Genomic DNA, 57,671 nt, shown 5'->3' on the forward strand with positions numbered 1-57,671 from the left:
CATTTTAGGTTTAGAGCTGGCTTTGAATATAGTTTTCGATACCAACACTTTCGATGAGATCTAGCTGAGTCGTAGTCCAGTCCAGATATTCCTCTTCTTTTTCCAGAATTTCTCGCACTAAGTCTCGAGTCACATAATCCATCTGTGTTTCTGCCAAAGCTACAGCCTGCTGAATGACTTCAATATTTTCTTTTACTTTGCGTACATCACAGTGCAGTACTTCTTGAGTATGCTGGCCAATATATAATTTGCCCAGATGTTGCAGGTTTGGTAAGCCTTCCAGAAATAAAATACGTTCAATGATTTTATCGGCGTGCTTCATCTGGCGGATGGATTCTTTATATTCTGCCGAACCCAGTTTTTCAATGCCCCAGTCATTAAACATGCGTGAATGCAGGAAATACTGGTTAATCGCTGTAAGGTGGTGATACAACACCTGGTTCAGCTGATTAATTACATCACGATTGCCTTTCATCGTATCACTCCATATAGCCTGTTGACCCATTTATCGCTATGGGTTTTTGATTAACTTATCTTAAATCATTCGAGCGAGCAATGGCGAGTAATTTATTGAACTGCAAATGAAAATCGCAATCAAAAAGCTTCAGGTGAAATATAAAGCAATAAAAACCCGCCAGAGTCAGAGGCGGGGGAGGAGTAATGATACGAGACCATTGATTTTATAATTATCGTTATCCGCTTTAGGCAGCAACAGCCAGCCGGGCAGCAATCTGGGAAATTTCATCACTGATGATCATACGGGCTTCTGGAGCACAACGACCACAACAAGTACCTAAGTCAAGCATTTCACGTACATCACGATAACTTTCGGCGCCATTTGCAATAGCATCTTTAATGTCTTGATCTGTAATGCCACGGCATAGACAAACGTACATAGGATACAACCACAGTGAATAAATAAGATAAGAGATATTATTGATAATTGTTATCGTTTGTCAATAAAAATCATTTGAAAATGCTTTTTATAATGATTGATGATTTAGATAAAAAAATACCACCTGATAGGTGGTATCTCTTAATTCAATGTAACTTATTGATTGATAACAACGATGCCATCCATCTCAACTAAAGCACCTTTCGGTAAGCTTGCTACTCCTAAAGCAGCACGTGCCGGATAAGGTTGAGCAAAGTATTCCCCCATAATCTGGTTGACGAGCTGAAAATGAGAAAGGTCAGTTAAGAAGATATTTAATTTCGCAATATCAGCCAATGAGCCACCTGCTGCTTCACAAACCGCTTTCAGGTTATCAAAAACACGACGAATCTGAGCTTCGATGCCTTCAACCAGTTCCATACTATATGGATCCAGACCAATCTGGCCGGATAAATAAAGCGTATCCCCGACTAGAATTGCTTGTGAATAGGTGCCTATGGCAGCTGGGGCATTTTCAGTATGGATCACTTGGCGGGACATCAATTTCTCCTTTTATCATCAACATACATCATATTAGATCAATTCAACTGACAAAAGCATTATCGTTTTAAATGATTAACTGGCTTTAGAGGTTTCAGCAATATTGAGCGGCTGTTCTAAGCGGGTAATACGTGGAAAACCAAAATGCATGCGTAAATCACGAATAATCTTGGCAATCTGTTTACGGTTATGCACCACAATATTTACATAAGTTTTGCCATCATAATTACGTACCATCTCTACACCTGTATGGCCTTTACGACATTGATAAATCAGATCAGAAATCTGTTCATCGTCCATGGCCTGATCAATACAGAGATAGGCAGTAAAGCTGACATCATCCAGATCTTCAGTCGTCCATTGTAGAGGCATAATATTTTCAGGATGCATATGTTGTTCCTGCAATAAATTATGACATCGGGCACGATGTACAATCAGGCCACGACGAGTCAGATGGCCTTGAATTGGATCACCAAGTACCGGGTTGCAGCAATGCGCGTATTTAACATCTACACCTTCTGTACCCTGAATAAGACGACCTGAACTATTCGCATTTTGATGCTGGTCATGTGCGAATAAATGGTTGGCAACCAGTTGAGGTAATAAGTCACCTACAGCAATCTGCTCAAATAGTTGCTCTTTAGTCGGGACATGACGCCATTCCAGTACATTTTTCCAGTCAGCTTCGGTCAGATCACGAATAGAACACTGAAAAAGTTTTAAGGCACGGTTAAGGGCCTGTTGACCCACAAGGCGCTGTTCATCAATGTCCTGATCACGCAGGATATTCTGAATGGCACGACGGGCTTTTTGGGTATTAATAAAGCTGAGCCAGTCCGGGTTTGGGGTTGCAAGAACATCGGTGATGACTTCAACCACCTGACCACTCAATAATGGCGTAGAAAGCGGCTTGGTTTCACCATTAATTTTGGCGCCAATAGCATGGTTACCGAGGAACAGGCTGGCAGCATAGGCAAAATCAACTGCAGTCGCACCTTGCGGTAATTCATGCAGATGACCGTGAGGGGTATAAACCCAAATTTTTTCTTGATGCAGATAATCCAGTAATTCACTGAACGTGGTTTTGGCACATTCACCATCAACTAGTACGTTCAGATTTTGCATGGATGCCTGAATGGCAGAGCGACAGGCTTGAGGGGCATTTTCACCAAGTACGACGCCAAAGCGTGCAGCTTTACGCATCAGTTCAGTTTGAATAGTCAGCGACAGGGTGGTCTTTTCGCCTTTTAATCGCATGGTTAACGACTGGTTGCCGCCTGGAAGGGGACGGCGAATATTGTCCTGATAATTTTGAACCGTAAAACTTTCAGTCAGGATATCGGCAAGGCGGTCACAGTCAGCAATACTCTGTAAGATAATTTCAAATGCGTGGCTATGGGTAAGCTCTTGTAGATCAATATCATTTTTTACAAAGTGACGTAATAGCTCGATATTATTGTTTTTCTTTTTAACCCGGCCTTCAATGGCATATTGCTGTAGTAATTCGTTAAGTTTCTGTTCCCACTTGGCCTGATATTCACAGCGTTTAGGCTTGGTCTCCAGAAGGGCAGCCTGGACATCGTTATACATATCCAGATCCAGATTCTGATAACAGAGATGTTCCAGATTATCTGCCATTTCATTCATGCCGACCAAACGTGCCATTGGAACGAAAATTTCAAAGGTTTCGCGGGCAATACGGGCGCGTTTATCCGGGCGTAATGCTTCCAGCGTAGTCATATTGTGATAGCGATCTGCTAGTTTCACAATAATGACACGTGGATCCTGTAGAGTCGCTTGCAGAATTTTACGGAAAGAGGCCGCTTTATTATATTCCTTATCACTAGAATGGCTGAGCTTGGTGACACCATCAACCAGCTCTGCAACCGTGCTGCCAAATTTTTCAGTAATGTCATCTTTATTGAAGTCGGTATCTTCAATGACATCATGCAGCAGCGCTGCCATTAAGGTTTCAGTATCTAGACGCATATGGGCCAGAATACAGCTCACTGCAATAGGGTGCAGAATATAGGGTTCACCACTTTTACGGGTAATGCCATCATGGGCAATATCGGCATAATCACAGGCCGCAAGCACACGTTCGACATCGCTTTCACTTAAGTACGCGTCGATGATGATTTTTAACTGTTGCTTAGCTTCACTGACCTGTGGGCCTGGCATAAAACACCTTTAAAACTGGATTTTTTAACAAATAAAACAGAGAAAGCTCGTATGAAATGTATAACATAAAGTGGGTCAGTTTTTTCATATCAACGAGTGAAAAATTTATACTGACTTTAGAGCTAACTCTTATGTTATAACCGTTCTGCGCAAAATATAAAAGTCACAGAACAAAAAAAGCCTAGTTTAAAACTAGGCTTTTTGGAATGGTTTATTCTTATTGGAAAGAAAAACCATCTAAATTTAGATTATTTGCAGAAAGAGCAAGGTCTAAACTTGAAGTTTGATAATCTTGATCACGTTGTTTCAAAATATCTTTTGATACATGACCTGCAGCGATTTCACGTAAAGCAACTACAGTCGGTTTGTCATTGTCCCATTCTACAGTTGGTTCAATGCCTTGACGTGCTAATTGACGCGCGCGTTTGCTTGCCACTAGTACAAGCTCAAAGCGGTTGTCTACATGGTCTAAACAATCTTCAACGGTTACGCGTGCCATAAGAATTCTCGTTTTGAATAGTAAATTTCAACAGACTGCACAGTATAAAATGCTTTGTCTGGAGACTCAAGTTTTAATCACTGTTCGCTTGGAGTAATTAGAGCCTGGATCAATTTTTCATGGCGGGTCGCTTGTTGGGAAAGTACCAGACGATTGGCGATAATCACAGATTCAAGATCATGTAATGCCTTATTAAAGTCATCATTGATAATGACATAATCAAAGTTGACATATTGCTGCATATCTTCGACTGCACAGCTAAGACGGTGTTCAATCACTTCAACAGAGTCTGTACCACGGTTGGAAAGACGCTGACGCAAATCAAACTGGCTTGGCGGAAGAATGAAAATCTGTTTAGATTCAGGAAAAAGTCGACGAACTTGTTGTGCACCTTGCCAGTCAATTTCAAGTAGTACATCATGACCTTTAGCAAGTTGTTCTTTTACAGTCGCTTGTGCTGTGCCGTAATAATTACCAAAGACTTCAGCATATTCTATAAAACCACCTTCTTCGACCAGGTTTAAAAAGTCTTCTTTAGTCGAGAAATGATAATGTACGCCATCTAGTTCGCCAGGTCGTTGACCGCGTGTCGTATGAGAAACAGAAACATGAAGATTGTTGACGCGTTCAAGTAATGCTTTAACGAGGGATGTTTTGCCCGTTCCAGACGCTGCAGAAACGACAAACAAGAGACCCGACATGATATTTTTCCTGATATGATAAAATATCTTCTCTATTTTAGAGTAGACCGGCTTTAAACTAAATAGTTGTACGTCGATTGTTTTACATTTATTTCAATTGTAGCGCCATAAATTGAGTGAGTATTGAGGATTTCTATGGAAATTGTTTTAGCTAACCCGCGTGGTTTCTGTGCCGGTGTGGATCGTGCCATTGCGATCGTGAACCGTGCCCTAGAATGCTTTAATCCACCCATTTATGTGCGTCATGAAGTGGTTCATAATAAATTTGTGGTCGATGACTTACGCCAGCGTGGCGCAATCTTTGTAGATGAACTCGATGAAGTGCCAGATGACAATATCGTAATTTTTAGCGCGCATGGTGTATCTAAAGCAGTCCAGCAAGAAGCGGAACATCGTGGTCTAAAAGTGTTTGATGCCACTTGTCCTTTGGTGACAAAAGTGCATATTGAAGTGACCAAATATGCCCGTGAAGGCATTGAAGCGATCCTGATTGGTCATGAAGGTCACCCGGAAGTTGAAGGCACCATGGGGCAATATGATAAACGTAATGGCGGTGACATTTATCTGGTCGAAGATGAAGAAGATGTTACTGCTTTAGTGGTACATAATCCTGAAAAAGTCGCTTTTGTTACTCAAACAACTTTGTCAATTGACGATACAGCGAAAGTCATTGATGCACTTCGCAAAAAATTTCCGAATATTCAAGGTCCACGCAAAGATGATATTTGCTATGCGACACAAAACCGTCAGGATGCTGTACGTGATTTAGCTGCACGTTGCGATGTTGTGTTGGTTGTAGGATCACCGAATTCATCGAATTCAAACCGTTTGCGCGAACTCGCGGAACGTATGGGTAAAGCAGCTTATCTGGTCGATAATGCAGATGAGCTCAAGCAGGAATGGTTTACCAATATTTCTAAAATTGGGGTAACTGCAGGTGCTTCCGCCCCGGAAATTTTAATTAAGCAGGTGATTCAGCGTTTACAGGATTGGGGTGCACAGGCACCCAAAGAACTGGATGGGCGAGAAGAGAATATTACATTTAGTCTACCAAAAGAGTTACGTATTCCTGTAACACAGGCTTAAATTGTTAACTATTTAACAATTTATTTTTTATTAAAAAATAAACAGATAGCTATAATATGACAGTTATCTGTTTTTTTATGCCTTTTATCTACTCTGTGTAGGTTTTGTAAAATTTATAGATATTATTTTTAATAGGGTGAAGTTTTGGAGTTGGGGAAGAGTGTGCAAAAGAATAAAGGTTTTACGTTAATTGAGCTCATGGTGACAATTGGGGTGCTTGCTATTATTGCAACGCTGGCAGCTCCTTCCTTTGGCAATCTGATGAATCAACAAAAATTAAAAACAAATGTCATGGATTTAAAATCTCAATTGCAATTAGCGAGAAGCCAAGCATTATTAACGCGTGCTGCAACAGTGGTATGTATAAATAAAAGCAATACAGATGGGGATATTACCTCTACTACTTGTGCTCAGAAACTTCCAGGGTTCGGTTCATTGTCAACTGCTTTAAAGTCCTCAAATGTATTTATTGTGGAGCGAGATAATAAGGTTGTCTTTGATGCATCTATTAAAGATGATTTTTTTATATTTAATAATCTTGGTAAAACCTCATCAAAAAAAGTAAAGCTATGTAGTGGTAGCAAGTCTTATACATTGACATTGTCGGCAGCAGGGACAGTAGAAACTGAGTCAGGGGACGCATGCTAATGAAGGAAGTTATTCGATCTCAAAAAGGCGTTGGTCTGATGGAAGTCTTGGTTTCTCTCTTTATATTGTCTATTGCAATTTTAGGCTTCGTGGCCTTACAAGTAAGAGCAACAGTAGCTACTGAAGAATCGATTAAACGTTCTGATGCTTTAATTATCTTAAATGGGTTAGCGGAAAAAATGAGGTTAAATCCAAGCGCGGTCTCAACTTATAAAGAAAGTGCTCCTTCCTCACAGCCTTCCTGTGTAGCTAATAAAAATTGTAATGCTGCAAATCAAGCTAGAGCAGATTTGTATATGTATACAGAAAATGCAAAAGCTAAAAATATATATTTACAAGTTGTCGATTGTCCTAATACCTCTAATTTACAAAATCGGGCCTGTATTATTGCGGCGTGGAATGATACTGAGCCTGAACAAGCTACGGATACAAGTACAACTAAATCATGTCTAACATCAACTGGTAAATATGCTGATAAAGCAGATTGCTTAATATTAGAGGCGTATTGATATGAATAAAATTCAAGGTTTTACGCTAATTGAATTAATGATCTCTCTGGCTTTGGGGTTAATTCTTGTTGCTATTGCTATGCAACTTATATTAAGTGGTCAGTCAAACTATAGAATTCAACAAGCCGCAGCTACTATTCAAGATAGTGGGGTATTTAGTCTTAATGCGGTAACAAAAAACATACGTCTTGCTAATCATGGAAATGCTGGGGCCATCAATGATGAAACTCTATATGGTGGAATAGTTTTATCAGCACAAAGTGCAAAAAATATTACTCCTGTAAGAGATGGCAATCTAAATAATCTGAAAGTAGGTGGAACTCTGCTTAACTCTGCTTCAGCAATCTCTGCAAGTGAAAATGATGCTAGTGGTTTTGGTTCTTTAGATAGTGATCAGTTAGTCATTATTTATCAAGCACCAATGCAAATGTTTACTTGTACTGGGCGTACTGCACAAGGACCTCAACGTACAGTAGATACTACAGAAGGATCAATTAAACTGTACAAAGGCTGGTTTGTTGTAGAACGTTACTATATTAAAAAAAATACAGCAACGAACTCTGCTGATTTGTATTGTGCCGATGCAATGTTTTTAGCTAAAGGTGAGGAAATACTTGCTGGCAGTGGTTGGACTGCAACAGAGGTATTAGACCGAGACTATAGCCAATTATCAGGCGAGTTAGTTGCTCCTAATGTTGACTATATGCACGTGCAGTTAAATGTGAGAAATTCTGATGGCACTTACGGAACTATGTCAATTGCAGATTATCAAAGTTTACCGGTAACCACCACAACTCAGCGTCCATCGATTACTGGTATAAATATAGGTTGGTTAGTCCGGTCAAGTCAAAAATTACCTTCTTTAGATGTTAGGCCATATCAGGTTTTAGATACAACTTTAACTCCACCAGATGATAAATATATGCGGCATGTTTATACAACAAGTGTTGCACTTCGTAATGGTGGTGTAGGAGTGATGCCATGATCAATAAAAAGCAACGTGGTGCAACACTCATTGTGGTAATGATTTTATTACTTATTATTAGCGTGATTGGATTATATGCGATTCGTCATAGTTTATTTAGTTTAAAACTGGCGACGAATGCTCAAGTACAAGCTTTATTAATGCAAACCTCTGATGTGGCTTTAAGTCATTTGGAGCGAAATTTTAACCAAAATGAGGCGACCAATATCGCTAGAACGCCTGTAGGGCAAGTGTTATTGAATGGTAATCAAGGAAAAGAACTACAGTTTTGTTATAAACCTACAGAAATTAACTCAACTAATAAATCTCTAAAAAATAGCATGTTTTTTAATCTAGGAGATTTTAGGGTTATTGAGCGCAAGGCAGCCAATTCAGTGTTAGCCGCAGAAACAGTTAGTTCAGGTGATATAGATGCATTTTGTGATCCTGAAACGATGTTTTCAATTAGCCGTAAAGCGTTAGTTACTCAAGTAGCTGTAATCAATCCAGATGATCCTGCAGTTGAATTAAACCGATTTGATCTAACAGCACAAGGCACAGATTTAAAAGATGTGAATGTAGAAACTAAGCGTGTCAGAGTAATTGTTACAACACTTGCTCCAGCATTATCTACAGCATCTGTTAGCGAAATTAAAGCATGTTTAAAAACACGTCTTTTAGATGATGTTTCACTACGTAATCAAGCGGATTTAACCACAGGTCAAGTGAAAGTGGAAACAGCACATGAGTGCTTAAGTAAACTTGGTGTTCCAGTAAATACCCAAGTTGCGGAATATGTAGTTAATTTGTCTGAAAGTAGAACTTAAGCCAGGAAGAATTGGGGAAATAATATGAAATTAAAACCATTAGTTAGAATGATGGCAACGCTTCCAATTATGGCTTTGCCAGTTATACCAGCATCACATGCCAGTGATTTAAGTATTTATAAGCCGAACTCAGGCGGAAAAACCTCAATTTTACTCATGCTAGATACATCAGGCAGTATGGGGATTAGTTCTTTGGTACTCCCTGATAATAACAGTTATGGTAGCCCAGGTGATGTAGGTAGACCTTTATGTCAGCCTGAACCTGTAAAGGAAAGGGATGGTGATAACTCTAATCCTAGCATATATTTTACACAATGGCTTTATAATGCTGTTGACAACAGACCAGGTAGTGATACCAATGGGAAGACAGCATTTAAAAAGACTGTGACTATAGGTGGCGAAGTCATTCCTTACTACTTAAGAGGTTGTGGTACTGCATCTATAGATGCTAATGGTGTGTTGGTTGAAGCAGATAATGGAAAATTTGACCGTTTATCTCGTTTAAAAGATGCAGTGATTCAACTCTTGGCTAATTCAGAGTTAAAGGATGAAGTTAGAATTGGCTTAGGTCATTTTTCAGCTAAAACAAGTATTAAAATAGGTGATGCTCCTTCAACAGGTAATGCAGATACAAGAAGAGAGTTGATTGATGGACACTCAGGCAAAATATTAGTACCAGTAGCTGAATTAACCCTTGATCAAAGAAAACGATTGATTAAAGAGCTTGCAGCAATTGAATCAGTTGATACTCAAACCATGGGGAATGGAGATTCAGCACCAAAAATAATAGTCAAGGTTAGAAATAATAGGGGGCAGCTTGTTGATCGAGAGGTTCAACAGGATTTAACGTTAACGAGTAAGGCGTATCCTAATACGTTCAAAGCATCCAGTGGTACACCAACTGCGCATGCCTATGCTGAGGCAGGTGCTTATATGATGGGTACGAGCACAGGTACTTTAACTCCTCCTGATAAGCTTGGTGTATTGTATGATGGGTCATCTATAATTAGAAACACGAATACTGGTGAGCAACTATATTATGTTTGTGTAGCACTGGATGGGAAAAAAGGTACTGCTCTAGGTGCAACATCGATGTTTTGTGATAACCAGTGGAATAGGGGGATGGATTCTGCTTACCCAGGAGTTTTTTATGACTCAACCACTAAAGGCCCAGGCGCACGGCGGGTTAACAATAAGGATGAGTCAGTTAAAATTTATAAACCAGATGGAAATGGGGGGTGGCGTTTAGTAGCGCCTGCAGATTATAAAAATGAACCAGAGGTTCAGGCACACCTTCTGAAAAAATACAATGCTAATACTGATAGTATCAATAGTGTTTGGACATTACATAAATCATTACCTGTAGGATGGCGTTGGGGCGGGTGGATGAAAGTAGAAAATGAGCCAATGGATATTGAACCAATTGGTGCGAAAGTTTGGGGTCATCATGATAATTATGTAAAAAATATGGTGTCTTACCGAACTAGTCCATTCTCAATCGCTGCAGATAATAGTGATAACTTGGTAGGTGGGTTTTATTATTCTCATGCTGACACTAAAAATGGCAACCTATATAAAGCAGCAGGTGTGGCATCACAATGTAATGGTAATGGTATTTACTTCTTAACTGATGGTGCTCCAAACTCGACTAAGAATGATATGGCGAAAGCCATCATGAATAGAACGCTAGGAGACTCATATAAATTTAATAATACACTACCTTCAGATACGCTAACATCACCACGATTACAAGCCAGTGTATTTACAGATGAAACAGGAGGGTGGGAGTACATTGGTGCTTACGCTAAAAAGTTGAAAAATTCGACTCAAAACCAAGCGAACATGTCAATTAAAACTGCTGTGGTTGGGTTTGGTGCATCTTTCAAAGGAATACCAAAAAATGCTGATGGTACTTACAACTGTGAAGCGGTAAAAGATACCAATAAAGATGCATATAACGCCTGTAAATGGGGCAGTGATGATTATGGTGATGGCGGTTTCTATTATGCAGAGAATGTGGAAGATATTCAGCAGAGTATCTTAGACTTTGTTAGCAAAGTTGAAGTGCCATTTACGGCAACAAGCCTTGGTACTGTTTCAGTTCCCCGTGATCCTTTAGACCAAACACAGATTGCGACAGAAGGATTTTTCCCAATGATCAGCCCGTTCGATGATTCTGAAGCGGCTGTCAACCAAAAACATATGGTTTGGGCAGGCAATTTAAAAAAATATAAAATTGTCGATGGAACGTTGAAAGATAAAAATAACAATTCAATCTATACAACAGTTAATAATCAGCAAAAAATTAATAGTACTGCTCAGGATTTGTGGTCGATAGCAGTATCGACAGAGGATCACTCGGATGTTATGAGTGGAGGAAGCTTAGATAAAATTCCTGTGCCATCTCAACTGAATGAGCCAAATCAACCTAGTAAAGCAAATAGTGTGCGTAATGTTTATACTATAGATGGCACGGCACTGAAAAAAGTGACGAAGGAGAATATTGCCACCGATGTTACGGGTGCTAACGCTCTTTCTAATACTATTTCTGCAAGTCAGCGTTATGCTTTATTGAATTACTTGGGCTATGCAGCACCTATCCCAACAACTACTCCAGCGACTTTGACAACGGCACAGGTTAATGGTTTTGCAACTGTGCCAGCATCACCATATCGCTATATGGGAGGTGTGGTTCACTCTACACCTGTTCTGGCGACTAAAGAGGCAAAAATTGGTTCAGGCGCTAATGCTGTTGAGTCACGTGAAGAGTATGTTGTATATGGATCTATGGAGGGTGGACTACATATCGTAGATGCATCCACAGGTGAAGAAAAATCAGTGTTTGTGCCGAAGGAAATTCTAACCAATCAAGCAAATGCATTAGCAAGTAAAGAACCAAAAGGGGCTGGACTAGTGTATGGTGTGGATGCCCCTTGGGCGATTGATGCACAATATAAAGTAAAAAATACTACTTCAGATGAAACCATAACTACAGCGTATGAGGCGAGTGTCTTACGTGCTTATGGTGGTCTGCGTATGGGGGGTATTGGGTTTTATGGACTTAATATTAAGTCTGTAACTGCACCTGAATTATTATTTCATATTGATCGTTCGACTACGGGTTTTGATCGTATAGCACAAATCTGGAATAAGCCAACTATTACTGAAATACGTCATGAAGGAAAACGCAAGCGCGTATTAATTTTGGGTGGTGGCTATGATGCAGAAAAATATGAAAATGAAACGGTAGAAACACCGTCATCACTGCCAACCATGGGAAATGCATTGTATGTGATTGATGCTGAAACTGGTGAGTTAATATGGTCAACAAGTTCTAGTATTAGTGCAACAAATACTACTGATAAAACAAAACATGTAGATGTAAAATATAGTGTAGTGGCTCAACCAGCTGTGCGGGATTATGATTCTGATGGGTTAGCAGACATGATCTATTTCGCTGATTTAGGTGGGCAGATTTTCCGTGTCGATTTAAACAATTTGGCACATATGAATGACACGAAGAAAAATATCGCAGTACGTGTGCAAAAGATCGCTAATCTGGCAGAAACTAACTTTGTGCCACGTTTTTATGATCGTGTTACTACAGCTGTATTTGGTAATGGTTCTGAACGACATGTATTCATTTCTGTTGGATCAGGAAACAGGAGTTTCCCATTAAAAGGTTCACCTGTTAAAAATAAAGTTTATGGGATTTTAGATTATGATGCAGCAAAAAATGGCATAGAAAAGACATCTTATACTGGGTCGTTCCAAGCCGTTGCCACTATGGGTGATACAGGCAATATGCTGAACAGAGGAAGTGTTGGTAAAAATAGTTCTGGAACAGATACTTTAACTGTTAATGGGTTAACGGTATCTACAAGTAATGGTGAAACCACCTTAAATGACTCGAATAGAGTATTATTAGAAAGCAGCGGAACAAAACGTGGTTGGTATTTTGAACTTATTTCTCAAGGTGATGGAACACCTGCGAATAATTACTATGCTAAAGCATTTGAAGAGCCACAGCTTGTCATGGGGGACTTGTATGTCAGTATCTATGATCCTAATGCATCACTTGGCACTGTTTCGGATAATTCATGTGGTGGGGGCGTTCAGGGATTATCGACAATCCATCGCATATGTGCACCATACGGAGACTGTGCAGCACATGTCACCACGGCTTATCAAGGTATCATTGGGTCGACATTAGGTGGATTAACAAGTCCAGCGCGAACTACGCAGTTAATTGGTCCTATTGCGCCTGCTGGGGAGAAATGTGTAGGGCGTTGTGATACTAATGCACAAACAGCAGTAGACCAATCACTGAGAAAATATTCACAACAACGTGTGATCCGTCCGACACGCTGGTTTGAGTGGTAAGGAGGACGAATGCCTAAAAATTTGAATCATGGTTATACTTTGATTGAGTTAATGATTGTGGTTGTGATCGTTGCAATATTTGCAGCGATCGCCATGCCTAGCTACCAATATTTCGTAGCTAAAACGTATGAAAAAGAAGCACAGGCAGAAATGCAAAAACTAAGTGAAAGATTGGAGAACTATAAAGGAAAACAACTTACATACGCTGAATTTATACCTGAGAATCAGGAGGGGACAAATAAAGGAGTTATACATTTGCCCTATGGGAGTGGTAGTGATTTTAATTACAAAATTATGATTGTGGATATTAATGACTCTAGTAAAAGTTTAGAAGATACAGAGTTAGGTCAAGGGTGGAAAATCATAGCTATTCCTAGTCAGACGAAATCTAATGCCCTGCGTCGAGCAAAATCATTTCTGCTCAATTCGAGAGGTTTTAGTTGTGAAAGTGATACTGTGTTGACGGTTTCAAGTAATACATGCTGATTAGGGTAATTAAATGAAAAAAAATAATGCTTTTACATTAATTGAACTTATGATTGTAATTGCTGTGATCGCTATTATTGCTGCAATTGCATATCCTAGTTATCAGTCTTATGTTAAACGAGTCAAGCGTGCCGAAGTGCAAGCCTATTTGATGGAACTTTCGCATAAAGCACAAAGTTATAAATTGGCTAACCAAACTCTTAATGGATTAACAATAGCTAAAATTGGTAGTACTGTATTTCCGCAATCTGGTAATGCTAATTATAATATTAGTATTCAATTATTAAATAATACTAAAAATTTACCGGTACATTATATCTTGGTAGCGACACCACTCTCTACGAGTCCGCAAAAAGGTACAGGGATAATAACTTTAACATCTGCCGGTGAGCAATGTTGGTATAAGAATAATGATACCGCGAATGTAGTAGCAAGTGTGGATGCTGATAATAATCCAATACCAGCAACTGTGTGTACTGCTAAGTGGGAGGATAAATAAATTCAAAATTGTGGATAACCAACTTTTGATCTTTCATTCAGGGCAAACTTCGCGTAAAATATTGCCCTCTATGAAAGGGGTTTGAAGTGTTCCGGTGGTCGGTACATGAATAATCCGTAAAAACTATAAGGTTCTATCATGGTTGTTATTCGTCTTGCACGCGGTGGTGCTAAAAAACGTCCGTTCTATCAAATCATTGTGACTGATAGCCGTAATGCACGTGACGGTCGTTTCATCGAACGTATCGGTTTCTTCAACCCTACAGCTCAAGGTAAAGCAGAAAAACTTCGTTTAGATGCTGACCGTTTTGCTCACTGGGTTTCTCAAGGTGCTCAACCTTCTGAACGTGTTGCTTCTCTAGCTGCTCAAGCTAAGAAAGCTGCAGCTGCTGCTTAATTTTAAGGTAGCAGGTAGCCCATGACACCAACACAGAATGTTCCCGAAGATCGTATTCAGATTGGACAGTTACGTTCAGCATATGGATTAAATGGGTGGCTCTGGGTCTATTCCAATACAGAACCTATGAGCAACATATTTGACTACCTTCCTTGGTACATTGAGACCAAAGCAGGATGGCAAATTGTCGATGTAAAACGTTGGAAACCGCATGGCAAGGGCCTGGTTGTTTCGCTGAAGGGTGTGAGTGATCGCACCGCAGCAGACGGTCTGGTGGGTGCTAATGTCTGGATCTCTAAATCGCAACTGCCTCAACCAGGCGTGGACGAGTATTACTGGTCTGATTTGAAAGGTCTAACAGTGTTAGGTCTGGATGAAGAAGAACAGGAAGTGAATCTCGGTCAAATCCATGAAATGTTTGAAACAGGTGCCAATGACGTGATGGTAGTTCGCGCTACTGCTGACAGCGTCGATGGCGAAGAGCGAATGATTCCATGGCATAAAGATGTGGTACAGCGTGTTGATCTCGAAGCTGGTCGTATCTACGTAAATTGGGGCGTAGATTATTAATCCTTAACGGGATTAACGCAGCAGGAAAATGAGGAGTCTGCGGTGTTCTTTGCAGTCATTACGCTTTTTCCTGAAATGTTTGAAGCGATTACAGCCTACGGTATTAGCGGGCGCGCAGCAAAACGTGATTTGATGCAAATTCATTGTATTAATCCACGCGAATTTGCTGAAGGGAATTACAAACGGGTGGATGAACGTCCATTTGGGGGTGGTCCCGGTATGGTGATGATGGCTGAGCCATTAGCAAAAGCAATTCATCGTGCCAAAGAGCTTGCAGTGCAAGCGGGTGCAGTTAACGTTCCTGTGGTGTATATGTCACCGCAAGGAAAAACCTTAAATGAACCTGCAGTACAGGACTTCGTTAAATATGATGGCTTGATTGTACTGTGTGGACGTTATGAAGGTGTCGATGAACGTTTGATCCAGAAATATGTTGATCAGGAATGGTCGATTGGAGATTACGTATTATCGGGTGGCGAGCTCCCTGCGATGGTGTTATTGGACAGTATTATCCGGAGACTTCCGGGTGCAATGTCAGATGAACAATCTCACGTGCAAGACTCATTTGTGGATGGTCTTCTAGATTGCCCACAATATACCAAGCCAGACCATTTTGAAGGTATGGATGTGCCGGACATCTTGAAATCGGGACATCATGCCAATATTGAGAAATGGCGGTTTTTGCAGCGATATCAGCGCACTTTGGAACGCCGGCCTGAGTTGGTAGAAAAAGTTGAACTGACCAAGCAGCAAAAGAAATGGCTAAAAGATGAGCGAGGGTGAGTAAAGCATTGCTTTACCCGAGCGCAAGGCGAGAAGCTATGCTTCGAGCAAACTAAACTGCTTAATGTAAATTAAGTACATAAATAGGCTCTTTATGCATTGAAGCGGTCAAGCATAAAGGGAAAGTCAATCGGGTCTATGCGATTCAGCCTCTATACCCAGCGATAATCAGACCTCTTCTGACTCGCACATATTGGAGATACCCCATGAGCGGTAAGCATCCTTTAGTACAAGCTGTTGAAAATGCTCAGCTTAAACAAGACATCCCAGCTTTTGCACCAGGTGACACAGTAGTTGTCCAAGTAAAAGTAAAAGAAGGCGACCGTGAACGTCTACAAGCGTTCGAAGGCGTTGTAATCGCTAAGAAAAACCGTGGTCTGAACTCTGCGTTCACAGTACGTAAAATTTCTAGCGGTGTTGGCGTTGAGCGTGTATTCCAAACTCACTCTCCAATCGTTGCTAAAATCGAAGTGAAACGTCGTGGTGACGTTCGTCGTGCTAAACTTTACTACCTACGCGAATTGTCTGGTAAAGCTGCACGTATTCGTGAAAAATTGCCAGCTCGTAAACAAGGTTAATTTTAGCCTTGCTTATCTGCAAAAAAATGCGCCTTTAGGCGCATTTTTTATGTTTAAATTTTATAAACCTTGTAGTTTTAAACGATTAGCATGTTGACGATAAACATCTACAGGGTCTGGTGCGAATATACTCTTCAATCCGAGTACCTGGTTCACTTCATCCAGATGGTTCCAGTTATAGTTATCCCGAATCGTCTTACCAAACTTGGCACTACAACGGGCTACTAAACCGTCATTTTCTTTACCGCCATCAATTAAGAGGCTCGTGACTTTGAGTGCAGAGTCAAGATCCAAGAGATTGGTCACTGTTCCTACGCCAGTAAATGAATAGTTATAAATCTCTTTATTACCATATTTCCATTTATATTCACCTTCACCACAGGCCGTGGTGGGCATACCAATTGGATATCTCTGGTTAAATTTCGCAGAACCTGATGCCGTTAAACTACTTCCACCCGCAAGTGAATCATGCGGATAAGAGTTTGGATCCAGACCTTGGGCCCAGGTAATGGCTTTAGAAACCAGATTTATTGTGCCGACCAGTGGCGCTTCAATAGCAGTCCCTTCAGCTTTTAGAATCAGGTCTGCAACCGGCGAACCTTTGTGCGGTGCACCTACTGTGGTTAATGAAGCCACCAGTTTAGGTTCTGAACCAGCCACATAACGAATTGTTGGTCCACCATGTGAATGTCCGATCAGGTTGACTTTATCTGCTCCGGTAATTGCGGCAATTTCCTTAACCTGCTCCAAAAGCTGTTCACCACGAATTTCAGAGGAGTTAAAAGGGGAGACCCGTGTTGCCCAGACATTCGCACCATTACGGGCCAGATCAGGTAAAATCTGATACCAGTAATCCAGTCCAAACTGGTCAGTGCCAACCCGGATGAAACCCGCCATACCATGTGAAAATACAATCGGATATTTGGTTTTGGCATATTGTGAACTGGCTTTCGACGTCACCTGACTGGCCTGAGTGGAAGCATGAGCCGTGAAACAGGTCGCTGCCATGAGCAGACCTGCCGTTAATACTCCATATTTCATCATTATTTCCTCATTCTTGTTGTTGTGTTAAGGCGATCCTCGCCATAATGTGGGGAATAGCCAGCTGAAAAGCCGACCCATTAAGCGTTTTGAGTTTTTTATCTCCTTAGTTTTTTAAAGTGAAAATAACGAAAAGCCCTTATATCCGTAGATATAAGGGCGATGAAAATTATAGATTCTGAAGTTTTAAACGATTGGCATGTTGACGGTACATCGCCACCGGATCTGGAGCAAACAGGCCTTTAAGACCAAACATCATATTGGCCAGATCGGTATGGTTCAGTTTGTACTGGTCATTAATCACCTTACCAATAAATGCACTACAACGGGCAACCATGCCATCATTGTCTTTATTGCCATAAGATAAAGGGCCAAGCTGCATCAGGATGGTATCAATATCCAGTGCATTGGTCGCTTGAGCCACACCGGTCCAAGAATAATAATAGATACCGTTGCGATCTTTTGGTTTCAGGTTCTTATTACAATTTTCTGTTGAGGCTAAGACACCATCCTGCACCATCTGTTTAGCCACGCTGGCATTAAAAGAGCTAGAGCCAGTTTGGGTCAGGGATTTCATGGATGCATCGAAATCAATTTCCAGTTCGGGTTTGAACTGTCCCAGTGCAATGAGTGGCCCAATAATATAATCACCGAGAACATTAAAAGCAGTGCGGGTAAGAGTATTGTTCTGAATATCATCGGCCACTTTAGAGCCATGATAGGTGCCTGCAACCCCTGTAATGGATGCAATCTGCTGCGGTCGAGTTGCTGCCACATAGAGTACTGTCGGACCACCATGTGAGTGACCGATGAGATTGACTTTTTCCTTCCCCGTAATTGCCAGCACTTCATCGACCTGATGAATGAGCTGTTCACCACGGTGAGTCGTGGTATTGGCAGGCGACAATTGGGCGGCAAACACGGTCGAGCCATTACGAGCCATATCCGGCAGAATCTGATACCAGTAATCTAAACCAATGGTATCGGTACCTATGCGTTGCCAGCCTAACCAGCCATGCACCATTAGAATGGGATACTTGGTTTTGGCATAGTCTGATTTGGCTTTTTCAGTGACCTGAACTGCACTTGCTGCTGCCTGGGTTTGTGTTGAAAAGCCAAAACCGAGACCTGCTGCCAAGGAAAGTGCCAGCATCTGTGTTGTTTTAATAAAAGTACGCATAACCGTTCCTTTGTTCATTTTATTGTTATAAAAAGCAATCATTGCTCGGGAGTATTGATGCGCGATAAATATTGAAGTTGGATGTCTCGATCATGCAGACCTAATCTTCAATCACGTGCAAAAATTATTATTTTGAAGCAGAAGCATTTTTTCATGCTGATGAGCCAATTCCATGTCATTTTGGGCCATGCCCGGTGAGCATTTATAAGTTCATAAATTTGCAATTTATATACGTATGTATTTTATTGTTAACTCTTTGAAATCTAAGATTAATAAATTTTTGGACTGAAATAGTTGGAAACAAATAACAATGTTAAAAAAAGTAATCAACCCAATAAATTCAAGGCTTTCAGAGGGAAATGACTCGGTCAAACTCTCAAAATAGACGGTCAGTGTTACTGTTTTTTATAGAAAAGATGAGGTAAAAAGAAAGAGCGTAGCAGAAGATATTCGACGCCGTGGCAGTACTGTTTAGCTACGGCGTCAATGAGCAATTTTAGCTGAAAATTAATTGGCAAAGGGTAAGGTTCCACCCTGATCATGTACCTGTTCAAATGTACCTACACGTAGCCGTTCTTCAGGGCGCTGGAAATGTTTCTGACGCAACTGATCAACTGCCTGCTGTTTGGCATTTTCACTCAGGCCACTTTTTAGGATGTTATCGCGCTCGTCTAAGTAACGCGTCACACTGGATTTCCAGGTCGCACGTTCATCATCGAGTTTTTCCAGACGTTGGGTCGCTTCAGGCCCGACCAGATTCAGGCGCATCTGACGGATTTCTTCAGCAGAACCACCACGCGCTTTAATATCAGCGGTAAGTTTACGCAGATCTTCCAGTTTATTCAGCTGCTCCAGATTTTCTTGCCAATTCTTCGGTAACTGCGCAAACAGTTCTTTTAGCTTCTGAGCTTTTTCTGCTTCGCTCAGCTTTTTATCCGCCATGACTGCCATCCGGTCTAAGGTATATTCATGATAGGTATCTTCAGTGCCAAACAGGCCTTCAATTTCATAATCAGAGAAAAAGCGCTTACGTAGATTCTGGGTGCCGGCATAGATACTGCGGTAGTAAGCTGGATCTTCTTGATCTAGACCTGCAGGTGGAGTCAGTTCTCCTAAACCTTGACGATACTGGATATAACGGTCCCAGAGATCCAGAACCTGTGATAACGCAGGTTCCTGATAATTTTGTTGAATATAGGCCTTAAAATCTCGCTGGATTTGTTCGAGGGTTTTTTCCCCATATTGGGTAATAAAATATTCAAAACAGTTACGGGTCTGTTCATTGACAATCAGGCGATTGCTGGCATCCATCTGCATCTGGCAATTAATTTCCGTATCCTGCTGGCTTGGACTCGGGAATATGTTATTTACGGGGCCATTGGCCAGTGCTGCTGCCTGCTGAGCGCTGCTTTCATTGGTGGATTGCGGGCCTGAGACACGTGCCTGTGCTTCATCCCTAGGAGCAAGCCATAGAATCAGGGTAATCAAGCACAATACGATGAGCGCAATCACGATCCATAGTTTATATTTCTGCATATCCTATGCACCTTTATTTTAATTATCGGATTATTTTAAATTTTGCATTCGGCAGGATAGGAGATATTGCACCTTATATGCTGTAGAAAAGTTGTAAATAATTGGCAGGGGTTTTACCATTGCGCCAATTTATAAAATGTCTGACTTTTTGCCATGAAATCCTCATCTCCTAAAATTCAGCGTCGTCATATCAGCGGTGTATTTCTATTAAATAAGCCTCTAGGCATCAGCTCGAATGCTGCATTGCAAAAAGTACGCTGGTTATATCGTGCGCAAAAAGCTGGACATACTGGTGCACTAGATCCCTTGGCCTCTGGTCTTTTACCGATCTGTCTGGGTGAGGCAACCAAGTTTTCGCATTATCTGCTTGATTCAACCAAGCGTTACCAGACCACAGTTTTTCTAGGACATAGCACCACCACAGGTGATGTCGAAGGGGAAATTTTGCTGGAAAAACCAGTGCCTGAACTGAATGAAGATTTGATTCAGGAGACAATTGCCAAGTTTGTCGGTGAGATCCAGCAAGTGCCACCAATGTATTCGGCTCTGAAAAAAGAAGGTCGTCCGCTGTACGAGCTGGCGCGTAAAGGGATTGAGATTGAGCGTGAAGCTCGTCCAATTACCATTTATGCGATCGAGCTTTTATCTTTTACTGAAAATAGCATTACGCTGGATGTGACCTGTTCCAAAGGTACTTATATTCGGGTACTCGGTGAAGATATTGCCAAAGCTCTCGGTACCTATGGTCATCTGACTTATCTGCACCGGATTCAAACCGGCCATTTTGATCTTATTCCAAGCTATACCATTGAATATCTGGAAAGCTTGACTGAGGCAGAACGTGAAGCACTATTATTGCCAGCTTATGCACCGGTACAGCATTTCCCGCAGATTCAGGCACCGGAAGGCCGTGCAGAATATTTTAGCCGGGGTATGGAAAGTAATATCGACCATCCGGCAGAGCCGCAGGTGCTGGTCTTTGATGGCGAAAAATGCTTAGGCCTGGCTGAAATCACAGATAAAAAACGTCTGGTACCCAAACGTGTTCTTAATCTCTAGTCGCGTTGAATAACAATGGACATCGAGATTATCCTCAGTCTGGTGCTTTTTGCCTTTATGGCCGGAGCAATTGACGCTGCCGTCGGTGGTGGTGGTCTGATCCAGATCCCGGCAATTATGAGTAGCCTGCCGCAGTTGCAACCCGCCACGGTATTTGGCACTAACAAACTGGCCTCTATTTTTGGTACAGGATCGGCAGCCTTTTCCTATCTTAGACAGGTCAAACTGCCCTGGGTTTTACTTGGTGTAATTGCGCTGTGCAGCTTTATTAGCTCATTTATTGGAGCAGCCAGTGTCACCTTGATTCCGGTGGATATTCTCAAGCCTTTTGTGCTGATCATGCTGATCGTGATTGCAATCTATACATTCATGAAAAAGCAATTCGGACGGGTACATGTCGAACAAAAGCTGAATAAAAAGATGCTGATACTGGCAGCACTAGGCAGCCTGGCCATCGGTTTTTATGACGGAATTTTTGGCCCGGGGACAGGCAGTTTCTTTATCTTTTTCTTTATTCGTTATCTGAGCATGGATTTCTTGCATGCCTCAGCTTTATCGAAAATTGCCAATTTCACTACCAATCTTGCGGCACTGAGTTTCTTTATTCCTACAGGTCATGTGCTATTTCTGGTGGGTGCCATGATGGCAGCTGCGAATATTTGCGGTTCGCTGTTGGGTGTTAAGCTGGCCTTTAAATATGGCAGTGGTTTTATCCGGATTCTGTTTCTGATTCTGGTCAGTTTGCTGATTTGCCGTATGGCTTATCAGATGTTTTTAGCCTAAAAATAGATGTAAACTATTCTCAATATTAAAGTTTTTTATACAAATTCGCCTTATAAATATTCCTGACCATTTGCCGGTTTCACTCTATGCTGAAGCAAAGGCATGACAAAAACAGGAGAACAATTACATGACCACCATTTTTGAAGCATTAAGGGAAAGTCATGAAATCCAGCGTGATCTGGCAGAAAAATTACTGCAAACTTCGGGGGATTCGCCAGAACGTCGTGAGTTGTTCAAGCAGCTGAAGAATGAACTGTTTGCGCATGAAACGGCAGAAGACCGTTATTTTTATATTCCCTTGATGATGACAGATCCCGGCCTGAGTATTACCCGTCATGCCTTGGCAGAACATCATGAAATGGATGAAATGATTGAGGAACTGACTGAAACTGAATTTAGTAGCCCAAGCTGGATCGCGATTGCGAAAAGACTGTCAGATAAGGTTCATCATCATTTGAAAGAAGAGGAGCATGCTTTCTTCCAGCAGGCCGGAAAAATTCTGGGCGATGAACAAAAACAGGCTTTAGCGGATCAGTACAAAACTGAATATCAGCGTTATAAAAAAATGAAAAAAGACATGCTGGTTAAAAGCTAATATTTAAATTTATTTAAATTCAAATTTTCATAACAAAAAAAGATGGCCAGAGTGCCATCTTTTTTATTTATTCAGCTTTCTATTTTCCGGGTTTTATACTGCTGCCGTGCTTCCCGCATGGTCACGCCAACTGAAGCCAGCATAATACAAACCAGTGCGACCGTTTGAAGTAGCGTAATTTTTTCACCCAGCAAGATAAAACCTACCAGTGCTGCCAGAGCTGGAGACAGACTGGAAAGCGTGCCATAACTGGTTTTATTCAAGTGCTGGAGCGCTTTTAAATCCAGCGCATAAGGAATGGCGGTTGCCAGAACTGCAATGGTAATGGCCTTGCCCCAATATTGGGTATCAATGAGCGCAGGAGCATTGTTATATAGTCCGATTGGTAGCAAACACAGGGCTGAAATACTGATGGCAATGGTAAGTGCATGCATCCCGATATTTTGCTGTACCACGCGTTGCCCAAAATAGATATATAGTGCCCAGCAGAGGCCAGCCCCTAGGGCACACGCTGCACCAAACAGATCAAAGTTACTGCTATTGGCTTCCCCCCATGGCACCATCAGCACAATACCTAAAATTGCCAGTAATACCCAGACATAATCCTTGCGGTTCTGAATCGAAATTAAGGCCAGTCCTAGTGGGCCAATAAACTCCAGTCCGACAGCAATGCCTTGCGGGAGTTTGCCGAGCGACATATAGAACAGGATATTCATGACGCCCAGAGAAGCACTATAGCAGAGCAGATCCCGCCATTTCAGGAATTGTAAACGTCGAATAACTTTCCAGGAACGGAACATGACACAGACAATAATGGCGGCAAAGCAGAGTCTTAAAATAGTGACGGTGATCGGGTCAAGCACCAGGAAAAGTTGCTTGGCGAAGGATGCACTGATCTGGTATGAAGTCATGGAGAGAACCATGTACAACACAGCAAGAAGTTGGACGTTTGGCATGGGAGAAACTACTTATACCAGAAGAGTATAATCGAGATACAGAAGAAAGCGGAAGTATATCAAACTGGTTAATTTTTGATGAGTAGGGCAGACGAATATTTTGTGAATACGAAGCAGATTTTGGATCAGTGAATTTAAATTTTTGATTTCGTCCCTCACCGAAAAAATTAAATTCAAAATGAATTATTGATGAGATTGTGGTTACAAATTAATCAATTTTTTAATTTGATCTTAATTTTATATTTATTAAAATGGCTTAGACCTCATGATTTGGGTCAACTTTAAAATAACAATGAAAAATAAAACGATGAAAAAATAATAAGGTAGATAATAATGAAATTAAGATTACTCTCTTGTGCTGTCTTGAGCCTTATGCTGACTGCATGTGGTGGCTCTGATTCTGATAATAACGAGCCAGTCGCAGGTCAACCAACCCCAACCAATCCTGGTAATCCGAGCAATCCTGGAACTCCGGATAATGGTGATGGAACATCAGATACGATTTCTGAATTCTATACCTATCAGTTCAATCTGCCGAATATTGATGCTTCAGATATGGAGTCGGAAAAGCTTCTATTGGCCAGCCATAAAAATAAAATTACTGACGGCATCTTGTATGCAGATGATAACCGGGCTGTTGATACTGAATATGATCTTGATGAAGACATGACTTTCCCAATTTATGTTACAGAGAAAGGCGTATTCCCTGCAGATCGTGCCCGTACAGCATTAGGTTATAAACTGGAAAAAGTACTGGAAAATACCTCTGAACAATTTACTAGTCGTCCTGTTACTATTCTGGAAAATAACATCAGCAATCATCGACACCTGGAGTGGTATGACCTGTCAGGTAAAGCCTTAACTGAACGTACCAATATTGCTGTCGTGAAGATGTATGACGATACCGAGACCAGAGTTTTCTTTGATACTGATACCACGGATGCTGAACGTAAATATTACAATCAGTTTGCCACCAATTTTGTCGGTTTGCAGAAGGCACGTACTTTCCCGAACGGATCTAAATGTTTCCGTATTCTGGCTGAGCATCCTGAAGAAGAATTTATTGAATTTGATCCGGATATCAAAACTGGCTATCGTACACTGGCTGAATGGCAGACAGGCGAGTCTGTTCAAGAGATGGCGAAAACCATTTTAGATGGCACGATGGCTAACCTGAAATTTAAAAAAGCCGAATATAAAGACGATGCCCAGCAATATTACAAATACTTTGGGGCGATCGAATATCAGGGTGAAATTTATTCCAGTACTTTCTCGGAACATGGAGAGCATATTGATCATGCCGATTATATTGCTCAAGCAAGAAAAGCTGCCTTGGACAATTTAAGGGAAGAGGGTGCAACTCCTCTAATGCTCAAATGGACAGATTACCTGTATGACCATCTTGCTTCGGCATGTGATGGCTATAATGTGACAGCAGCTACAGCATTAAATACAGCTATTAAGGATGCAACGCCACGCTAAAATTAAATAGGTCATTAAAAAAGGCGCTTGAGCGCCTTTTTTATTTAGTGTTTTCTTCTTTGTATCGTCACCGTACAGCCAATCGATGCACTGATAATAGTGGCCAGCGCCAGCCATTGTGTCCACAATAAAGTCTCGCCTAAGAATACAAAACCGGAGAGTGCTGCAACCGCAGGTTCTAGGCTCATCAAGGTGCCAAAACTCAAAGCAGTTAAATTACGCAGTGCAATCATTTCCAGGGTAAAGGGTAAGGCACTTGCAAGAGTAGCCAAAATAACAAAATACATGAGGCTAATCGGTTCAAATATATGAGCAGGCATTCCCGCAAACAGGGCAATCGGCATTAGCACCAGCATGCCCACGAACATGCCTAGACACACGGTATGATTCCCTGATACACCCGAAGGCTTTTGTCCGGCCACGATATATAGTGCCCAGCAGGAACCTGCACCTAAGGCAAACAGGATGCCCATCGGGTCAAGCGGTTGTGCAGCCTGATCAAAGGGAAACAACAGAACCAGCCCTAGAATGGCCAATCCCACCCAAATAAAATCAAATTTCTGCCGGGCATAAAACAGGGCAACACTTAAGGGGCCAATAAATTCAAAAGAGACTGCGATTCCAATCGGCAATCGGTCAATTGCCAGATAAAACAGCATATTCATGCCAGCTAATGCCAAGCCATAACTGATAATGGCTGGCCATTTGACCTGGCGGAAATTGATCTGCCAGATTTTAAAAATGAGCGCCAAAATTAATGCACCAAGAAGTAGGCGCATTGCGGAAACGGTCAAGATCGGGAACTGGCCAAACAGATATTTGGCAAAGGAGCCGCTGCTCTGCATGCTGATCATCGCGATCAGCAGAATCAGCGGCGCTTGCACCATAGGTGCAATTTTAAGATTTGGCATGACTAAATTTGTTTCGATTTCTCGAAGAGCGGAAGAGCAGCATCAGCTGAGTAAGGCTTAAAAATAAAAACCTTTAAGCAATAAAAAAACCACAGCCCGAAGACTGTGGCTTTTTAAAAACCTGAATTAGAACAATACGCGAACGCGGATTGTACCTTCAAGGTTGTGTAGAGTATCGAGTGCTTCCTGAGATGCAGTTGCGTCTACATCCATCACCAGGTAACCCACATCGCCTTTGGTCATTAAAGTCTGACCAGAGATGTTAATGCCGTGTTCAGCAAACAGGTTGTTGATCTTAGACAACACACCCGGAATGTTTTTGTGGATGTGAAGCAGACGGTGTTTGCCTTCAGTTAATGGAAGCGCGATTTCTGGGAAGTTCACCGCAGAAAGCGTCATACCTTTATCTGAATAAGCTACAAATTTCTCAGCAACTTCCAGACCGATGTTCGCCTGAGCTTCCATGGTAGAACCGCCTACGTGTGGAGTCAGGATCACATTTGGAATATTACGTAATGGAGAAACGAATTCTTCGCCATTTGCTTTAGGCTCTTTCGGGAATACGTCAACCGCAGCACCCGCAAGGTGGCCAGATTTCAACGCTTCAGCCAGATCTTCGATCACAACACATGTACCACGTGCTGCATTGATGAAGATTGAGCCTTCTTTCATTTGCGCGAATTGTTCTTTAGTCATGAAGTTACGTGTAGACGGAACATCAGGAACGTGAATAGAAACAACATCAGCATTTGCAAGAAGTTCGCCCATTGTGCCGACCTGACGTGCATTACCGAGTGGTAATTTAGTCACTGTGTCGAAATAGATCACTTTCATACCCAGGCTTTCAGCAAGAACAGAAAGTTGTGAACCAATTGAACCGTAACCAACGATACCTAAAGTCTTACCACGAGTTTCGAACGAACCTACAGCAGATTTGTTCCAGCCGCCTGCATGTGTATCTGTAGATTTTTCAGGTACACGGCGAAGCAGAAGAATCGCTTCAGCAAGTACAAGTTCAGCAACCGAACGTGTATTTGAATATGGTGCGTTGAATACCGGAATACCGCGACGCATTGCTGCATCCAGGTTCACCTGGTTAGTACCGATACAGAAACAACCTACCGCGATCAGTTTGTTCGCAGCTTCAAACACTTCTTCAGTGAGCTGAGTACGGGAACGGATACCAATGAAGTGTGCATCTTTAATCGCTTCTTTCAGTGCTTCACCCTCAAGCGCTGTTTTGCGATAGTCGATATTGGTATATCCAGCTGCATTCAATGTGTCGATTGCGTTCTGGTGAACGCCTTCTAACAATAGAAAACGGATTTTATCTTTAGGTAGAGATAGATGTTGGCTCATTACGGCTCCGCTACAAAGGCCAAATTTAGTCGCCGTATAATAGCACAGGAATGGGGCGGTTATACATTTCCTTGATGACTACAATATCAGCTATTTTTGCAAGTGATAGTAGTGAAAATGATAGAACTGGTTGAATTAAACTATCATTTTCAAAGGTATATTATCAAAATTGTCATTTTTTAAGGGAAAGCCCCAAAAATAGCTTATAATATTGCGCCATGCTGTTTAAGCTGCCAGTTTTGGTGCTTTAATCATCATGTTTCGCCTGCTTTGTATACAGGTTTTAATGCCTGAAAAATATACAAATAAACTGGCGAGGTCTCTCTTGTTTAATTCATGCTAGGTCTGCAAACGATGAATGCTCCAGTCGCTTTAACCCCAGAGTTATTGACCCAATTGACTGCAATTGTGGGTGAAAACCGTATTAAAACTGATGCGGACAGCCTCCAGAATTGGGGTCGTGATCATACCAAACACTTTGATCCAAACCCATCGGTCATCGTTTTCCCATCTTCGACTGAACAGGTTCAAGCAATTGTGAAGCTTGCCAATCAGTTCAATGTTGCAGTGACTCCATCAGGTGGTCGTACTGGTCTTTCTGCAGGTGCTGTCGCTGCGAATGGCGAGATTGTGGTAAGCATGGACAAGATGAACCAGATTCTGGAATTCTTCCCGGCTGACCGTATGGTACGCGTACAGGCCGGTGTAGTGACTGAACAGCTGCAAAACTATGCTGAAGAGCAGGGCATGTATTACCCAGTAGATTTTGCCTCTTCTGGTTCAAGCCAGATCGGTGGAAACATCGGGACCAATGCTGGCGGGATTAAAGTGATCAAATACGGCATGACCCGTAACTGGGTGCTTGGCCTGACTGTGGTGACTGGTAAAGGTGATGTACTGCGTCTAAACAAAGGCATGATCAAGAACGCGACTGGTTATGCGTTACAACACCTGTTCATCGGTGGTGAAGGTACTTTAGGTTTAGTCACTGAAGCAGAAATCAAACTTGAGCGTCAGCCACACGACCTGCAAGTGCTGGTACTGGGTGTACCTGATTTTGATGCGATCATGCCAGTATTGCATGCCTTCCAGGCAAAAATCGACCTGACTGCATTCGAGTTCTTCGGTGAGCTGGCGATGCAAAAAGTACTGGCCAATGGTCACGTACAGCGTCCATTTGAAACTGAATGTCCATTCTATGTATTGCTTGAATTTGAAGCGCCGTTTGAGCCGATTATGGACAAGGCGATGGAAATCTTCGAGCACTGTATGGAACAGGGTTGGGTGCTGGATGGCGTGATGAGCCAAAGTCTTGAGCAAGTACATAGCTTATGGCGTCTGCGTGAAGACATCTCTGAGTCGATCGCTCCATTCATTCCGTACAAAAATGACATCTCTGTACTGATCACTCACGTACCAGCTTTTATTAAAGAAATCGATGCGATCGTGAATGAAAACTACCCAGATTTCGAAATCTGCTGGTTCGGTCATATCGGTGACGGTAACCTGCACTTGAATATCCTGAAACCGGCTGACCTGACCAAAGATGAATTCTTTGCAAAATGCCAAGTCGTGAACAAGTACGTATTTGATACTGTGAAAAAATACGATGGTTCAATTTCTGCAGAACACGGCGTAGGTATGACCAAGAAACCTTATCTTGAATACACTCGTTCCGCTGAAGAAATCGAATATATGAAAGCACTGAAAAAAGTGTTCGATCCAAATGGCATCATGAACCCAGGCAAACTATTCGATCTTTAATCAGAATAGATTTACAAAAGCGCATCGAAAGGTGCGCTTTTTTTATTACTCTGTAACTGGACTTACAGAGTCTAAATAGCGTTAAGCTGAAAAGCCCGGCATGATAATTTCTGCATAATAAAGATAATCTGGGTTAAACAATATGTTACGGTTATTGGCGGTTACAATTTTAGGTCTGGGTGTGATGACATCAGGTTGTACAACCACCCAGAAAGTGATTGCAAAAGTGCAGTCTTCTTCAGATACACCTTTGGATCAGGTGCTTAAAATGAGGCCTGACCTGCGTGAAGAACTGGCAACAGTCGAGATTCGTCAGTTCTTTAATCGTGTTGAGTCACCGACAGTTGGACAGGTAAAAGTGACTGAAACAGGTTTGATGGATGATTCAGTGAGATCGATTCAAACCATTTATCATTTTAGAAAAGAAGAGAAAAACTGGAAAATGAACAATACTGAAAAGCTCTATCAGTGTGTACGCGGTTCAAATACCAAAACTTTCCAGAAAGCAGTCTGTCCATAATAATGTTTGATCTTTAAACAAAACTTCGTTAAAAGCGTATCTTAAGGATGCGCTTTTTTGTTTTTGGAAAAATAATGGATATTCGTAAATTAGTATCGAAGGATTTAGATGAATTAGCGACAAAATTTTTAAAAAATATAGAATATAAAATATCTAAAAATAATAGCGCTTTTGAACAGCTTTTGAAATTGAAACATTGGTTTATAGAAGATAAACCAAGAAAAATTAGCTTTGCTAAAGATTTTTCAATACCCATTAAGAATGAAGCTGGATTCAAATTATTAATAGAGAAGTTTATTCATGGTAAAGGAGGAATTTATCAACATCAAAGTCGAAAGTTATTTAATGGAAATGCAAGAGACTTAATGCTTTATGACTTCGGTATTCATCATTTACATTTAGGTGTCTATCAAGATCCTAAACATAAAAAAATGGTAAAAGGGACAAAGACAGTTATATTTGCTTATATAAATGAAGAAGAAATATTTTTTATTAGATCGGCAGTACATGGAGAGTGGCATTTACAAAACAGTTTGGAGATTTTAGACAATGAAAGACCAGATTTAATTTCCCATAGAAAAGTAAATGGTATACAAGGCTCTACCTTAACGGATGGTGAAATTTTATTCTTTAGAAATAAATCAATAAACTACTTTATTAAGATTAATGATTCTACATATTGTTCGGAATCAGCTTTTAATTTCTATGGTTCAATCCAGGTTATGATGAAATATGACGATATTTGTCTAGATGTTGAGAAAATCATTAATGATGAAATAAATAAATTAAAGTTAAGTTATCCATTAGAAGATGAAAATTTGTTTATTAAAATTACAGACTTTAATTTTGATAACCTTCAAGATTTTCAATTTGAAATTGAAATAAAAGGTCAGAAAAAGATAGTTTTTAATGCTAATTAAATGAAAATATTTGCATTCTAGTAAATTAATTTTTATTAATATTTTGAGAAATTGTTGATTTTTTAGCTCACAGTAATCCTCGCAGACTTCAAAATCAAACTCTGCTAAACTGCCCTCATTTATTGAAATCTAGCTCTTTTAAAATTCTAAAAAGAGTAATTGAGCATAAAAGCCTCTCATGCAAAACGTCCAAACCCACAAACTGACCCGTGCCACACTCATGTTCCCTCTGGCACTGGTGCTGTTTGAATTCTCCGTCTATATCTGTAATGACCTGATCCAGCCGGCCATGTTGGCCATTACCCGTGATTTTGGCGTGAGCAGTTCCTGGGCACCATCTTCCATGTCCTTTTTCCTGTTGGGTGGAGCATTTGTCGCAGCAATTTTAGGACCCTTATCAGACCGTTTAGGCCGTAAAAAAGTTCTGCTCGGTGGCGTGGCATTTTTTGTAATCTGCTGTCTGGTAATTTTACTCACACCGAATATTCAAAGCTTTCTGTTCCTGCGCTTTTTACAAGGTTTTGGCTTGTCCTTTATTGCTGCTGTGGGGTATGCCGCGATTCAGGAAAATTTTGAAGAACGCGATGCCATTAAAGTCATGGCTCTTATGGCCAATGTCTCCTTGCTGGCACCACTTTTAGGGCCGGTGGTTGGCGCCTTTATGATTGATCATGTTTCATGGCACTGGGGCTTTATCGGAATTGCCTGTCTAGCTTTTTTGAGCTGGTTTGGACTGAAAGCGAAAATGCCGAATCCAAATATCAGTATTCCCAAACAGCCACTCAGCTATATTATCGATGACTTTAAGCAGGTCCTGAAAAATAAGCGTTTTGTGGTCATGACTATGGCATTGCCACTGGTGAGCTTGCCATTGATGCTATGGATTGCCTTATCTCCCGTGATTCTGGTTGAAGAACTAGGCTTGAGCAGCATGCAATATGGCCTGGCTCAGTTTCCGGTATTGGGTGGCCTGATTTTGGGTAATATCATTCTGCTGAAAATTATCGACAAGATGCCGCTCGGTAAAACAGTGATGCTGGGTGTGCCATTGATGCTGTTCGGAACCATTTTGTTGTTAGTGGGAATGTTGATTCCAGACTATTTTCTGCATTGTCTGATTATCGGTACCACTTGCATCAGTCTGGGAGAGGGGATCAGCTTCTCGGTATTGTACCGTTTTGCCCTGATGTCATCTGAAGTGTCCAAAGGCACGGTTGCGGCAACGGTATCTATCTTGATGATGCTGAGTTTCTTTACCGTAATTGAAGTGGTCAGGATTACTTATGAAGCTTTTGATCTTTGGGCTTATTGCGGCGCCTCGTTTATTTTGATTGCACTCTGGTTTAGCTTGCCGCGTATGCAATTAAAACAGGTGATGCAAGAAAGGAAAGGGCGAGGGGAGTTTTAAAGAATTCCTCCCTTTTAAATGTTTAATCGAATGAAAATATTTACTTGATGTGCCTCAAATAAAAATATTGAATGTTTTCTCTCCCTATGGGAGAGAGGGAAATATTAATAAAATAACCTCACCCTTGCGCAGCAGTGCTGCTCGTCTCCTAAAAGGAGAGGGAACGTCCATGATTGATTTAATAATGATTAGAATCCAAAAGTTAAGCTTCAGCCGGCTGCTCTAACTTCTTTAATTTCATATCAAAGATAAATGGCCCAAACGGCAGAATCGACGCGATCAAGCCCAGAATAAACATACTCAGAGACCATTTCTGTTTTTCGCAGACTGCAAATAACACCACAAGAAAAAGCACGAAAAGAACGCCGTGACCCATACCGATATATTTCACCAGAATCGGGTTATCCATCATGTACTTAACCGGCATCGCAATAAATAACAGCAGCAGAAATGAAATACCTTCAAGCAATCCAACCAGACGTAAAGTTTTAATATTCACGCGCACTCACTCTTCTATGTTCTATTCAATCAGGCTTGAGTGTACCCAATCTGCCGATTTAAGCAAAATGAAATTTATAGAATAAAATGAATTATTTTAAATACTTATATCCTAGTGCTCCGCTTGGTTATTTGATTTCAACTGCCAGTAATTGCTGTCTTAGAGACAATAATTCAGGCAAGGTTTCCAGTAACAGACTGATCTGTTTAAGTACCAGCAGTAGGTGGGTGGAAATATGTTCCTGCTGACTCAGTTGCCGGATTTCTGCCAATTGGCCTTGAATGTCCTGCTGCGGTACATTTTCAGGATTTGACAGGGCATTAGTTAAAGTCTGCTGACAGGCAGAAAGCAGTTGCAGAATTTGCGGATCAGATACCTGTTCACGATGGCTACCCAATGCGGAAATATAACTGAGCTGACTGTGGCTATAAACCAGATAACGGAAGGCATTGCGAATCAGCACCGGATCTGGATTCGGTTCGGTACTTAGACTGGAAATCATATTGGAAAGGTCAATCTGGGCATTGTGGGCCAAACGACGTGCTGTCCGATAAGCAATGCTGTTATTTTTGCCATGCTGATATTGCTCCAGAATAGCCAGTAAATAGTTCAGCGTCGCTTGGGAAGATTTTTTGATGTTGCTGGAAATATTACGGAAATTCCAGTCTGGCCAGATGCAGCTGACCGCCAGCCAGGCGATCAGACAGCCAATCAGGGTATCGATAATTCTCGGCAGAATGACTGTATAGCCAGCGCCTTTCAGATTAAAAATCAGCAGTACCACCAAGGTTGCCATCAATGTGGCCATAGCATATTTCTTGGAGCGCAAATAGAAAAAACCGACACCGAAAATAACTGTGAGCAGCAACTGGCCTTCAATACTCGGCACAAAATACAGGATCGGAATTCCCAGGATGACGCCGAGCAATGTACCTAAAGTCCGCAGTTTTAAACGGCTTTTGGTAGCGAAATAACTGATCTGGCAGACAAACAGACTGGTCAGCAATATCCAGTAGCCATTTTTGGCAAAGGGTAATAGGGAAATGGCATAGCCAACCAGAAAGACCAAAGCGATCCGCACCGCATGGCGAAACAGCGCTGATTGTGGTCCCAAATGGGGTTTTAATTTCAGCCAGAAATCTGCGGGTCCACGCAGGTCATCATCAAACAGGCTAGAATCATCAAAATGCTTTGGATAATCCGGACGGTAAATGGCTTGTCCATCCTGCAAATGTTGCAGCTGTTCATGCACACTGAGCAGATTGCTCAGAATGAGCTGTAAGTTTTTTACCTCAATATTCTGGGGATGCTGGGCAATCCAGTCCTGCATGGAGGCTTCTAATGCTTTGAGTGCCAGTTGATGCTGTTCAGGAAGCTGATAAGTTTCGTTGCGTAGTACACATGCAGCCAATTGCTGGCAGGCAAGCGCCTGTAAGTGAATATTTTTCTGAATCCGAAAGATCAGATCGGTACGGCTAAAATGCTGGTGAATCTGCTCATAATGCAGATAGTTGGCAGTTGCCTGCTCATGGATATCCTGGGTCAGAAAATAAAGATTCAGCCAGTAAATAGTCTTATGATTCGGACGCGAGGCTTTGAGCCGAGTCAGTAAAGAATCTTTGGTACGATTAAAGCTTTCAATGACTTGAGTATTTTTTAAGGAAAGCTCATAGAGCAGAGGTTCGACATTATTCTGATTATCGGGATCAAATAATTTGGCTTTGGTCGATAGCAGCTCTGCCATCTGTTGCAGGTTGATGGACAGATTTTCCTGAACCTGTAAAGTGGGACGAATCAGGTAAAACAGAATCGAAGTCAGGCCATACCACACCACCCCAACTACAAAATACAGCGGCTGCTCATACCAGTGTCCATATTCTCCCAAGCCAAACATGGTGTAAATGGACAGCAATACAGTGCCAAAAGAAATGGTGGCATAACGCTGTCCCAAAGCCCCCATTAAGATAAATACGGCACTAGAAAGTGATAACCACAGTGCAAACCAGATTTTATAGGGATGCAGAAATTCCAGCATGCTACTGACCGCAAAAAACAGCAGCATGACCAGCCCTAGATTGCGCAGCCTTAAACTTAAACGGTCATCAAAATCGGTCAGGGCGGTGGCAATTGCCCCTAAAGTGACCGGAACAATCAAGGCCTCATAGCCGAGAAGCTTTAGACCAAAAGTCGTCCCTGAAAGCACAATGAACATCTGCAAACAGTAAGTCATCAAGGCACTGGACTGAAAAGGCAACAGGGCTTTTTTAAGTATGTGCTGAAGAGGATGCAACATGGAATCTGAGCTATTCACAAGAATATGATCCGTGGTATTTAACTGCCGGTTTTGAATGCAATTTAAGCGCCAATTTCAGAAGAAATATCTACTAAAAAACGGGCAAGAAGCCCGTTTTTGAATGCTAATAATCTGTAATAAATCAGATCACGCCGCACGCAATACGTTCACCGCCACCGCCTAATGGTTGCGGTTCATCCGAATAGTTATCACCGCCCGCATGAACCATGATGGCACGACCTTGAACATCTGCCAGTTTCAGGCGTGGCGCAAGTAGAGTCACACGTGCTGTACCATCAGTGTTTACTTTAAGGGCTGGTAAATCACCCAGATGACCCGTCACGGGCGTGCCATGATGAGGTGCCTGATTCGGGTTGTAGTGACTGCCGGCAGCAAGTGCAGCACTTGGTTTGCCATCTTTTTCACCCGGTGCACATGAACCATTTTCATGAATGTGGAAACCACGCTCACCCGCAGGAAGCTGTTTCAGATTAGTACGAATCACCAGGCCAGCCGGGCTGTCACTCAATAATACTGTACCAATCGATTCACCGACGCCCTGTGCAGAGACTGCATTCAGGGTCACGGTTTTAACATTTTCAGTCGAAGTGGAGGTTGAAGCGCAACCGGTAAAAAGTGCTGCACTGACTGCGCACAAAGCTGTAAGTTTAAACAATGAAGACATAATTATCACACCTTGATCTTTATTCTGCTTTTCGGAATCTATTGAAACAGAGCAAGACCAAAAGCACTATGGAAAATCAGTACTTAAATGTTTTAATTTGTTTAAGCCGGTCAGTCTGGTGATTTAGGTATCTTGTTGCGGCGCAGACGGAATTTTTTCTTCGGTTCAACCTCATGCGCCATAGTGGCTTTAGGCATCATCAAAGGTTCATTCAAGTTGCTTTCATGCAGCCATTCACGCCAGATGGCCAGTAGTACGGCCAGAATCACCGGTCCAATAAAGACACCGACCAGACCAAAGCTGGCAATGCCACCCAAAACACCAAACATGATCAGCAGGAATGGAATTTGTGTTGCACCTGAAATGACCAGTGGACGAATCACGTTATCTGCCGTACTGACAATACAGACACCCCAGACCATGACGCCAACAGCTTCAATGGTTTGACCTTGCGAGAACAGCCATAGCGAAACCGCACCATAAGCAACGGGAGGGCCAAAAGGAATTAAGGCGAAGATAAAGGTGATAATGGTCAGTACCATCGGGTTCGGTACGCCAGCTACAAAGTAGCTGATACCTGCCAGCAAAGACTGGGCAATTGCTGTTAAGCCTACGCCATAGACCACCGCACGTGTGGTATCTGAAATTGTCGCCAGATAATGGTGAATACGTGGACCGACTACCATCTCAAAGGCTTTACGCACCTGATTCAGAATGGTATGGCCATCACGGTAGAAGAAGAATAACGACAGTACGGCAAAACACAGCTTGAAGACGTTTTTACTGATTTCATTCAGTACGACTTTACCATAATTCAGATGACCCTGAATCCAGGCTGAAATGGTCTGTGCAATACTGTTTGGATCGGCATTTATCTCATTCAGGGTACGGGTAATTTCCTTACCCACAAGTGGCAGGCCACGAATAAAATCTGGAACGCTAAGATGACCTGAGAACACCTGTTTCTGCAATTCAAAGTACAGGTTCCGGCCTTCGTGTTGCAGCATAAAAATGGCAAAAATAAAAGGCAGACCAAACACGAGAATCACACCCAGAATCATAATGGTTGCACTCAGTGTCGGCCGATTGCCACTCATTCTTAAGATCGACTGATACAGCGGCCAGGTCATGTACGCAATAATGGCTGCCCAAACTACAGGAATGATGAAATACTTGAGTATGTGAAAACTCAAAAAAATCAGAATGAAAAACAGTCCAAATAATAAGACTTTTTGTAGTGTAGGCGCGTACTGTTGCACTGAATTTAGAAGCTCATTTTTTTAGGTTGTGTCAGGCATATTAACTGAAAAAAAAGCGATCGAAAACGATAGTGCAGGAAGTAGTACGATTATTTTCCTAAGAATAAAAAGAAGAGGCTAAAAATAACAGAACTAGAACCATTGGCTTGGATCGTCAATAATGGCATTCAATAAAGATTGCCATTGATCCTGTAATTCCCGGTACATCTTCTGCTGTTTATCAAAAATAGACAGGCCTTGCATGGCCAGCCGGCTATAAGGCGCACGTTCAGAAATCCAGGCGACCGGTTGCTGATCAATTTTATTGAAAAACTGCTGAATGTCCTGATTGCTGGCTGCATTAGGTTTGGTGCGGTTAGCGAGGAGCAGAATTTCAACCTTGCCTTTACGGATACGTTTAATATCATGCAAATGCTTGAGAAAACGGCGGGTAGAATCAATATCAAAAAATGAAGGCTGCAACGGGGTAATGATGGCATCTGCTTCACTAATTAGCTGTTCGGCATGATCTTCATTCAGCGCTCCGGGTGCATCGATAATCAGATATTCCAAGTTTTTAGGCGCATCTCCAATCGATTTGGCATTTCGCCAGTCCAGACTCTGAATCGGTGCGGCATCTTTTGGGCGATGTTTCAGCCATTGCAAGGTCGATTTCTGGCTGTCCGCATCAGCCAGAGCAACTTTATAACCCTTTTGTGCCAGGGCAGCTGCCAGGCTAATTGCAGTAATGGTTTTACCACAGCCACCTTTCTGATTTGCAACTAAAATAGTTTTCATGACCCGGGATGATTTAATTCTGCTCCCGCCTAGCATATCATTCTTTGCAGGCTTACTGGATGGCAGACCCTTTCAACTTCAGTCGAAGGTAGGCAGCAAAATAAAGCAGATTAGGAAGATTGAATGTCCATTGGAATGGCCATGCTGATTGGTGCCTGTATTGGAGTAGTTTTAACTACCCTGATTCTGGGCCAGACGCGAAATGGTCGAATTAAAGCAGAATATGAACAATATATTGCCGAGCTAGAGTTGGAACATCAGCAAGCTTTAGTTGCTGCACAAAAACGCAGTGTGAATACCAGTCGTGCGGTACTCAAAGGCAAAATGGCCGAGCAGTTGGCACCAATCATGCCAGAGTTTCAATATCTGCCTAGTGATGCCAAATTTTTAGGTGATCCGGTGGATTATGTGGTCTTTGATGGCTATACCGATTTTCGTGACGGTGAGGGGCTGGCTGAAGATATTGAAGTGGTTTTGATTGATATTAAAAGTGGTGGTGCACGTCTGACCAAAGGCCAGATGGCAATTGCTCAAGCCATTCAGGAAGGGCGGGTACGTTTTGAGACTATCCGGATTGATTTTGAAGACTGAAGGACAGCAAGCTTCAACTCTACACTATGGATAAACTGATTATTGCCGCAGCACTGTTTGCGCTTGGACTATGGATCTGGTCGGAATACTTTCGGGCGATTCCGAATCTGGAGCAGGCCGGAGTACTCAAAAATTTTCAGGTAGAATCGATTGAGCCGCATCAGGCTGAATATCGCGTACTGGCTAAACAGTATTATGGGCCTGAGCGCCGTACCATTCATCCAGCCAGTCCGGTGGTGGGAAGTTTTAATGATCTGGCCTATGTCAGTAATATTGATCTGTTACTGGCAGTACCGGAAGTATCCAGTGCTGTATTTAAACCATTCAAGCTTGAGCAGGACAGGCGTTGTTTTAATATCACTGCTACAGACGCACAAGCCAATCCTGCGAACATTCAACCTCATTTGCTGAACCTGAGTGTGATTGCCGCCAGCGAAGCTGTTGCCAATAAGGTTCGCCGTTTAAAAGCAGATCAGCGGATTTGGCTGCAAGGTGACTGGGTACAGGTCAAATCAGCGACCAGCCAGCAAGAATTTCAGGTTGGAAAAAGCAATCCAAAATCAGCCCAATGCCGCCTGTTTAGAATAACTGATTTAAAAGTGCTGGATTAAAGCGGTTTATGCGCTCTAGCTAACAGCATACGCTGGCCAATCTTTGGAATACCTTCTGCATCGATATAATCAACTTCATCCAGTTCAAACCCAGCCTCTAAAAGAGCGGTTTCAATATCCCGGTTAAGATGACAGCCATCTGCCACTTTCTTCTGAATCGGGGTGAGTAAATGCTGTAAGCGCTGAATGTTGAGATGCTCTCGGTTTAATACATGCTCAACCAGATGAAAATGGCCGCCTGGCTTCAGAACCCGGTAAATTTCATGCAGACTTTGGTGCAGATCTGGAATACTACATAAGGTCCAGGTTGATACGATATTTTCCAGACTATTTTCTGCGAAAGGCAGAGCTTCTGCACGGGCCTGAATCTGTTCGACTGCAAAAGGGCTTTGACTGATGCGCTGCTCAGCCAGTTTAAAAATGTCCAGGTTAGGTTCCAGCGCATAGACTCTATCGACGGCCTGATAAAAAGGCAGATTCAATCCTGTACCGAAGCCAATTTCTAGGACTTCACCTGTAATAGGCAACAATAATTCACGGCGTAAATTCATCAGGGATGGGGTCTGCATGACCTGATTCAGTAGATGCGGAAAAATATGTTGTTGATAGAATTTATACAGCATGGTCGCATTCAAATGATTCTTAGACAAGCTTAGATTAACCGAAAATAATCAGATTCGCTAAAGCTCTCTGCTCACCAAAATTGATCAACTTGTTACTAATTTCAACTATTTATTCATTAAAAAAATCGTACTATCAAACAAGATATTCTTGAAAAAATTTGATGGAATAAAGACAGAATTATGTTCAAACATCTTCGATACTATGCTTTGGCGGCCAGTCTTTTACTACCGCTTTATGGTCACACTTCTGTAGATCATAATGTTGCCAAAGGGCTGCCACCGATGGCCAAAGACCAATCTATTTCAGTCTTGCAGCCGTTTAAAGGTGATTTCCGCATTCTGGGATCAAAAATTTATACCGACGACGAGCAGGCTAAGTTCTCTCCGATCGATTATGCGGTGAGTTGGGGTCTGTTTGCGCAGCCTGAAATTGCCCGGCACATTACAGTCAATCAGTATAACCGTTACCTGAACTGGAAAATGGATCGCGTACCAGTGCCCATTGAACAGGCCAAACAGATGGTATCCAATATGCACATCATCCCTGCCAATCCACAAATTGCCAAAGCGATTAAACAGGTGAAACGTGGTGATCTGGTACGTTTGCAAGGTGAACTGGTGGAAGTACGTGATAAAGACCTCGTCTGGAAATCTTCTTTAACCCCAACCGATACCGGTGATGGTGCTTGTGAAGTGTTTCGGGTCAGCTCAATCAAGTGGATTGAGAAAGTAGGTAAAGGTTAAAACTGGAAAAAATTTTAAAAGCTTTCTGAAAGGTGTGCTCGGGTGATTCTGGGTGGCTTGGCTTTCTTGATATTTAATTTATTTTAAGCCTGATAGTTTTTCATTTTTTAAATGAACTACTTCTTCCAAAAAATAATTTTAATCTTAAATATGAATGTCATCTTGTTTTGTTAGTTTGATATAAAAAACCGCCAGAAATAGGCGGTTTTTTATTTGGCAGAATAACTTATTTGGCAGCCAGTGCTTCACCTTCAAATACAACACCATCCCAGCCATTTTGCATGAACTGACGGATATTCTGATGATCTGTTGCTTCTGGTGTAGTCAGTACAGCCGCATAGTGTTCTGCAAACAGGCTCAAGGTTTGTGCCTGATCCAGACCATTCAATTTGGCAAATGAAAATACTTTGGCACTGCCTTGGTTTTCAGTGGCAGCATTGGCCTGTTGACCATTTTTGAATGCAGTTGGTGTATGAGTATAGCGTGCATCGATATATGCAATCACATCTGCAAATTTAGCTTCGCCCGCAGCCAATTGAGCCAGTAATTCCTGAGCCATGTGGATTCCCTCTAGACTTAAATCAATTTGAATGGCGTCGAATATACCAATTTTTTGGCAAAGATCCATGTTCATTCTGCAATTTTAGGTGCATGATGTTATTCATTATTCTCGTCCCACATGGTGGCTGACGAAAGATTTAAGATCGAATAAAGACGGAGTAAACATGAACTGGCTTTTGGTGGCAATGGGAGGCGCGATTGGGGCAACACTGCGTTATGGAACAGGAATGTTGATTGCCAAGCCACAGATGCTATTTCCGTGGCCGACCTGGTGGATCAATATTATAGGCTGTATGTGTGCCGGGATTTTCTTTGCCTTTAGCCAGAAATACAGTTTCCTGCAAACTGAAGCACGGTTATTTTTGATGGTAGGCATCTTGGGCGGCTTTACGACTTTTTCCAGTTTTGGGCTAGAAACTTTTCAGCTGCTTAAGCAGGGTGCAGTTACAATCGCCTTGAGCTATGTGATCTCTAGTGTGATTGTCGGAGTATTTATGCTGGGTGTGGGCTTTTATTTCACCCAGTTGGCTTTGGCGCAGGCATAAAAAAGTCAGGAAATTGGAGGTAATTTCCTGACATAAACCACGATTTAAATTGAGAGAGAAATCGGAGGTTTTAAGTTTAACCACGTTTAAAACGGGCAAAACGTTTGTTAAAGCTCGCTACGCGACCTTCATTGCTGGTTTGACGTTGCTCACCGGTATAAAACGGATGTGAAGCACTTGAAATATCCAGGGTGACATAAGGATAGGTTTTACCTTCATATTCCTTGGTCTGGCTAGAAGTCATGGTGCTGCCAATCACGAAGTAGGCATCAGCATTGGTGTCATGAAATAAAACTTATCGATATTCTGGATGAATGTCTGGACGCATCGTAATATTCCTCTTGTAATTTAAGAGTAATGTTATAATGTAACATTTGATATTTCAAGTGAAGTAGGGTTACTGCTTGTAAGCTTATTACTTCAACCTAACTGCGACTTGGCACGATTTCTTCAAATACATCACTCAAATCATCATGTACTTTCAAATGAATCAGGTTCCAGTACTGTCCGGAAATAGTACGGTTCACCATCAAGGTATCTGGCGACGGTTTGAATACATCCCAATATTTCAGAGAAGGTTTGAGCAATTCCATTCCATCATGATGTGCTGAGTTTTCAGCAAAATCATAATTGGTAGTTAAAGGACGCATCAGTACTTCTAGCCATTGCTCATACAGATCGGCCGGGAATTTTCCGGTCTCTGTCAGGGTATGCAGGGCATCCAGTTGCTGTTCAATAGTCGAAATATCCTTGTCACGGGCTGCATGGATCAATTCTTTGAAGTGAGTAATGATCTCGGTAGAAAGCGTTTTAACACCGCCGTAATCGTAAATAATCACCGAGCCATCTTCACGGAAGGCAAAGTTCCCTGGATGCGGATCACAATGGAAACGTTTCAGATAGAAAATTTCCTGACCAATCGCACGGAATAATCGGCGGCCTAGGGCATTACGGGTTTCTAGCGGCCATTGGCTGGCCGTTTCCATACTTTCACCCTGTTCCAGGCTTAGGGTCAGAATATGGCGGGAAGAATACTCACTAAATACTTTCGGAATTACAATTTGGTGATCGAGCGATTCATGAAAGGCACGCGCCACTTCCAGATTCTGAGCCTCAATTTCATAATTGAGTTCATTGTCCAGACTATGCTGGATTTCCTTAAATAGCTGATCCTGCAACTTGCGGTCAATTTTAAGTACACCCATCAAACGCAAGGCGAGACGAACCTGTTTCAGGTCACTTTCACAGGCTTCTTCCACTCCCGGATATTGCACCTTGACCACAACCTGCTGGCCATCGGGTAGCGTCGCTTTATGCACCTGTCCGATCGAGGCTGCGGCAAAAGGCTGCTCATCAAACTGCTGGAATAGGTCCTGCAAAGATTTGCCTAATTCTTTTTCGACCTGTGACTGAATCTCTTTAAATGGCATCGGTGGAGCCTGACGCTGCAATTTGGAAATGGCTCGAGCAACTTCAGGCGGAAAAATATCTTTATATTGCGAGGCAATCTGGCCGACTTTCATCACCGCACCTTTCATTTCCCCCAAGGTATCAGCAATCTGTACTCCAATATCCTGAAATAATTTACTGCGTGCAGCATTTTTCTGCTCTTCATCCGCAGTTAAATTTTTAATCGAATTGGATAGGGTTTTACTTGCAATACTTGCGGTCATTCCAGCCAATTTCATAAAGCGGCGACCAGGCGTTCGAGCCGTTTTTGCCATGCGAGATTCCTCAAAATCACCATTTTTATGGGTGTATTTGATCATAGGTGACAAACTATAAATTGCCTATATTTAATTGTAGATGTTATGTTGCAAAGCTTCTCAAAGTATTCATATTTGCTTGATATTGTTCACTTGATTTATGCAATTTTTAAACCATCTTGGCATCTGTATGGTAGTTTTTGAATCAATTATTTAATTATTCTGAAGAGAGTAAAGCACGATTTTTAAGTTCCTTTCCATGATGAAAGGCTTAAAATAATGGCATCTCAAGATCAAGAAATTTCAATGAAAGTCTATCGATATTTTACTGGCAAAGATGATGTGAATTTTTGTGCCCGTGTGACCAAGGCACTCAATGAAGGCTATGAACTTTATGGTGCACCGACCATGACCTTTAATGGAACAGATGTCATTGTCGGGCAAGTGGTGATTAAAGAAGTCGCAGATGAGTCGGAGATTCCACAGGGATTAAAAGATGCACTAAATCAGTAATTCAATGCATCTTTTTAAATAATAAGAGAATTAGGCACGCTGGCTTAAACGTTTGTTATTGCCATAAAGTCGTGCCAGCAATAAAACACAGGCCACGCTCAGACCGACAATCAGACCGACCCAGACGCCTGCCGCCCCCATATCTCCAAAACGGGACAAATAAACCCCCACCGGGAAGGCAATCACCCAATAGGCAATCATGGTGATCCACATCGGACCTTTGGTATCCTGCATGCCGCGTAAGCAACCTGCAGCACTGATCTGCCAGGCATCCATCAGCTGATAGGCCACAGCAAAGAGCACCAGATAAAGCGCAATCTGGGTCACCATCGGGTCAGAGGTATAAAGCGCTACGATTTCACTACGGAACACCCAAAGCATCAACATGATCAGCAGAGCCAAAATCGTCGCGGTCATCAGACCTAAGCCTTGTACTCTGCGCATGGCATCCCAGTTCTGTTCACCATAATAAGTTCCCACCCGAATGGTCAGTGCAATGGCGAGAGACATGGGAATCATGAACAATTGCGAGGTAACGGAAATAGCAATCTGGTGAGCGGCCACAATGGTTTCACCTAATGGACTCAGAACAATCGCTGCGGTACTAAAAATACTCACTTCAAAGAAAATTGCCAGTCCGATCGGAAAGCCCAGCTTTAAAATCCGTTTCAGCCAATACGCATTTAGCTTTTCCCAGTGACTAAATGGCTGACTATTTTGATAAACCCGATTTTTAAAAATATACAGTGCCAGACTCATTAACATGAGCCACTGCAGAATTGCGGTGGCAAAACCACAACCTGCACTGCCCAGCGCAGGTATTGGACCAACTCCATACATAAAAATGAAGTTCAATGGAACCAAAAGCAGTAGCGCCATGAGGCTAATGGCAGTGACCGGACGTGGATAACCAATGGCTTCAGAGTAGCCACGTAAAGCCGCATACATGGTTACAGCAGGCATACCAAAGCCGATGGCATGCAAAAACAGGCCAGCTTTAGGTTGCAGACTTTCTGGAACACCTAGTAAAGGTAAGGTGAGTGGCAAAACTTGTAAAACCAGACCCGCAATCACCCCCAGGATGAATGCAACCCATAATGATTGCCGCGCAATTGTGGCGATTTTTTCAGGTGTACGTGCGCCTTTCGCTTCCGCTACCAAAGGTGTAGTAGCAATCATAATGCCACTAAACAGTAGCATGACTGGAATCCAGAGGCCGACACCAACCGCAATCGCTGCCAGATCAGTCGGTGAGAGACGCCCGGCCATAATCGTATCAATCAGGCCCAAACCTGCTTGGGAGAATTGTGTGACCAGAATGGGCAACATCAGATGGAACAGCTGTTTTAATTCATAACGACGGGTTGTGGCTGTCAAAACATTCGACACAAAAATTACTCATTAGTGATCATGTGCTTAGAGATAAGGTTTAGCGTTGTAAAGTGAGAAGCACACCAATAAAAATCACCACGCCACCTAAAAGACGTTGCCAGTTCACCGGCATTTTTTCATTGCCCAGCAGACCAAACTGATCGACGATCATGGACATCACCATCTGACCAAAAATAATCATTCCGGTCAGTGTCAGGAAGCCCATTTTGGGAGCAGCATAAATACTCATGCTGATCGCATAAACACCCAAAAATCCACCTAACCAGAGATACCAGGGAACTGCAATCAGCTCCTGTAAACCTGGTTTGGGATGTGACTGAAACAGCACGATGCCGGCAAGCACTATTGTACCAATCAAAAAGGAAAAAAATGCAGCTTGAATAGGAGAATATAAATATTCTTTTAATTGGGTATTAATAGCCGTCTGTAAGGTCAGCAAGACCCCGATTGCAAAGACCAAAGGCAGTAAAATGAGGAGCTGGGAAGATATTTTCATAATTTTAACTATCTAATTCTATTTAAATTTTTAGGCATTAGGCGATGGCGATTTTAATTTTAGCAGTGTTGTTGCCGAGTCATGTTAAAATTACGCTAGATCTTGTAGTTGTTTTTGAGTAGTTCTTTGGCTGAATTGAATCCTGCACTTATTCCTTTATCCTTGTATATCCATATGCCGTGGTGCGTACGTAAATGTCCGTATTGTGACTTTAACTCGCATGCCGTGCCTGATGGAAAATTGTCTTTAGACCTGGAGCGGGAATATCTGCATGCGCTGGTAGAGGACTTTAAAACTCAGGTTGATTTTGCCCAAGGCCGTTCGATTCATAGTGTATTTATCGGTGGGGGAACGCCGTCACTGATCTCTGCTGCAGGTTATCAATGGCTATTTACCGAACTGAAAGCACTGATTCCTTTTGAAGAGAATTGTGAAATCACACTGGAAGCCAATCCGGGTACAGTGGAGCATGATCCATTCGCTGGATATTTAGCAGCTGGTATTAATCGTCTTTCGATAGGCGTGCAAAGTTTTAATACCGAGCATCTGAAAAAGCTGGGCCGAATCCATAGCAATCAAGATGCGATCTCGGCGATTGGCTTGGCGCGTGACGCAGGATTTCAGCGAATTAATGTAGATTTGATGCATGGCTTGCCTGGACAGACACTGGAGCAGGCACTCAATGACCTGAAACTGGCAGTCGAGAATGGCGCTACGCATATTTCGTGGTATCAGTTAACCATTGAGCCGAATACCGTGTTTTTCCGTACTCAGCCGATTTTACCGGTCGATGAAGTACTGGAAGAGATTCAGGAACAGGGCGAGGCCTATTTAAAAGCCAATGGCTTTATCAATTATGAAGTCTCTGCCTGGCGTAAAGAATTGCCATCGGCACATAATCTGAATTACTGGCAATTTGGTGATTATCTGGCCATTGGAGCAGGGGCACATGGCAAAGTGACTCAACCGGATGGTGTTTACCGTTTCCAGAAAACCCGTTTGCCTAAAGACTATTTAGCCAAAGTGCCAGCAGAAAATTTGCAGTTTAAGCGCATCGAAGCGGTAGATATGCCGTTTGAATTTATGATGAATGCTTTACGTTTAAATGATGGCGTGGAAGCAAAGCTTTATCTTGAACGAACAGGCTATAGTTTGGATACACTGAGTGAATTATTGACTTCACTGCGCCAACGTCAACTGATGGTAGAAGATACAGAACGTCTGGCATGTACTGAGCAAGGTCACATCTTTTTAAACTCTGTGCTGGAAGAGTTTCTTTAATTGCCTAATCTATCTAAATAATTAATCAAGTTTAAAAAAGCCCGATGAGTTACATCGGGCTTTTTCTTCTCTCTCCACTATGCATTTAAGCCATTCGGATTAACGATACTTAGGCGGTAACTTGTGATGCGGGCCATTGTGATGGTTTTTGTTGAAGAAACCCTTATGGTCTTTCTTGCCAAATTTATCATGACGATCATGCTGGTTAAAATGCGCTTTAGGAGGTGCTTTATGGAAACCACCTTTATGCGGCATTGGTTTCTTATCAAAATGATGCGCTGATGGCGTTGGATGACGATGATCCGGTCCAGGAGCCGCCATTGCTGACATGGTAGCTGTTGTTGCGATCAAGCCAATCATTAAAGAAGAAACTAATTTATTCATGATAATACTCATATTTATTTAATGAGTTCATCATAGGAGTCAGTGATGTAGGGAAGATGGAGCTGTAGACAAGACTTTTGTAAATTTCAGGATTTCTGTCAAATTTGTATTTAAGTAGCTAATAAATAATAATTTTAATTAAAACTTCTATATTTTTATGGGCAATTTTTGATTTTAAAATCATCAAAATTCTTCTCAGTTTCTTCATGTTTTAACCTGATTAAAATTAGATGAAGAGATTTGGGACAAGATGATGAATGAAAAGCGAATATTTAATTATCTTTTAAATTTAATTAATTGATCTGGAAACTAAAATTAGCCAATTTAAGGTACAAAAAAAGCACTCTAATGAGTGCTTTTTTTCATCTTCGCAATATTAGATTGCAGTGATGTTAGTCGCTGTAGGACCTTTTTGGCCTTGAGCTACGCTGAAAGAAACCTTTTGGCCTTCAGCTAAAGTTTTGAAACCTGAACCTTGGATTTCGCTGAAGTGAGCGAAAACGTCTGGACCATTGTCTTGTTGAATGAAGCCAAAACCTTTAGTTTCGTTGAACCACTTTACTGTACCGGTAACTGTGTTAGACATAATATAACCTATTGAATCTTATGGATTTATAGTCAAAATTTCAGATGACTAGCTGTAACTTTGAAAAATAAAAAGGATGGAGCTTATTGATCTTTAAAACGAAGGTTTATGACTAAAACTGCGATACTTAAAAGAAGACTAACCAAAACAAGAATTTTTCTAGTTATCGCCATCATACCCTGTATTTATAGATATTCAAGTAAATTATATGGATTATTTAATAGGCGTCTGAAAATTATAGATATAAATTTGTGTAGTTTGTGTACGCAGCAGATTTTTCTTTGTATCAAGTCATCATGTTGACATATGAAAAAGAGCGCCGTAGCGCTCTTTTTAAAGCTAAAACCTAAACTTTTGACTTAGTAATCAAAGCTGAAATGTTCTGCTGCCAGTGAAGTCATGGTCTTTGATGGATTCACCATTGCTTCCGCATGGCCTTGGGCACGTGGCAATAAACGCTCAAAGTAGAAATCCGCAGTTTTGATCTTCGCTTTGTAGAACTCTGGAACTTCTGCACCATCACCAGCAACCAGTTTTGCTGAAGCAACCGCAGCTTGTTGTGCCCAGAAGTAAGCCATCATGACGTAACCCGAGAACATCAAGAAGTCCACAGAAGCAGAGGATACGATATCACGGTCTTTACGTGCTGCCAGCATGATACGTACAGTGAGTGCGTTCCACTGTGCACATAGCTTGGTCAGATCCCAGGCAAAACGGCGCATGTATTTATTGCGTGCATGCTGACCACAGAATTTCAGAATTTCAGCGGTGTAATCACGAATCACTTTACCTTTAGAGGTCAGCAGGACTTTACGGCCAATCAGGTCAAGCGCCTGAACGCCAGTCGTTCCTTCGTACAGGGTAGAGATACGTGAGTCACGAACGATTTGCTCCATGCCCCATTCTTTGATGTAACCATGACCACCAAATACTTGCATACCGTGGTTCGCTGCTTCATAACCCATTTCAGTCAGGAAGCCTTTCAGAATAGGGGTATAGAAACCTAAGTGATCATCCTGCTGTTCAAATTCAGCAGTATCACCACGCAGCAGGGCATCATTCATGTTATCTGCAATTTGTGCTGCATGATAGATCATGGCACGACCACCTTCAGCAATCGCTTTCTGGGTCAATAGCATACGGCGCACATCGGCATGGTGAATGATCGCATCCGCTACTTTTTCTGGATCTTTTTTGCCAGACAGGGCACGCATCGACATACGTTCTTTAGCATATGGCAATGCACCCTGGAACGATAATTCTGCATGACAGATACCTTGGATTGCGGTACCAATACGCGCGGTATTCATGAAGGTAAACATGGCATGCAAGCCTTTGTTTGGCTCGCCAATTAAATAACCTACTGCATTGTCAAAGTTCAGTACAGCGGTTGCAGAGGCACGGATCCCCATCTTGTGTTCAATCGAACCACAGTTCACCGCATTGCGTTCACCGATACCACCATCTTCAGTAGCAATGAATTTCGGTACGATGAATAAAGAAATGCCTTTGGTGCCTTGTGGCGCATCTGGAAGACGTGCCAAAACGATGTGTACGATGTTTTCAGTTAAATCGTGTTCACCCGCAGAAATGAAGATTTTAGTGCCTGAAATGGCATAAGTACCATCAGCTTGTGGTTCAGCTTTAGTTTTTACCTGACCCAGGTCAGTACCACATTGTGGCTCAGTCAGACACATCGTACCTGACCAGGTACCTGCAACCAGATGCGGTAAATAGGTATTTTTCTGTTCATCAGTACCATACTGGATAATGGTATTGATACAGCCCACGCTCAAACCTGGATACATCTGGAAAGACCAGTTCGCTGTACCCATCATTTCTGATTTGATCAGGTTTAAAGACATCGGCAGGTTTTGACCGCCAAATTCCTCAGGATAAGACAGACCTTGCCAGCCACCTTGTACGAACTGATCATAAGCTTCCTTGAAGCCTTTCGGTGTACGTACTTCGCCATTTTCAAAATGACAGCCTTCTGCATCGCCGGTCTGGTTCAGCGGAGAAAGTACATTTTCACAGAAATCTGCCGCACCTTCTAGGATCATGTCTACCGTATCTGCATCGGCATATTCGCCATTTGACAGTTTTTGGTAATGTGCAGGGTAATCAAGCACTTCATTCATTAAGAAGCGAATATCACGTAAAGGAGCTTTATATGCTGGCATGCGTTTAATCCTGATTAAAATAGTTTTGGATTATCTGTATCGATTCTATGATTATTCACATTGGGGATAAAAAAACATTGATAAAGACAACAAATAAAAATGTCAGAAAAGCGAATCGAGAAGATCAGACAAGTTTAAAGATTAAATAAAGGAACTCTCCATCTTTAAATAAGGCACTTATATTGAAAAATGCTTATCTGTCTGGACTTTAATCAACATTTAGGGAGATTGTCTAGGGGGTTTTTTGTATGAATTGTACACGAATGTTAGGGTCTAATCATTGGATAAATCATGTCATTAAATCCAATTTAATTTTATTATTTTTAATGAAAGGAAAAGAGCGAACGGATTAATGGCTAACCCGTTCATCTCAAAAATATTCAGAATTAAAGAAAATCTTTCAACTCAGGTTTTACTCCGTTCCAGATATAAAAAGATTCAATGGCCTGACCGACTAGCATGCCGAAACCTTCAGAGGTAGGGATACCACGGGCTTTGGCTTGATCCAGGAACGTGGACGGTTTGCCATAGGCCATTTCATAGGCATGTTTAAACTGTAGAGCTTCAGGTAGTACCAGCGCATCACCGCTAAGACTGGCAGAAGTCGCATTAATTACGATATCAAACTTACCGGCCAACTCAGTTAAGGCAATGGCTTGTAACTCCGCTTGAGGCACAGCGTCTTTTAGATCGGCAACCAGTTGTTCTGCACGTGACAAAGTACGGTTAGCAATGACAATCTTCTTCACACCGGCTTGTACCAATGGATAGATAACGCCACGGGTCGCACCGCCAGCACCAATAATCAGGATATCAGTATTTTCCAGAGTCCAGTCAAGAGCACGAATAGCCTCGACTAAGCCTTGTCCGTCAGTATTATCGCCATGCAGAATGCCATCTTTCATCCATAGGGTATTCACGGCTTTGGCGATTTTGGCGCGTTCGGTGAGGACTTGGCATTGGGCAAAGGCCTGTTCTTTGAAGGGCACAGTCACATTCATGCCAATACCGCCCTGAGCAAAAAATTCCTGGATATTGGTTGTGAAACCATCCAGTGGAGCAAGGCGTTTGGTATAGGTCAGATCGACCCCGGTTTTGGTAGCGAAAGCCTGATGCAGTTCAGGAGAGCGTGATTGTTCGATGGGGTTGCCAATAACGGCAAATTGCTTGCTCATTTCACCATATCCATGTGCAGAAATGGCCATTAATATACGTGAAAATGCAGGAGGGCTAAAGCCTGTCAGTAGTGAAAAGCAGGCTAAAGATTAAAGGTTTAAGAACTACAAATCTCAATAATATGTTCGACAAAAAGCAAGGCCATACTAAATAAGGTTCCGGCAATCGTGAGGACACTCACAAAAATGGCAACTACATCTAAAATCAGGTTATGACTGATGACAGCGGTACTAATCGCACTAATACCCAGCGCCAGAAATAGCCAAAAGGCCAACGTAGCAGGATTAAGGTGAAGCTTAAACATTGTTATTTTTACCTAGCAGAATTTATCTTTATCAGAGTCAAGATTAAGGAGTAGATCCTGAAATATCTTTCTGAGTTGCAGTATAGAGGATTTATCCATTAAAAAAGCCCTCCATCTGAGGGCAATTTGTATTTAAATATTTTGATTGCTTTATTTTGTTTTTAATTCTGTTAACCAGTCATGCGGTTTAAGGTAATAATCGGTCAAGCGTTTTTCTGCTGATCCTTCAGCCCATTCCGGGCGATATAACCAACCGGTAAGAGGTGGCAGGCTCACCAGAATTGATTCAATCCGGCCACCCGTCTGCAGGCCAAACAGTGTGCCACGGTCATATACCAGATTGTATTCCACATAACGGCCACGACGATACAGCTGGAAATCACGTTGTGCTTCAGTATAAGGCTTGTCTTGGTTACGCTGGAAAATTGGCAAAATGGCCTCTAAATAGCCATTGCCTACAGCCTGCATATACTGAAAACAGGTTTCAAAATCCCATTGATTCAAGTCATCAAAGAATAGGCCACCGACACCACGCTGCTCATCACGATGTTTTAGATAGAAATAATCATCACACCATCTTTTATGTTCCGGATAAACCTCTTCGCCAAATGGAGCACAGAGATCATGCGCCGTCTGGTGCCATGAAAGCACATCTTCATCATTTGGATAGAAAGGGGTAAGGTCAAAACCGCCACCAAACCACCAGATCGGATCCTGACCTTCTTTTTCCGCCACAAATAAACGTACATTGGCATGTGAGGTCGGGACATTCGGATTTTTAGGATGGATGACTAAAGATACACCCATGGCTTGGGCTTTAGCTCCGGCTATATTCGGATGGCGTTCAGTGGCAGAAGCGGGCAGTTTGGAAATATTGATGTGAGAGAACATCACACCGCCTTTTTCAATCACCGTACCATTTTGCAGCACGCGTGAACGGCCACCGCCACCTTCAGGACGTTCCCAGTCATCAATCATGAATTCGGCTGTACCGCCACCGGCATGTTCCTGCTGTTCCAGCGCGGCACAAATCCGGGCTTGCAGGTCGAGGAGAAAGTCGTGAACGCGTTGAATATCTGCAGAGGTAGGATGCTGCATCAGAACCCTCATAGGGAAATAAAAAGACTGCTTACATCAAAGCATAAAATGGTCTAAAAATTAAGGTGTTTTTCTGGATGCTCACCATCTGTAACAACATTCAACCTAATGTTTTAGAAGGATGTGTAGTGCATTAAATCCGACCAGACTACTAGGTTGAATTCTTTTTTTTAGCTCCGCACAATAACCTCAACAGCGCTCTATGCAGCGCATTAACCTGACTGATAAGGTGGTAGGCATTCATGACTGTGCAGGCAAATTCTCTCATTCAAAAATATAATGTCCCCGGTCCCCGCTACACCAGTTATCCAACCGTACCTTATTGGGAAGAGTCAGGATTTTCACTAGAGCTTTGGAAGCAGACACTAAAACGTTCTTTTCAGGAGTCGAATGCGACTGAAGGCATCAGCCTGTATATCCATCTACCATTTTGTGAAAGTTTATGTACCTTTTGTGGCTGTCATAAACGGGTGACCAAACGTCATGAGGTCGAGCAGCCGTATATACAAGCTGTGCTGAAAGAATGGGATCTGTATTGTGAGTTATTAGAAGAAAAACCCGTCATCAAAGAAATTCATCTCGGCGGTGGGACACCAACGTTCTTTTCAATTGAACATTTAACCCAGCTCATTCAAGGCATTTTGTCCAAAGCCGAGATTGCAGCAGAACATGAATTCAGCTTCGAAGGTCACCCAAACAATACTACGCGTGAGCATTTGCAAGGCTTATATGACCTGGGCTTTCGTCGGGTCAGCTATGGCGTGCAGGATTATAATGAAACCGTACAAAAAGCCATTCACCGGATTCAGCCTTATGACAATGTCAAACAGGTCACCGAATGGGCGCGAGAAATTGGTTATGAATCGATTTCGCATGATCTGGTTTTTGGTCTGCCATTTCAAAGTCTGGAGGATGTCTTAAATACCATCGATCAGACCAATTCCCTATTACCAGACCGTCTGGCTCTATATAGCTATGCGCATGTGCCTTGGATTAAAGGGAATGGCCAGCGCGGTTTTAAAGATGCGGATGTACCGAAAGATGAGATCAAGCGTCAATGTTATGAAGAGGGTAAGAAAAAGCTCCTGGCGCATGGCTATCATGAAATTGGTATGGATCATTTTGCGCTAGAAAAAGACAGCATGTACCAGTCCTTTCAGTCTGGAACTTTGCACCGCAATTTTATGGGTTATAGCGCGTCTAAAACTCAGGTAATGATCGGACTCGGAATTTCTTCGATTAGTGATAGCTGGTATAGCTTTGCGCAGAATGTGAAAACCATTGAAGAATATTATGAACTGCTAGAGCAGAATCAGATTCCAGTGGTGAAAGGGCATATCCTGACTCAGGAAGACCTGATTATTCGCAAACATATCCTGAATCTGATGTGTGGCTTTACTACTTCTTGGGCAAAACCTGACATGAAGTTTGCTGAAATTGATGAAGTTCTAAAGCAGTTGGTGGAAATGCAGCAGGATCAGCTAATCAAAATTGAAGACTCTTCAGTCACGATTTTGGAGAAAGGGAAACCATTTGTACGCAATATTTGCATGGCTTTTGATTTACGTTTAAAGCGTCGTATGCCAGAGAACCGGATTTTCTCAATGACGATTTAAGAATCCCTCTTAGGATCTTATAAATCCCTCCAAACCTCCCTTTAAAAAAGGGAGGCTTCCCTATACTTATACAAAAGGAAATTTCCCCTCTTTGAAAAAGAGGGGGCAGGGGGAGATTCTTTTAAAAATCTTCCTTCTGATACATATGCGCCATACGCTCATGCTTAGTCTTGAGGTATTGCTCATTGAATGGATTCAGACCCACAGTGAGTGGTACACGGTCCACTACATTAATGCCTTGCTCTTTCAGTGCATCAATTTTTAAAGGGTTATTGGTGATCAGGCGGACGGCTTTTACACCTAAGTGATCCAGCATGATGCTGCACATATCATATTGACGTGCATCTGCCGGTAAATTCAGCATCAGGTTGGCATCGACCGTATCATGTCCCTGGTCTTGCAAGGCGTATGCACGGATTTTATTGGTCAAGCCAATTCCGCGTCCTTCCTGACGTAAATAAAGAATGACACCGCGACCCACTTCATTAATCAGTTTTTGTGTTGCCTGGAGTTGAGGGCCACAGTCGCATTTTAATGAAGCAAAGGCATCACCGGTTAAACATTCAGAATGTACACGGACCAGCACAGGTTCATCACTTGGTTCTTCTAAGCCTTTAGAAAGAGCGACATGTTCTTCGCCAGTTTTAGGGTCTTGAAAAACAGTAATTTTAAATTCACCATGAGCGGTCGGTAATCTTGAAGTTGCGACAAATTCGATAGGCACAGCTGAACCCGTAAAATCCTAATAAAGTAGCTAAAGTATAGCGTAATGCTTAAACATTAGTAGAATTGCTCAGCTGAATTTATGAAGAACATTTTCTTTTTTGTAGAAAGCGAACGATAATAGTTGATAAATAGTAAGATTATTCAGGATAATCGTAGCCTGCAAATTTTTCACCCCGACGAGATCGCTGTTTAATATTGCATCGCTAGAAGCGTAGCTGAATTGAAGCTGCTACAATTCAACTATATGATCGGTTATTCCCCATTGACCTAGCTTAAGATTTTGCCAGGCTTTAGAAGGCTTTGCCATATATGCTGTATACAGAAATACCAACTCAACGCCCTGTAACACCGTTGCTTGATGCGATCGATCATCCTGAGCAACTGCGTGCACTCGAGCAAAGCCAGCTCACACAAGTGGCGGATGAGTTACGTCAATTCATTTTGTATGCTGCGGGTCAGAGTGGTGGACACTTTGGGGCCAATCTGGGTGTGATTGAGCTTACTGTCGCTTTACATTACTGCTTTAATACGCCACATGATCGCCTGATCTGGGATGTGGGTCATCAGGCTTATCCGCATAAGGCGTTGACCGGACGTCGTGAACAGCTCACTACAATCCGTGCCAAAGATGGTCTGGCCGCATTTCCGGCGCGTGAAGAATCCGAATTTGATACTTTTGGGGTAGGGCATTCATCTACCGCAATTTCTGCTGGTCTCGGCATGGCTTTGGCACGCCGTTATCAGAACAACCCGTGCGAAGTCGTATCAATCATTGGTGATGGTGCCATGACAGCAGGTATGGCCTTTGAAGCTATGAATGATGCTGTGGCACATCAGGCTGACCTGATGGTGGTTCTGAACGACAATGATATGTCGATTTCATGTAGTACTGGTGGTTTTGCCAAGCATCTCGCTGCAATTTGGGAGCGTGGCGAATTCGTCAATGTGACTGAAGATGGTGAGGCTTATGTACAGCCACATCCGGAATGGCTATATAACTCGCGTTTACATCAAGCTGCAACTGATGCCGCAGATAACCTGTTTAAAGCCATTGGTTTTGACTACTTCGGTCCTTATGATGGCCATGATGTCAAACAATTGGTACACGTCTTTAAAGCCTTGAAAAAACGTAAAGGTCCTCGCCTAATTCATATCTATACCAAAAAAGGTAAGGGCTTTGCGCCAGCAGAATGTGACCAGATTAAATACCATGCGATTAGTAAACTCAATGCAGTTACAGCCCCTAATCCAGCACCGAAATATTCCGATGTATTTGGACAATGGTTATGTGATGAAGCAGCACAGGATAAACGCCTATTGGCGATTACTCCGGCAATGTGTGAAGGTTCAGGCATGGTGCAGTTTGCCAAAGAATATCCTGAGCGTTTCTTTGATGTTGCCATTGCAGAACAGCATGCAGTAACGCTTGCCGCTGGTATGGCTTGTGAAGGTTTAAAACCGGTCGTCGCAATTTATTCAACTTTCCTGCAACGTGGATATGACCAGTTGGTCCATGATGTAGCGCTGCAAAATCTGGATGTGACGTTTGGGATCGACCGTGCCGGTCTGGTCGGTGAAGATGGCCCAACGCATGCCGGTGCTTATGACTATGCCTATATGCGTACCATTCCGAATCTGGTGATCATGGCACCAAAAGACGAGAATGAGTGCCGTCAAATGTTGCATACGGCTTATCTGTATCATGGTCCGGCAGCAGTGCGTTATCCGCGCGGGAATGGACTGGGTGTGGAAATCCAGAAAACCATGACCGAGATGCAGATCGGTCAGGCAGAATTATTGCTTAGCCTGAACGAACAGTATGACGAATATGTTTCTATTCTGGCATTCGGTAGTCGGGTTCAAGCCGCAGTGGAAGCCGCTCAGGTATTTGCGAGCAAGCATGACGTGGGTGTACGCGTGGTAAATATGCGTTTCATCAAACCACTGGATACCAAAATGTTAAACCAGCTGGCCCATTCAACCAGTCTGTTTGTCACTGTTGAAGAACATGCAGTCATGGGCGGCGCAGGAAGTGCAGTGAATGAGTATCTGGCTGAAGCTCAAATCGTTAAACCAATCCTGAACCTAGGTCTAGCGGATAGCTTTATGGCACAAGCAACACATAGCCAGATGTTGCAACAGGCAGGACTTGATAGCCAAGGCATTGAAAAATCAATTAATGAAGCCTGGTCAAAGCTAGGTCAAAGCGTCCTGTTATAAACTCTTAAAAAGTTTCGACACATTTTTTCCCAAAAAGCCCGGATATTTGCTAAAATATGCGGGCTTTTATGCATTATTCTTTATCAGTATCTTCAAATTTGTAGTGGGTGTTCAATGGAACCTATGGTGGTGATGGCTGCGCGTGCGGCTCAATTAGTTGGTCAAGAGCTTTTAAAAGCGCATCAAAATCGTCATAAACTCGATCTGCAAGTCGAAGAAAAAGGCATTGATGGTCCGGTAACGCGTGTAGATCGTTATCTGGAACAGTTGACCATCGATACTCTACGTAAAAGCTATAAAAATCACAGTTTCCTTGGTGAAGAATTTGGTCTGCAAGAAGGTAAAGGTCACGACGCTGATTGGTGTTGGGTGATCGATCCGCTTGATGGCACACTAAACTTTATCAACGGTTTTCCGCATTTCTGTATCTCTATCGCAGTTCAGCACAAAGGTGTAACTCAACACGGTGTTATTTATGACCCTGTGAAAGATGAGCTATTCTCTGCGAGCCGTGGTCGTGGTGCGATGCTGAACCAGCGCCGTATCCGTGTAAATGTTAAAGACAGTCTGAACAATACTTTCCTGGCAGTTGGTCATGCTTACCGTACTAAACGTAATGGTGAAGTAGTCTCTTATGCCAAGAATCATTTTGATGCATTGCTCAATGTGACTGAAGCAGGTGCACAATTCCGTCGTGGTGGTTCAGCTGCCCTGGATCTGGCTTATGTCGCTGCTGGTCGTCT

58 protein-coding genes and 1 pseudogene (1 of these 59 only partly in view) are annotated in these 57,671 nt (G+C 42.3%); 29 read left to right on the plus strand and 30 right to left on the minus strand.

Annotation, left to right across the window (positions count from 1 at the left end; translation table 11 throughout):
* Window positions 1-10 precede the first annotated feature (10 nt).
* The 6 genes from bfr to gmk all read right to left on the minus strand — a co-directional run bounded on the left by bfr (window position 11) and on the right by gmk (window position 4,816).
* Window positions 11-475, minus strand: coding sequence for a heteropolymeric bacterioferritin subunit Bfr (gene bfr, locus AC4MCD_RS01615; protein WP_175966220.1), 465 nt, complete (start codon window positions 473-475; stop codon window positions 11-13).
* A 226-nt stretch (window positions 476-701) separates the two neighbouring features.
* Entirely contained in the window at window positions 702-896 is a 195-nt protein-coding gene (locus tag AC4MCD_RS01620) for a bacterioferritin-associated ferredoxin (protein ID WP_004787097.1), read from the minus strand.
* 155 nt (window positions 897-1,051) lie between these two features.
* Window positions 1,052-1,435, minus strand: coding sequence for a RidA family protein (locus tag AC4MCD_RS01625; protein WP_005233608.1), 384 nt, complete (start codon window positions 1,433-1,435; stop codon window positions 1,052-1,054).
* Window positions 1,436-1,510: 75 nt separating this feature from the next.
* Window positions 1,511-3,616, minus strand: a complete 2,106-nt coding sequence (locus AC4MCD_RS01630; protein WP_004787093.1) for a RelA/SpoT family protein — start codon at window positions 3,614-3,616, stop codon at window positions 1,511-1,513.
* A gap of 217 nt (window positions 3,617-3,833) precedes the next feature.
* Window positions 3,834-4,115, minus strand: coding sequence for a DNA-directed RNA polymerase subunit omega (rpoZ, locus tag AC4MCD_RS01635; protein WP_004650579.1), 282 nt, complete (start codon window positions 4,113-4,115; stop codon window positions 3,834-3,836).
* 77 nt (window positions 4,116-4,192) lie between these two features.
* Window positions 4,193-4,816, minus strand: coding sequence for a guanylate kinase (gmk, locus tag AC4MCD_RS01640; RefSeq protein ID WP_004787090.1), 624 nt, complete (start codon window positions 4,814-4,816; stop codon window positions 4,193-4,195).
* 135 nt (window positions 4,817-4,951) lie between these two features.
* Between gmk and ispH the strand changes: the two genes are divergently transcribed.
* From ispH to rplS, 12 genes are all read left to right on the plus strand, one after another.
* On the plus strand, window positions 4,952-5,902 hold the full coding sequence (gene ispH / locus AC4MCD_RS01645) for a 4-hydroxy-3-methylbut-2-enyl diphosphate reductase (protein WP_491876475.1): 951 nt from the start codon (window positions 4,952-4,954) through the stop codon (window positions 5,900-5,902).
* Window positions 5,903-6,064: 162 nt separating this feature from the next.
* Window positions 6,065-6,550 (plus strand): GspH/FimT family pseudopilin, encoded by a 486-nt coding sequence (locus AC4MCD_RS01650; protein WP_491876476.1) that lies wholly within the window; start codon window positions 6,065-6,067, stop codon window positions 6,548-6,550.
* On the plus strand, window positions 6,550-7,059 hold the full coding sequence (gene pilV, locus AC4MCD_RS01655) for a type IV pilus modification protein PilV (protein ID WP_419224859.1): 510 nt from the start codon (window positions 6,550-6,552) through the stop codon (window positions 7,057-7,059). The genes AC4MCD_RS01650 and pilV overlap by 1 nt, the downstream gene beginning before the upstream one ends.
* A 1-nt stretch (window position 7,060) precedes the next feature.
* Entirely contained in the window at window positions 7,061-8,044 is a 984-nt protein-coding gene (locus tag AC4MCD_RS01660) for a PilW family protein (protein ID WP_491876477.1), read from the plus strand.
* Entirely contained in the window at window positions 8,041-8,850 is an 810-nt protein-coding gene (locus AC4MCD_RS01665; RefSeq protein WP_419224857.1) for a pilus assembly PilX family protein, read from the plus strand. Before AC4MCD_RS01660 ends, AC4MCD_RS01665 begins: the two co-directional genes overlap by 4 nt.
* A gap of 24 nt (window positions 8,851-8,874) precedes the next feature.
* Entirely contained in the window at window positions 8,875-13,233 is a 4,359-nt protein-coding gene (locus AC4MCD_RS01670) for a pilus assembly protein (protein ID WP_491876478.1), read from the plus strand.
* 9 nt (window positions 13,234-13,242) lie between these two features.
* Window positions 13,243-13,719: a type IV pilin protein gene (locus AC4MCD_RS01675; protein WP_491876479.1), complete on the plus strand. Its 477-nt coding sequence runs from the start codon at window positions 13,243-13,245 to the stop codon at window positions 13,717-13,719.
* A gap of 13 nt (window positions 13,720-13,732) precedes the next feature.
* Window positions 13,733-14,218, plus strand: coding sequence for a type IV pilin protein (locus tag AC4MCD_RS01680; protein WP_419224854.1), 486 nt, complete (start codon window positions 13,733-13,735; stop codon window positions 14,216-14,218).
* A 138-nt stretch (window positions 14,219-14,356) separates the two neighbouring features.
* The gene (gene rpsP, locus AC4MCD_RS01685) at window positions 14,357-14,614 is read left to right on the plus strand and encodes a 30S ribosomal protein S16 (protein ID WP_004826436.1); all 258 of its coding nucleotides are present in this window, start codon (window positions 14,357-14,359) and stop codon (window positions 14,612-14,614) included.
* Between the two features lie 21 nt (window positions 14,615-14,635).
* The gene (rimM, locus tag AC4MCD_RS01690; protein WP_004787070.1) at window positions 14,636-15,184 is read left to right on the plus strand and encodes a ribosome maturation factor RimM; all 549 of its coding nucleotides are present in this window, start codon (window positions 14,636-14,638) and stop codon (window positions 15,182-15,184) included.
* Between the two features lie 42 nt (window positions 15,185-15,226).
* Window positions 15,227-15,967, plus strand: a complete 741-nt coding sequence (trmD, locus tag AC4MCD_RS01695) for a tRNA (guanosine(37)-N1)-methyltransferase TrmD (protein ID WP_491876480.1) — start codon at window positions 15,227-15,229, stop codon at window positions 15,965-15,967.
* Between the two features lie 206 nt (window positions 15,968-16,173).
* Window positions 16,174-16,545, plus strand: coding sequence for a 50S ribosomal protein L19 (gene rplS / locus AC4MCD_RS01700; protein ID WP_004787066.1), 372 nt, complete (start codon window positions 16,174-16,176; stop codon window positions 16,543-16,545).
* A gap of 60 nt (window positions 16,546-16,605) precedes the next feature.
* Here rplS and AC4MCD_RS01705 read toward each other — a convergent pair whose 3' ends face one another.
* From AC4MCD_RS01705 to AC4MCD_RS01715, 3 genes are all read right to left on the minus strand, one after another.
* Window positions 16,606-17,586: a lipase family alpha/beta hydrolase gene (locus AC4MCD_RS01705; protein ID WP_491876830.1), complete on the minus strand. Its 981-nt coding sequence runs from the start codon at window positions 17,584-17,586 to the stop codon at window positions 16,606-16,608.
* A 169-nt stretch (window positions 17,587-17,755) separates the two neighbouring features.
* Window positions 17,756-18,766 (minus strand): esterase/lipase family protein, encoded by a 1,011-nt coding sequence (locus AC4MCD_RS01710; protein ID WP_491876481.1) that lies wholly within the window; start codon window positions 18,764-18,766, stop codon window positions 17,756-17,758.
* Window positions 18,767-19,273: 507 nt separating this feature from the next.
* Window positions 19,274-20,302 carry a lipase secretion chaperone gene (locus AC4MCD_RS01715; RefSeq protein WP_491876482.1) on the minus strand — a complete coding sequence of 343 codons (1,029 nt, stop codon included), beginning with the start codon at window positions 20,300-20,302 and terminating at the stop codon, window positions 19,274-19,276.
* Between the two features lie 153 nt (window positions 20,303-20,455).
* On the opposite strand from AC4MCD_RS01715, the gene truB reads away from it, so the two are divergent.
* The 3 genes from truB to AC4MCD_RS01730 all read left to right on the plus strand — a co-directional run bounded on the left by truB (window position 20,456) and on the right by AC4MCD_RS01730 (window position 22,739).
* On the plus strand, window positions 20,456-21,361 hold the full coding sequence (gene truB / locus AC4MCD_RS01720; RefSeq protein WP_491876483.1) for a tRNA pseudouridine(55) synthase TruB: 906 nt from the start codon (window positions 20,456-20,458) through the stop codon (window positions 21,359-21,361).
* Window positions 21,362-21,376: 15 nt separating this feature from the next.
* Window positions 21,377-22,144: a sulfite exporter TauE/SafE family protein gene (locus AC4MCD_RS01725; protein WP_491876484.1), complete on the plus strand. Its 768-nt coding sequence runs from the start codon at window positions 21,377-21,379 to the stop codon at window positions 22,142-22,144.
* Window positions 22,145-22,271: 127 nt separating this feature from the next.
* Entirely contained in the window at window positions 22,272-22,739 is a 468-nt protein-coding gene (locus AC4MCD_RS01730) for a hemerythrin domain-containing protein (protein ID WP_491876485.1), read from the plus strand.
* Between the two features lie 71 nt (window positions 22,740-22,810).
* Here the strand turns inward: AC4MCD_RS01730 and AC4MCD_RS01735 are convergent, their stop codons facing one another.
* Window positions 22,811-23,695: an EamA family transporter gene (locus AC4MCD_RS01735; protein ID WP_491876486.1), complete on the minus strand. Its 885-nt coding sequence runs from the start codon at window positions 23,693-23,695 to the stop codon at window positions 22,811-22,813.
* A 333-nt stretch (window positions 23,696-24,028) separates the two neighbouring features.
* Here AC4MCD_RS01735 and AC4MCD_RS01740 point away from each other — a divergent pair, with 333 nt between their 5' ends.
* A complete protein-coding gene (locus AC4MCD_RS01740) occupies window positions 24,029-25,177 on the plus strand; it encodes a hypothetical protein (protein WP_491876487.1) in 1,149 nt (382 codons plus the stop codon).
* Between the two features lie 44 nt (window positions 25,178-25,221).
* Here AC4MCD_RS01740 and AC4MCD_RS01745 read toward each other — a convergent pair whose 3' ends face one another.
* Entirely contained in the window at window positions 25,222-26,088 is an 867-nt protein-coding gene (locus AC4MCD_RS01745; protein WP_491876488.1) for an EamA family transporter, read from the minus strand.
* A 126-nt stretch (window positions 26,089-26,214) separates the two neighbouring features.
* Window positions 26,215-27,447 (minus strand): phosphoglycerate dehydrogenase, encoded by a 1,233-nt coding sequence (gene serA, locus AC4MCD_RS01750; protein ID WP_005233651.1) that lies wholly within the window; start codon window positions 27,445-27,447, stop codon window positions 26,215-26,217.
* A 354-nt stretch (window positions 27,448-27,801) separates the two neighbouring features.
* Between serA and AC4MCD_RS01755 the strand changes: the two genes are divergently transcribed.
* From AC4MCD_RS01755 to craA, 4 genes are all read left to right on the plus strand, one after another.
* Window positions 27,802-29,211, plus strand: coding sequence for an FAD-binding oxidoreductase (locus AC4MCD_RS01755; protein ID WP_125279697.1), 1,410 nt, complete (start codon window positions 27,802-27,804; stop codon window positions 29,209-29,211).
* A 142-nt stretch (window positions 29,212-29,353) separates the two neighbouring features.
* Window positions 29,354-29,731, plus strand: coding sequence for a hypothetical protein (locus AC4MCD_RS01760; RefSeq protein ID WP_312210962.1), 378 nt, complete (start codon window positions 29,354-29,356; stop codon window positions 29,729-29,731).
* A 74-nt stretch (window positions 29,732-29,805) separates the two neighbouring features.
* Complete coding sequence (locus AC4MCD_RS01765; RefSeq protein ID WP_491876489.1) at window positions 29,806-30,651, plus strand: hypothetical protein; 846 nt, start codon at window positions 29,806-29,808, stop codon at window positions 30,649-30,651.
* Between the two features lie 178 nt (window positions 30,652-30,829).
* Complete coding sequence (gene craA, locus AC4MCD_RS01770; protein ID WP_491876490.1) at window positions 30,830-32,059, plus strand: chloramphenicol efflux MFS transporter CraA; 1,230 nt, start codon at window positions 30,830-30,832, stop codon at window positions 32,057-32,059.
* Window positions 32,060-32,261: 202 nt separating this feature from the next.
* Here craA and AC4MCD_RS01775 read toward each other — a convergent pair whose 3' ends face one another.
* The 5 genes from AC4MCD_RS01775 to AC4MCD_RS01795 form a co-directional block, all read right to left on the minus strand.
* A complete protein-coding gene (locus AC4MCD_RS01775) occupies window positions 32,262-32,558 on the minus strand; it encodes a DUF3817 domain-containing protein (protein WP_004787034.1) in 297 nt (98 codons plus the stop codon).
* Window positions 32,559-32,685: 127 nt separating this feature from the next.
* The gene (gene yccS, locus AC4MCD_RS01780) at window positions 32,686-34,851 is read right to left on the minus strand and encodes a YccS family putative transporter (RefSeq protein ID WP_491876491.1); all 2,166 of its coding nucleotides are present in this window, start codon (window positions 34,849-34,851) and stop codon (window positions 32,686-32,688) included.
* Window positions 34,852-34,993: 142 nt separating this feature from the next.
* Window positions 34,994-35,536, minus strand: coding sequence for a superoxide dismutase [Cu-Zn] SodC (sodC, locus tag AC4MCD_RS01785; RefSeq protein WP_312210739.1), 543 nt, complete (start codon window positions 35,534-35,536; stop codon window positions 34,994-34,996).
* A 110-nt stretch (window positions 35,537-35,646) separates the two neighbouring features.
* Window positions 35,647-36,795, minus strand: coding sequence for an AI-2E family transporter (locus AC4MCD_RS01790; RefSeq protein WP_491876492.1), 1,149 nt, complete (start codon window positions 36,793-36,795; stop codon window positions 35,647-35,649).
* A 132-nt stretch (window positions 36,796-36,927) separates the two neighbouring features.
* Window positions 36,928-37,572: a ParA family protein gene (locus AC4MCD_RS01795; RefSeq protein ID WP_491876493.1), complete on the minus strand. Its 645-nt coding sequence runs from the start codon at window positions 37,570-37,572 to the stop codon at window positions 36,928-36,930.
* A 123-nt stretch (window positions 37,573-37,695) separates the two neighbouring features.
* On the opposite strand from AC4MCD_RS01795, the gene AC4MCD_RS01800 reads away from it, so the two are divergent.
* On the plus strand, window positions 37,696-38,163 hold the full coding sequence (locus AC4MCD_RS01800) for a Holliday junction resolvase-like protein (protein WP_004787020.1): 468 nt from the start codon (window positions 37,696-37,698) through the stop codon (window positions 38,161-38,163).
* Window positions 38,164-38,189: 26 nt separating this feature from the next.
* Entirely contained in the window at window positions 38,190-38,774 is a 585-nt protein-coding gene (locus AC4MCD_RS01805) for a hypothetical protein (protein WP_491876494.1), read from the plus strand.
* On the opposite strand, the gene AC4MCD_RS01810 is transcribed toward AC4MCD_RS01805, so the two are convergent.
* Complete coding sequence (locus AC4MCD_RS01810; RefSeq protein WP_491876831.1) at window positions 38,771-39,397, minus strand: class I SAM-dependent methyltransferase; 627 nt, start codon at window positions 39,395-39,397, stop codon at window positions 38,771-38,773. The two genes, AC4MCD_RS01805 and AC4MCD_RS01810, sit on opposite strands and share 4 nt — an antisense overlap.
* A 180-nt stretch (window positions 39,398-39,577) precedes the next feature.
* Here AC4MCD_RS01810 and AC4MCD_RS01815 point away from each other — a divergent pair, with 180 nt between their 5' ends.
* Window positions 39,578-40,141, plus strand: coding sequence for a hypothetical protein (locus tag AC4MCD_RS01815; protein WP_004787012.1), 564 nt, complete (start codon window positions 39,578-39,580; stop codon window positions 40,139-40,141).
* Window positions 40,142-40,367: 226 nt separating this feature from the next.
* Here the strand turns inward: AC4MCD_RS01815 and AC4MCD_RS01820 are convergent, their stop codons facing one another.
* Entirely contained in the window at window positions 40,368-40,700 is a 333-nt protein-coding gene (locus tag AC4MCD_RS01820) for a HopJ type III effector protein (RefSeq protein ID WP_491876495.1), read from the minus strand.
* A gap of 166 nt (window positions 40,701-40,866) precedes the next feature.
* Between AC4MCD_RS01820 and crcB the strand changes: the two genes are divergently transcribed.
* A complete protein-coding gene (crcB, locus tag AC4MCD_RS01825) occupies window positions 40,867-41,247 on the plus strand; it encodes a fluoride efflux transporter CrcB (protein ID WP_419364114.1) in 381 nt (126 codons plus the stop codon).
* A gap of 76 nt (window positions 41,248-41,323) precedes the next feature.
* On the opposite strand, the pseudogene AC4MCD_RS01830 reads toward crcB, so the two are convergent.
* Window positions 41,324-41,575: pseudogene (locus tag AC4MCD_RS01830) on the minus strand (type B 50S ribosomal protein L31).
* 97 nt (window positions 41,576-41,672) lie between these two features.
* Window positions 41,673-42,971, minus strand: coding sequence for an ABC1 kinase family protein (locus tag AC4MCD_RS01835; RefSeq protein ID WP_004787005.1), 1,299 nt, complete (start codon window positions 42,969-42,971; stop codon window positions 41,673-41,675).
* Between the two features lie 288 nt (window positions 42,972-43,259).
* On the opposite strand from AC4MCD_RS01835, the gene AC4MCD_RS01840 reads away from it, so the two are divergent.
* Window positions 43,260-43,466 carry a DUF1737 domain-containing protein gene (locus AC4MCD_RS01840; RefSeq protein WP_034701512.1) on the plus strand — a complete coding sequence of 69 codons (207 nt, stop codon included), beginning with the start codon at window positions 43,260-43,262 and terminating at the stop codon, window positions 43,464-43,466.
* Window positions 43,467-43,496: 30 nt separating this feature from the next.
* On the opposite strand, the gene AC4MCD_RS01845 is transcribed toward AC4MCD_RS01840, so the two are convergent.
* Both AC4MCD_RS01845 and AC4MCD_RS01850 read right to left on the minus strand, forming a co-directional pair.
* Window positions 43,497-44,855 carry an MATE family efflux transporter gene (locus AC4MCD_RS01845; protein WP_419374505.1) on the minus strand — a complete coding sequence of 453 codons (1,359 nt, stop codon included), beginning with the start codon at window positions 44,853-44,855 and terminating at the stop codon, window positions 43,497-43,499.
* Between the two features lie 40 nt (window positions 44,856-44,895).
* Complete coding sequence (locus AC4MCD_RS01850; protein ID WP_159122648.1) at window positions 44,896-45,354, minus strand: DMT family transporter; 459 nt, start codon at window positions 45,352-45,354, stop codon at window positions 44,896-44,898.
* Between the two features lie 126 nt (window positions 45,355-45,480).
* On the opposite strand from AC4MCD_RS01850, the gene hemW reads away from it, so the two are divergent.
* A complete protein-coding gene (gene hemW, locus AC4MCD_RS01855) occupies window positions 45,481-46,635 on the plus strand; it encodes a radical SAM family heme chaperone HemW (RefSeq protein WP_491876496.1) in 1,155 nt (384 codons plus the stop codon).
* Between the two features lie 99 nt (window positions 46,636-46,734).
* Here hemW and AC4MCD_RS01860 read toward each other — a convergent pair whose 3' ends face one another.
* From AC4MCD_RS01860 to hemF, 6 genes are all read right to left on the minus strand, one after another.
* Window positions 46,735-47,019, minus strand: a complete 285-nt coding sequence (locus AC4MCD_RS01860; RefSeq protein WP_419374503.1) for a hypothetical protein — start codon at window positions 47,017-47,019, stop codon at window positions 46,735-46,737.
* A gap of 376 nt (window positions 47,020-47,395) precedes the next feature.
* Window positions 47,396-47,605, minus strand: a complete 210-nt coding sequence (locus AC4MCD_RS01865; protein WP_004786992.1) for a cold-shock protein — start codon at window positions 47,603-47,605, stop codon at window positions 47,396-47,398.
* 359 nt (window positions 47,606-47,964) lie between these two features.
* Window positions 47,965-49,788 (minus strand): acyl-CoA dehydrogenase C-terminal domain-containing protein, encoded by a 1,824-nt coding sequence (locus AC4MCD_RS01870; RefSeq protein ID WP_166135889.1) that lies wholly within the window; start codon window positions 49,786-49,788, stop codon window positions 47,965-47,967.
* Window positions 49,789-50,174: 386 nt separating this feature from the next.
* Window positions 50,175-50,963 carry a shikimate dehydrogenase gene (gene aroE, locus AC4MCD_RS01875; protein ID WP_491876497.1) on the minus strand — a complete coding sequence of 263 codons (789 nt, stop codon included), beginning with the start codon at window positions 50,961-50,963 and terminating at the stop codon, window positions 50,175-50,177.
* 98 nt (window positions 50,964-51,061) lie between these two features.
* Window positions 51,062-51,268, minus strand: a complete 207-nt coding sequence (locus AC4MCD_RS01880) for a hypothetical protein (protein WP_005233693.1) — start codon at window positions 51,266-51,268, stop codon at window positions 51,062-51,064.
* 150 nt (window positions 51,269-51,418) lie between these two features.
* Window positions 51,419-52,366, minus strand: coding sequence for an oxygen-dependent coproporphyrinogen oxidase (hemF, locus tag AC4MCD_RS01885; RefSeq protein WP_491876498.1), 948 nt, complete (start codon window positions 52,364-52,366; stop codon window positions 51,419-51,421).
* Window positions 52,367-52,608: 242 nt separating this feature from the next.
* Between hemF and hemN the strand changes: the two genes are divergently transcribed.
* Complete coding sequence (gene hemN / locus AC4MCD_RS01890; protein ID WP_491876499.1) at window positions 52,609-53,982, plus strand: oxygen-independent coproporphyrinogen III oxidase; 1,374 nt, start codon at window positions 52,609-52,611, stop codon at window positions 53,980-53,982.
* Between the two features lie 121 nt (window positions 53,983-54,103).
* Here hemN and ribA read toward each other — a convergent pair whose 3' ends face one another.
* On the minus strand, window positions 54,104-54,706 hold the full coding sequence (gene ribA / locus AC4MCD_RS01895) for a GTP cyclohydrolase II (RefSeq protein WP_004786979.1): 603 nt from the start codon (window positions 54,704-54,706) through the stop codon (window positions 54,104-54,106).
* A 311-nt stretch (window positions 54,707-55,017) separates the two neighbouring features.
* Between ribA and dxs the strand changes: the two genes are divergently transcribed.
* Window positions 55,018-56,928, plus strand: a complete 1,911-nt coding sequence (gene dxs / locus AC4MCD_RS01900; RefSeq protein ID WP_491876500.1) for a 1-deoxy-D-xylulose-5-phosphate synthase — start codon at window positions 55,018-55,020, stop codon at window positions 56,926-56,928.
* Window positions 56,929-57,042: 114 nt separating this feature from the next.
* Window positions 57,043-57,671, plus strand: the 5' portion of a protein-coding gene (locus AC4MCD_RS01905) for an inositol monophosphatase family protein (protein ID WP_004786976.1). The gene runs 202 nt beyond the window's last position; 629 of the gene's 831 nt are visible here — the first part of the coding sequence; its start codon is at window positions 57,043-57,045; its stop codon lies off the right edge, out of view.

The sequence above is a fragment of the Acinetobacter sp. CAU_H_78 genome, from assembly GCF_058599365.1.

Excerpts from the sequence above, each read along its gene's own strand:
- bfr (WP_175966220.1), bottom strand. The coding sequence starts at position 475 with ATGAAAGGCAATCGTGATGTAATTAATCAGCTGAACCAGGTGTTGTAT.
- AC4MCD_RS01620 (WP_004787097.1), bottom strand. The coding sequence starts at position 896 with ATGTACGTTTGTCTATGCCGTGGCATTACAGATCAAGACATTAAAGAT.
- AC4MCD_RS01625 (WP_005233608.1), bottom strand. The coding sequence starts at position 1,435 with ATGTCCCGCCAAGTGATCCATACTGAAAATGCCCCAGCTGCCATAGGC.
- AC4MCD_RS01630 (WP_004787093.1), bottom strand. The coding sequence starts at position 3,616 with ATGCCAGGCCCACAGGTCAGTGAAGCTAAGCAACAGTTAAAAATCATC.
- rpoZ (WP_004650579.1), bottom strand. The coding sequence starts at position 4,115 with ATGGCACGCGTAACCGTTGAAGATTGTTTAGACCATGTAGACAACCGC.
- gmk (WP_004787090.1), bottom strand. The coding sequence starts at position 4,816 with ATGTCGGGTCTCTTGTTTGTCGTTTCTGCAGCGTCTGGAACGGGCAAA.
- ispH (WP_491876475.1), top strand. The coding sequence starts at position 4,952 with ATGGAAATTGTTTTAGCTAACCCGCGTGGTTTCTGTGCCGGTGTGGAT.
- pilV (WP_419224859.1), top strand. The coding sequence starts at position 6,550 with ATGAAGGAAGTTATTCGATCTCAAAAAGGCGTTGGTCTGATGGAAGTC.
- AC4MCD_RS01660 (WP_491876477.1), top strand. The coding sequence starts at position 7,061 with ATGAATAAAATTCAAGGTTTTACGCTAATTGAATTAATGATCTCTCTG.
- AC4MCD_RS01665 (WP_419224857.1), top strand. The coding sequence starts at position 8,041 with ATGATCAATAAAAAGCAACGTGGTGCAACACTCATTGTGGTAATGATT.
- AC4MCD_RS01670 (WP_491876478.1), top strand. The coding sequence starts at position 8,875 with ATGAAATTAAAACCATTAGTTAGAATGATGGCAACGCTTCCAATTATG.
- AC4MCD_RS01675 (WP_491876479.1), top strand. The coding sequence starts at position 13,243 with ATGCCTAAAAATTTGAATCATGGTTATACTTTGATTGAGTTAATGATT.
- AC4MCD_RS01680 (WP_419224854.1), top strand. The coding sequence starts at position 13,733 with ATGAAAAAAAATAATGCTTTTACATTAATTGAACTTATGATTGTAATT.
- rpsP (WP_004826436.1), top strand. The coding sequence starts at position 14,357 with ATGGTTGTTATTCGTCTTGCACGCGGTGGTGCTAAAAAACGTCCGTTC.
- rimM (WP_004787070.1), top strand. The coding sequence starts at position 14,636 with ATGACACCAACACAGAATGTTCCCGAAGATCGTATTCAGATTGGACAG.
- rplS (WP_004787066.1), top strand. The coding sequence starts at position 16,174 with ATGAGCGGTAAGCATCCTTTAGTACAAGCTGTTGAAAATGCTCAGCTT.
- AC4MCD_RS01705 (WP_491876830.1), bottom strand. The coding sequence starts at position 17,586 with ATGAAATATGGAGTATTAACGGCAGGTCTGCTCATGGCAGCGACCTGT.
- AC4MCD_RS01710 (WP_491876481.1), bottom strand. The coding sequence starts at position 18,766 with ATGCGTACTTTTATTAAAACAACACAGATGCTGGCACTTTCCTTGGCA.
- AC4MCD_RS01715 (WP_491876482.1), bottom strand. The coding sequence starts at position 20,302 with ATGCAGAAATATAAACTATGGATCGTGATTGCGCTCATCGTATTGTGC.
- truB (WP_491876483.1), top strand. The coding sequence starts at position 20,456 with ATGAAATCCTCATCTCCTAAAATTCAGCGTCGTCATATCAGCGGTGTA.
- AC4MCD_RS01725 (WP_491876484.1), top strand. The coding sequence starts at position 21,377 with ATGGACATCGAGATTATCCTCAGTCTGGTGCTTTTTGCCTTTATGGCC.
- AC4MCD_RS01730 (WP_491876485.1), top strand. The coding sequence starts at position 22,272 with ATGACCACCATTTTTGAAGCATTAAGGGAAAGTCATGAAATCCAGCGT.
- AC4MCD_RS01735 (WP_491876486.1), bottom strand. The coding sequence starts at position 23,695 with ATGCCAAACGTCCAACTTCTTGCTGTGTTGTACATGGTTCTCTCCATG.
- AC4MCD_RS01740 (WP_491876487.1), top strand. The coding sequence starts at position 24,029 with ATGAAATTAAGATTACTCTCTTGTGCTGTCTTGAGCCTTATGCTGACT.
- AC4MCD_RS01745 (WP_491876488.1), bottom strand. The coding sequence starts at position 26,088 with ATGCCAAATCTTAAAATTGCACCTATGGTGCAAGCGCCGCTGATTCTG.
- serA (WP_005233651.1), bottom strand. The coding sequence starts at position 27,447 with ATGAGCCAACATCTATCTCTACCTAAAGATAAAATCCGTTTTCTATTG.
- AC4MCD_RS01755 (WP_125279697.1), top strand. The coding sequence starts at position 27,802 with ATGAATGCTCCAGTCGCTTTAACCCCAGAGTTATTGACCCAATTGACT.
- AC4MCD_RS01760 (WP_312210962.1), top strand. The coding sequence starts at position 29,354 with ATGTTACGGTTATTGGCGGTTACAATTTTAGGTCTGGGTGTGATGACA.
- AC4MCD_RS01765 (WP_491876489.1), top strand. The coding sequence starts at position 29,806 with ATGGATATTCGTAAATTAGTATCGAAGGATTTAGATGAATTAGCGACA.
- craA (WP_491876490.1), top strand. The coding sequence starts at position 30,830 with ATGCAAAACGTCCAAACCCACAAACTGACCCGTGCCACACTCATGTTC.
- yccS (WP_491876491.1), bottom strand. The coding sequence starts at position 34,851 with ATGTTGCATCCTCTTCAGCACATACTTAAAAAAGCCCTGTTGCCTTTT.
- sodC (WP_312210739.1), bottom strand. The coding sequence starts at position 35,536 with ATGTCTTCATTGTTTAAACTTACAGCTTTGTGCGCAGTCAGTGCAGCA.
- AC4MCD_RS01795 (WP_491876493.1), bottom strand. The coding sequence starts at position 37,572 with ATGAAAACTATTTTAGTTGCAAATCAGAAAGGTGGCTGTGGTAAAACC.
- AC4MCD_RS01800 (WP_004787020.1), top strand. The coding sequence starts at position 37,696 with ATGTCCATTGGAATGGCCATGCTGATTGGTGCCTGTATTGGAGTAGTT.
- AC4MCD_RS01805 (WP_491876494.1), top strand. The coding sequence starts at position 38,190 with ATGGATAAACTGATTATTGCCGCAGCACTGTTTGCGCTTGGACTATGG.
- AC4MCD_RS01810 (WP_491876831.1), bottom strand. The coding sequence starts at position 39,397 with ATGCTGTATAAATTCTATCAACAACATATTTTTCCGCATCTACTGAAT.
- AC4MCD_RS01815 (WP_004787012.1), top strand. The coding sequence starts at position 39,578 with ATGTTCAAACATCTTCGATACTATGCTTTGGCGGCCAGTCTTTTACTA.
- AC4MCD_RS01820 (WP_491876495.1), bottom strand. The coding sequence starts at position 40,700 with ATGGCTCAGGAATTACTGGCTCAATTGGCTGCGGGCGAAGCTAAATTT.
- crcB (WP_419364114.1), top strand. The coding sequence starts at position 40,867 with ATGAACTGGCTTTTGGTGGCAATGGGAGGCGCGATTGGGGCAACACTG.
- AC4MCD_RS01835 (WP_004787005.1), bottom strand. The coding sequence starts at position 42,971 with ATGGCAAAAACGGCTCGAACGCCTGGTCGCCGCTTTATGAAATTGGCT.
- AC4MCD_RS01840 (WP_034701512.1), top strand. The coding sequence starts at position 43,260 with ATGAAAGTCTATCGATATTTTACTGGCAAAGATGATGTGAATTTTTGT.
- AC4MCD_RS01850 (WP_159122648.1), bottom strand. The coding sequence starts at position 45,354 with ATGAAAATATCTTCCCAGCTCCTCATTTTACTGCCTTTGGTCTTTGCA.
- AC4MCD_RS01860 (WP_419374503.1), bottom strand. The coding sequence starts at position 47,019 with ATGAATAAATTAGTTTCTTCTTTAATGATTGGCTTGATCGCAACAACA.
- AC4MCD_RS01865 (WP_004786992.1), bottom strand. The coding sequence starts at position 47,605 with ATGTCTAACACAGTTACCGGTACAGTAAAGTGGTTCAACGAAACTAAA.
- AC4MCD_RS01870 (WP_166135889.1), bottom strand. The coding sequence starts at position 49,788 with ATGCCAGCATATAAAGCTCCTTTACGTGATATTCGCTTCTTAATGAAT.
- aroE (WP_491876497.1), bottom strand. The coding sequence starts at position 50,963 with ATGAGCAAGCAATTTGCCGTTATTGGCAACCCCATCGAACAATCACGC.
- AC4MCD_RS01880 (WP_005233693.1), bottom strand. The coding sequence starts at position 51,268 with ATGTTTAAGCTTCACCTTAATCCTGCTACGTTGGCCTTTTGGCTATTT.
- hemF (WP_491876498.1), bottom strand. The coding sequence starts at position 52,366 with ATGCAGCATCCTACCTCTGCAGATATTCAACGCGTTCACGACTTTCTC.
- hemN (WP_491876499.1), top strand. The coding sequence starts at position 52,609 with ATGACTGTGCAGGCAAATTCTCTCATTCAAAAATATAATGTCCCCGGT.
- dxs (WP_491876500.1), top strand. The coding sequence starts at position 55,018 with ATGCTGTATACAGAAATACCAACTCAACGCCCTGTAACACCGTTGCTT.